General features: G+C 35.5%; 54 protein-coding genes, 3 tRNA genes and 1 riboswitch (1 of these 58 running past the window's edge). Of the genes, 39 read left to right on the top strand and 18 right to left on the bottom strand.

The window, feature by feature from the left end; translation table 11 throughout:
• Both J2Z80_RS03695 and J2Z80_RS03690 read right to left on the bottom strand, forming a co-directional pair.
• Nucleotides 1-246: the start of a VIT1/CCC1 transporter family protein gene (locus J2Z80_RS03695; protein WP_209453188.1), read on the bottom strand. It extends 840 nt beyond the left edge of the window; only the first 246 of its 1,086 coding nucleotides appear in the window; the start codon lies at nucleotides 244-246; the stop codon falls past the left edge of the window.
• A 239-nt stretch (nucleotides 247-485) separates the two neighbouring features.
• Complete coding sequence (locus J2Z80_RS03690) at nucleotides 486-944, bottom strand: FMN-binding protein (protein ID WP_209453187.1); 459 nt, start codon at nucleotides 942-944, stop codon at nucleotides 486-488.
• Nucleotides 945-1,172: 228 nt separating this feature from the next.
• Here J2Z80_RS03690 and J2Z80_RS03685 point away from each other — a divergent pair, with 228 nt between their 5' ends.
• A complete protein-coding gene (locus J2Z80_RS03685) occupies nucleotides 1,173-1,793 on the top strand; it encodes a hypothetical protein (protein ID WP_209453186.1) in 621 nt (206 codons plus the stop codon).
• A 45-nt stretch (nucleotides 1,794-1,838) separates the two neighbouring features.
• Here the strand turns inward: J2Z80_RS03685 and J2Z80_RS03680 are convergent, their stop codons facing one another.
• The 3 genes from J2Z80_RS03680 to nifJ all read right to left on the bottom strand — a co-directional run bounded on the left by J2Z80_RS03680 (nucleotide 1,839) and on the right by nifJ (nucleotide 7,782).
• Entirely contained in the window at nucleotides 1,839-2,786 is a 948-nt protein-coding gene (locus J2Z80_RS03680; protein WP_209453185.1) for an AEC family transporter, read from the bottom strand.
• A gap of 99 nt (nucleotides 2,787-2,885) precedes the next feature.
• Nucleotides 2,886-4,097, bottom strand: coding sequence for an NADP-dependent isocitrate dehydrogenase (locus J2Z80_RS03675; protein ID WP_209453184.1), 1,212 nt, complete (start codon nucleotides 4,095-4,097; stop codon nucleotides 2,886-2,888).
• A gap of 157 nt (nucleotides 4,098-4,254) precedes the next feature.
• Nucleotides 4,255-7,782: a pyruvate:ferredoxin (flavodoxin) oxidoreductase gene (nifJ, locus tag J2Z80_RS03670; RefSeq protein ID WP_209453183.1), complete on the bottom strand. Its 3,528-nt coding sequence runs from the start codon at nucleotides 7,780-7,782 to the stop codon at nucleotides 4,255-4,257.
• A 596-nt stretch (nucleotides 7,783-8,378) separates the two neighbouring features.
• Here nifJ and J2Z80_RS03665 point away from each other — a divergent pair.
• The 21 genes from J2Z80_RS03665 (at nucleotide 8,379) to J2Z80_RS03565 (ending at nucleotide 32,587) form a co-directional block, all read left to right on the top strand.
• Complete coding sequence (locus J2Z80_RS03665; protein ID WP_209453182.1) at nucleotides 8,379-10,247, top strand: DUF4914 family protein; 1,869 nt, start codon at nucleotides 8,379-8,381, stop codon at nucleotides 10,245-10,247.
• Between the two features lie 66 nt (nucleotides 10,248-10,313).
• Nucleotides 10,314-11,210, top strand: coding sequence for a glutamate formimidoyltransferase (gene ftcD, locus J2Z80_RS03660; protein ID WP_209453181.1), 897 nt, complete (start codon nucleotides 10,314-10,316; stop codon nucleotides 11,208-11,210).
• Nucleotides 11,211-11,263: 53 nt separating this feature from the next.
• Nucleotides 11,264-11,899 (top strand): cyclodeaminase/cyclohydrolase family protein, encoded by a 636-nt coding sequence (locus tag J2Z80_RS03655; protein WP_209453180.1) that lies wholly within the window; start codon nucleotides 11,264-11,266, stop codon nucleotides 11,897-11,899.
• A gap of 205 nt (nucleotides 11,900-12,104) precedes the next feature.
• Nucleotides 12,105-13,160: a BMP family lipoprotein gene (locus tag J2Z80_RS03650; RefSeq protein ID WP_209453179.1), complete on the top strand. Its 1,056-nt coding sequence runs from the start codon at nucleotides 12,105-12,107 to the stop codon at nucleotides 13,158-13,160.
• A gap of 51 nt (nucleotides 13,161-13,211) precedes the next feature.
• Complete coding sequence (locus J2Z80_RS03645; RefSeq protein WP_209453178.1) at nucleotides 13,212-14,738, top strand: ABC transporter ATP-binding protein; 1,527 nt, start codon at nucleotides 13,212-13,214, stop codon at nucleotides 14,736-14,738.
• Between the two features lie 2 nt (nucleotides 14,739-14,740).
• On the top strand, nucleotides 14,741-15,796 hold the full coding sequence (locus tag J2Z80_RS03640; protein ID WP_209453177.1) for an ABC transporter permease: 1,056 nt from the start codon (nucleotides 14,741-14,743) through the stop codon (nucleotides 15,794-15,796).
• A complete protein-coding gene (locus J2Z80_RS03635; RefSeq protein WP_209453176.1) occupies nucleotides 15,793-16,716 on the top strand; it encodes an ABC transporter permease in 924 nt (307 codons plus the stop codon). The genes J2Z80_RS03640 and J2Z80_RS03635 overlap by 4 nt, the downstream gene beginning before the upstream one ends.
• Nucleotides 16,717-16,724: 8 nt before the next feature.
• A complete protein-coding gene (locus J2Z80_RS03630) occupies nucleotides 16,725-17,447 on the top strand; it encodes a GntR family transcriptional regulator (protein ID WP_209453175.1) in 723 nt (240 codons plus the stop codon).
• Nucleotides 17,448-17,462: 15 nt separating this feature from the next.
• Nucleotides 17,463-17,864 carry a cytidine deaminase gene (locus J2Z80_RS03625; RefSeq protein ID WP_209453174.1) on the top strand — a complete coding sequence of 134 codons (402 nt, stop codon included), beginning with the start codon at nucleotides 17,463-17,465 and terminating at the stop codon, nucleotides 17,862-17,864.
• 33 nt (nucleotides 17,865-17,897) lie between these two features.
• A complete protein-coding gene (locus tag J2Z80_RS03620) occupies nucleotides 17,898-19,067 on the top strand; it encodes a phosphopentomutase (protein ID WP_209453173.1) in 1,170 nt (389 codons plus the stop codon).
• 15 nt (nucleotides 19,068-19,082) lie between these two features.
• Entirely contained in the window at nucleotides 19,083-20,378 is a 1,296-nt protein-coding gene (locus J2Z80_RS03615; protein WP_209453172.1) for a pyrimidine-nucleoside phosphorylase, read from the top strand.
• Nucleotides 20,379-20,475: 97 nt separating this feature from the next.
• The gene (locus J2Z80_RS03610) at nucleotides 20,476-22,122 is read left to right on the top strand and encodes a methyl-accepting chemotaxis protein (protein WP_209453171.1); all 1,647 of its coding nucleotides are present in this window, start codon (nucleotides 20,476-20,478) and stop codon (nucleotides 22,120-22,122) included.
• 139 nt (nucleotides 22,123-22,261) lie between these two features.
• Nucleotides 22,262-23,212: a DUF7916 family protein gene (locus J2Z80_RS03605; protein ID WP_209453170.1), complete on the top strand. Its 951-nt coding sequence runs from the start codon at nucleotides 22,262-22,264 to the stop codon at nucleotides 23,210-23,212.
• Between the two features lie 155 nt (nucleotides 23,213-23,367).
• Nucleotides 23,368-24,756: an N-acetylglucosamine-specific PTS transporter subunit IIBC gene (gene nagE, locus J2Z80_RS03600; protein ID WP_209453169.1), complete on the top strand. Its 1,389-nt coding sequence runs from the start codon at nucleotides 23,368-23,370 to the stop codon at nucleotides 24,754-24,756.
• Between the two features lie 100 nt (nucleotides 24,757-24,856).
• Complete coding sequence (locus tag J2Z80_RS03595) at nucleotides 24,857-25,345, top strand: PTS sugar transporter subunit IIA (RefSeq protein ID WP_209453168.1); 489 nt, start codon at nucleotides 24,857-24,859, stop codon at nucleotides 25,343-25,345.
• Nucleotides 25,346-25,392: 47 nt separating this feature from the next.
• Nucleotides 25,393-26,214, top strand: coding sequence for a glucose PTS transporter transcription antiterminator GlcT (glcT, locus tag J2Z80_RS03590; protein ID WP_209453167.1), 822 nt, complete (start codon nucleotides 25,393-25,395; stop codon nucleotides 26,212-26,214).
• Between the two features lie 135 nt (nucleotides 26,215-26,349).
• Nucleotides 26,350-27,501, top strand: coding sequence for a homocitrate synthase (nifV, locus tag J2Z80_RS03585; RefSeq protein WP_209453166.1), 1,152 nt, complete (start codon nucleotides 26,350-26,352; stop codon nucleotides 27,499-27,501).
• A gap of 18 nt (nucleotides 27,502-27,519) precedes the next feature.
• Nucleotides 27,520-29,442, top strand: a complete 1,923-nt coding sequence (locus J2Z80_RS03580; protein WP_209453165.1) for an aconitate hydratase — start codon at nucleotides 27,520-27,522, stop codon at nucleotides 29,440-29,442.
• A gap of 86 nt (nucleotides 29,443-29,528) precedes the next feature.
• Complete coding sequence (locus tag J2Z80_RS03575) at nucleotides 29,529-30,119, top strand: HD domain-containing protein (protein ID WP_209453164.1); 591 nt, start codon at nucleotides 29,529-29,531, stop codon at nucleotides 30,117-30,119.
• Nucleotides 30,120-30,175: 56 nt separating this feature from the next.
• The gene (tyrS, locus tag J2Z80_RS03570) at nucleotides 30,176-31,393 is read left to right on the top strand and encodes a tyrosine--tRNA ligase (protein WP_209453163.1); all 1,218 of its coding nucleotides are present in this window, start codon (nucleotides 30,176-30,178) and stop codon (nucleotides 31,391-31,393) included.
• Nucleotides 31,394-31,510: 117 nt separating this feature from the next.
• A complete protein-coding gene (locus J2Z80_RS03565; protein WP_209453162.1) occupies nucleotides 31,511-32,587 on the top strand; it encodes a CapA family protein in 1,077 nt (358 codons plus the stop codon).
• A gap of 25 nt (nucleotides 32,588-32,612) precedes the next feature.
• On the opposite strand, the gene panD is transcribed toward J2Z80_RS03565, so the two are convergent.
• From panD to J2Z80_RS03545, 4 genes are read right to left on the bottom strand one after another with little or no spacing between them, the layout of a single operon-like run.
• On the bottom strand, nucleotides 32,613-32,966 hold the full coding sequence (panD, locus tag J2Z80_RS03560) for an aspartate 1-decarboxylase (protein ID WP_209453161.1): 354 nt from the start codon (nucleotides 32,964-32,966) through the stop codon (nucleotides 32,613-32,615).
• Nucleotides 32,966-33,817: a pantoate--beta-alanine ligase gene (gene panC, locus J2Z80_RS03555; RefSeq protein ID WP_209453160.1), complete on the bottom strand. Its 852-nt coding sequence runs from the start codon at nucleotides 33,815-33,817 to the stop codon at nucleotides 32,966-32,968. Before panC ends, panD begins: the two co-directional genes overlap by 1 nt.
• On the bottom strand, nucleotides 33,814-34,638 hold the full coding sequence (gene panB, locus J2Z80_RS03550) for a 3-methyl-2-oxobutanoate hydroxymethyltransferase (protein WP_209453159.1): 825 nt from the start codon (nucleotides 34,636-34,638) through the stop codon (nucleotides 33,814-33,816). Before panB ends, panC begins: the two co-directional genes overlap by 4 nt.
• On the bottom strand, nucleotides 34,631-35,476 hold the full coding sequence (locus tag J2Z80_RS03545; RefSeq protein WP_209453158.1) for a Rossmann-like and DUF2520 domain-containing protein: 846 nt from the start codon (nucleotides 35,474-35,476) through the stop codon (nucleotides 34,631-34,633). The genes panB and J2Z80_RS03545 overlap by 8 nt, the downstream gene beginning before the upstream one ends.
• 350 nt (nucleotides 35,477-35,826) lie before the next feature.
• On the opposite strand from J2Z80_RS03545, the gene mntA reads away from it, so the two are divergent.
• Nucleotides 35,827-36,255, top strand: a complete 429-nt coding sequence (gene mntA, locus J2Z80_RS03540) for a type VII toxin-antitoxin system MntA family adenylyltransferase antitoxin (protein WP_245301122.1) — start codon at nucleotides 35,827-35,829, stop codon at nucleotides 36,253-36,255.
• Between the two features lies 1 nt (nucleotide 36,256).
• On the top strand, nucleotides 36,257-36,679 hold the full coding sequence (gene hepT, locus J2Z80_RS03535) for a type VII toxin-antitoxin system HepT family RNase toxin (RefSeq protein WP_096230604.1): 423 nt from the start codon (nucleotides 36,257-36,259) through the stop codon (nucleotides 36,677-36,679).
• A 25-nt stretch (nucleotides 36,680-36,704) separates the two neighbouring features.
• Here the strand turns inward: hepT and J2Z80_RS03530 are convergent, their stop codons facing one another.
• The 3 genes from J2Z80_RS03530 to J2Z80_RS03520 all read right to left on the bottom strand — a co-directional run bounded on the left by J2Z80_RS03530 (nucleotide 36,705) and on the right by J2Z80_RS03520 (nucleotide 39,267).
• Nucleotides 36,705-37,703 carry a hypothetical protein gene (locus J2Z80_RS03530; protein ID WP_209453156.1) on the bottom strand — a complete coding sequence of 333 codons (999 nt, stop codon included), beginning with the start codon at nucleotides 37,701-37,703 and terminating at the stop codon, nucleotides 36,705-36,707.
• 97 nt (nucleotides 37,704-37,800) lie between these two features.
• Nucleotides 37,801-38,907, bottom strand: a complete 1,107-nt coding sequence (locus tag J2Z80_RS03525; RefSeq protein ID WP_209453155.1) for a M56 family metallopeptidase — start codon at nucleotides 38,905-38,907, stop codon at nucleotides 37,801-37,803.
• 9 nt (nucleotides 38,908-38,916) lie between these two features.
• Complete coding sequence (locus J2Z80_RS03520; protein WP_209453154.1) at nucleotides 38,917-39,267, bottom strand: BlaI/MecI/CopY family transcriptional regulator; 351 nt, start codon at nucleotides 39,265-39,267, stop codon at nucleotides 38,917-38,919.
• A gap of 224 nt (nucleotides 39,268-39,491) precedes the next feature.
• Here J2Z80_RS03520 and J2Z80_RS03515 point away from each other — a divergent pair, with 224 nt between their 5' ends.
• Nucleotides 39,492-40,070, top strand: a complete 579-nt coding sequence (locus J2Z80_RS03515) for an HDIG domain-containing metalloprotein (protein ID WP_209453153.1) — start codon at nucleotides 39,492-39,494, stop codon at nucleotides 40,068-40,070.
• 95 nt (nucleotides 40,071-40,165) lie between these two features.
• Nucleotides 40,166-41,335 carry a hypothetical protein gene (locus tag J2Z80_RS03510; protein WP_209453152.1) on the top strand — a complete coding sequence of 390 codons (1,170 nt, stop codon included), beginning with the start codon at nucleotides 40,166-40,168 and terminating at the stop codon, nucleotides 41,333-41,335.
• 36 nt (nucleotides 41,336-41,371) lie between these two features.
• Here the strand turns inward: J2Z80_RS03510 and J2Z80_RS03505 are convergent, their stop codons facing one another.
• Together J2Z80_RS03505 and J2Z80_RS03500 are read right to left on the bottom strand one after the other, a co-directional pair.
• A complete protein-coding gene (locus tag J2Z80_RS03505) occupies nucleotides 41,372-41,755 on the bottom strand; it encodes a DUF4363 family protein (RefSeq protein ID WP_209453151.1) in 384 nt (127 codons plus the stop codon).
• Nucleotides 41,756-41,760: 5 nt separating this feature from the next.
• Entirely contained in the window at nucleotides 41,761-42,432 is a 672-nt protein-coding gene (locus tag J2Z80_RS03500) for a DUF421 domain-containing protein (protein WP_209453150.1), read from the bottom strand.
• A gap of 202 nt (nucleotides 42,433-42,634) precedes the next feature.
• Between J2Z80_RS03500 and J2Z80_RS03495 the strand changes: the two genes are divergently transcribed.
• The 3 genes from J2Z80_RS03495 (at nucleotide 42,635) to J2Z80_RS03490 (ending at nucleotide 44,794) form a co-directional block, all read left to right on the top strand.
• Complete coding sequence (locus tag J2Z80_RS03495) at nucleotides 42,635-43,456, top strand: HAD family hydrolase (protein WP_209453149.1); 822 nt, start codon at nucleotides 42,635-42,637, stop codon at nucleotides 43,454-43,456.
• Nucleotides 43,457-43,520: 64 nt separating this feature from the next.
• Nucleotides 43,521-43,655 carry a hypothetical protein gene (locus tag J2Z80_RS15140; protein WP_280953167.1) on the top strand — a complete coding sequence of 45 codons (135 nt, stop codon included), beginning with the start codon at nucleotides 43,521-43,523 and terminating at the stop codon, nucleotides 43,653-43,655.
• 128 nt (nucleotides 43,656-43,783) lie between these two features.
• Nucleotides 43,784-44,794: a LacI family DNA-binding transcriptional regulator gene (locus J2Z80_RS03490; protein ID WP_209453148.1), complete on the top strand. Its 1,011-nt coding sequence runs from the start codon at nucleotides 43,784-43,786 to the stop codon at nucleotides 44,792-44,794.
• Nucleotides 44,795-44,803: 9 nt separating this feature from the next.
• Here J2Z80_RS03490 and nagA read toward each other — a convergent pair whose 3' ends face one another.
• Nucleotides 44,804-45,946, bottom strand: a complete 1,143-nt coding sequence (nagA, locus tag J2Z80_RS03485) for an N-acetylglucosamine-6-phosphate deacetylase (RefSeq protein ID WP_209453147.1) — start codon at nucleotides 45,944-45,946, stop codon at nucleotides 44,804-44,806.
• 113 nt (nucleotides 45,947-46,059) lie between these two features.
• On the opposite strand from nagA, the gene J2Z80_RS03480 reads away from it, so the two are divergent.
• From J2Z80_RS03480 to J2Z80_RS03470, 3 genes are all read left to right on the top strand, one after another.
• On the top strand, nucleotides 46,060-46,737 hold the full coding sequence (locus tag J2Z80_RS03480) for a response regulator transcription factor (protein ID WP_209453146.1): 678 nt from the start codon (nucleotides 46,060-46,062) through the stop codon (nucleotides 46,735-46,737).
• Between the two features lie 9 nt (nucleotides 46,738-46,746).
• Entirely contained in the window at nucleotides 46,747-48,141 is a 1,395-nt protein-coding gene (locus J2Z80_RS03475) for a sensor histidine kinase (RefSeq protein WP_209453145.1), read from the top strand.
• A gap of 102 nt (nucleotides 48,142-48,243) precedes the next feature.
• The gene (locus tag J2Z80_RS03470; RefSeq protein WP_209453144.1) at nucleotides 48,244-49,698 is read left to right on the top strand and encodes a Gmad2 immunoglobulin-like domain-containing protein; all 1,455 of its coding nucleotides are present in this window, start codon (nucleotides 48,244-48,246) and stop codon (nucleotides 49,696-49,698) included.
• A gap of 13 nt (nucleotides 49,699-49,711) precedes the next feature.
• Here the strand turns inward: J2Z80_RS03470 and yyaC are convergent, their stop codons facing one another.
• Nucleotides 49,712-50,257 (bottom strand): spore protease YyaC, encoded by a 546-nt coding sequence (gene yyaC / locus J2Z80_RS03465; protein ID WP_209453143.1) that lies wholly within the window; start codon nucleotides 50,255-50,257, stop codon nucleotides 49,712-49,714.
• A 74-nt stretch (nucleotides 50,258-50,331) separates the two neighbouring features.
• On the opposite strand from yyaC, the gene J2Z80_RS03460 reads away from it, so the two are divergent.
• Complete coding sequence (locus J2Z80_RS03460) at nucleotides 50,332-51,000, top strand: hypothetical protein (RefSeq protein WP_209453142.1); 669 nt, start codon at nucleotides 50,332-50,334, stop codon at nucleotides 50,998-51,000.
• A gap of 24 nt (nucleotides 51,001-51,024) precedes the next feature.
• On the opposite strand, the gene J2Z80_RS03455 is transcribed toward J2Z80_RS03460, so the two are convergent.
• The gene (locus tag J2Z80_RS03455; protein WP_209453141.1) at nucleotides 51,025-53,394 is read right to left on the bottom strand and encodes a phosphodiester glycosidase family protein; all 2,370 of its coding nucleotides are present in this window, start codon (nucleotides 53,392-53,394) and stop codon (nucleotides 51,025-51,027) included.
• 267 nt (nucleotides 53,395-53,661) lie between these two features.
• Here J2Z80_RS03455 and J2Z80_RS03450 point away from each other — a divergent pair.
• From J2Z80_RS03450 to metK, 6 genes are all read left to right on the top strand, one after another.
• Nucleotides 53,662-53,737, top strand: a tRNA-Pro gene (locus J2Z80_RS03450).
• Between the two features lie 6 nt (nucleotides 53,738-53,743).
• Nucleotides 53,744-53,819, top strand: a tRNA-Val gene (locus J2Z80_RS03445).
• 45 nt (nucleotides 53,820-53,864) lie between these two features.
• A tRNA-Tyr gene (locus J2Z80_RS03440) sits at nucleotides 53,865-53,950 on the top strand.
• Nucleotides 53,951-54,222: 272 nt separating this feature from the next.
• Nucleotides 54,223-54,723 carry a peroxiredoxin gene (locus J2Z80_RS03435; RefSeq protein WP_209453140.1) on the top strand — a complete coding sequence of 167 codons (501 nt, stop codon included), beginning with the start codon at nucleotides 54,223-54,225 and terminating at the stop codon, nucleotides 54,721-54,723.
• A 23-nt stretch (nucleotides 54,724-54,746) separates the two neighbouring features.
• Entirely contained in the window at nucleotides 54,747-55,250 is a 504-nt protein-coding gene (locus tag J2Z80_RS03430; RefSeq protein ID WP_209453139.1) for a rubrerythrin family protein, read from the top strand.
• 147 nt (nucleotides 55,251-55,397) lie between these two features.
• Nucleotides 55,398-55,500: riboswitch (SAM riboswitch) on the top strand.
• Between the two features lie 75 nt (nucleotides 55,501-55,575).
• Nucleotides 55,576-56,763, top strand: a complete 1,188-nt coding sequence (gene metK / locus J2Z80_RS03425; RefSeq protein ID WP_209453138.1) for a methionine adenosyltransferase — start codon at nucleotides 55,576-55,578, stop codon at nucleotides 56,761-56,763.
• Between the two features lie 111 nt (nucleotides 56,764-56,874).
• Here metK and J2Z80_RS03420 read toward each other — a convergent pair whose 3' ends face one another.
• Complete coding sequence (locus tag J2Z80_RS03420) at nucleotides 56,875-57,474, bottom strand: HD-GYP domain-containing protein (protein WP_209453137.1); 600 nt, start codon at nucleotides 57,472-57,474, stop codon at nucleotides 56,875-56,877.
• Nucleotides 57,475-57,671: the final 197 nt, after the last annotated feature.

Below are 57,671 nucleotides of genomic sequence, written 5' to 3'. Positions count from 1 at the left end.
TCCCAGCAATGTCCTTAATGCTTTATAAAACCACAGACTGCGGTTGCGAATTTTTGGCTTGACTTTTACGCCTCTATCGCTTAGAAATGTGTACCAAAATTTCGTGTGATTTGATTCTATTGTTGCAAGTTCCTCAAATAATTCACGTATTTCTTTTTTGTTTTCTACTTTTGCCAAGTAAGAATATAGCTGTTTTGCTTCAAATTCATCGTAATAAAATTTTTTTGCTTTATCTAGTGCGTCCATTTCTACTCCCTCCCACATATTTCATTTTATAATACTTGGCATAAATATACAAGAAGAAGCCTCTAGTAATTTAGAAAAATATTATTATCACGATATGTTATGATAGTTTTATTAATCGTTCCCTTACAATAATATTTTTCAAATTTTGAGACTTCAGCCAATTATAATAGGAAAGGATAAAACATAAGTGAATGATTAACTGTGCTTGATAATATCCTTTATATTATGTATTTTTAGCATTACTTTTTTGCTTTTTCCAGAGCATTCTTAACAGCTATTTTCCAGTTTGTAGTTGTTTCTGTCGCACCTGCTATTGTATCTACATTGTATGTTTGCTTTTTAATCATTTCATTTGCCATATCAACTCTGAACTTTTTTAAATTTGGATAGACTTTACCTGTTTGTGGATCCTTTTTACCTGTCCATTTGTCGTAGTTGATTTCTTTTCCGTTTTTGTCTAATCGCCTTAAAGTTATACTTGTTATTTTGCCGTTTTTTATTACTACTGTTGCATCTTCGCTGCCTTCAGACCACTTTGGACCGGCACCTGTGTACATACCGTCTTTGTAAGATACTTTAGGTGTAGTTTGAGGTTTTGGCTTTTGAGTTGAAGTTTTTGTCATTGACTTGCAAGATGCGAGGCTTAATGCGAAAATTGCAATTAAAATTATTGATATAATTTTCCTTAATGTTCTCATTTTATTCCTCCTGTGGGCTATTTTTATATATTTTTTCTACAATATATAAATATTATTCAACGATTTTAAAATATTTGACATATAACTTTTACAATTTGTTAATTGATTTAACAAAATTTTGACACAACTTGGGGATATAATAATAGTAACAAAGTTAAAGGAGGTGCAAAGTTAACTACAAGTATTGAAATATAGTTACACTTTATATGAGAAAGGAGGCAATGATTGGTGACAAAAGCAAAGAAAATTTTGGCTGTAACTTTGATGAGTGCAATGCTGATTTCGACTGTAGCTTTTGCTGATGAAGTAGTTTCACCACAGCAGAGCAGCAGCAATACTACAGTCCAGACAGCGCCTGATAAAATAGATCCAATACAGAGATTAGAAAACATCAAAGCAAAGGTTACCGAAAAATACAATGAAGGGAAAATAAGCAAGGACAAATATGACAGCATAATCGCGAAAATAAATAATATGGAACAAAAAATAAACGATTTTAATAAGTTGACACTTGATCAAAAAAGGCAGAAACTTATAAGTGATTATACTGCTGCTGTAAATAAGAAAGTACAAAGTGGAAAAATAACACAGGATAAAGCGAATGAGCTTATTAAAAATTACACAGATAAAATAAACAAATGGGATGGAACTGGCCTTCCACCTGGGATGAAAGGCATGTTCATGGGATTTAAAAATTTCAATGAAGGTGGTTACAAGAGATTTGAAAATGCTTTAGATAAGGCAGTAAAGGACAACAAGATAACAGAAAGCCAAAAACAAGATATATTAAATTACTTAAAAGATAACAAGGACAAATCTGGAAGTGATACAAGCAACACAAATACGTAGTCCGATTTATAAAAAAATAGAGGGCAGATTATCTGCCCTTTAATATTAAAATACTACACTTGCTATGTACATGTAAATTGGGACTATGAGTAAACTCAATAGATTTGTTGCGGCTATCATAATCGATGGATATTTTTGGTCACTATTGTAAGCATGTGCCACAATTGCTATTTGTGTCATTACAGGAAGCGCACTTTGAATTACAAATACTTTTTCCATTAATATATTGAGCTTAAAAAAATGAAGTACCAGCATTGTAATTAACGGTGTTATTATGGATCGGCCTATAAGCAAAAACGAAGCAGTGCTGTCAAATTTAAAATCTTTTAAGTCTGTGAGATATATTGATGTGCCGATGAAGATCATGGAAAGTGGTGTCGTAAGTTGACCAATGTATTTAGCTGTATCTATTATGAATTGTGGTATTTTGACCCCTATCAAAATAAAAAGTATCCCCACAAGATATCCTAAAAGGGGAGGCGAGAAGATCTTTTTAAAAGCCTGATATATTGAGAAATTTCCCTGTGGATTTTCTACATCCCTTCTTATGTTGTAAAGCCCCATCGTCCAAAACAGCGTGGTATTTGCTACGTAGTATAGAAGCACGTATGGAACAGCCTTATTTCCAAAAAGAGCTTGATTTACAGGAAGTCCAACGAATATTGTATTAGAAAAAGCAAATATTGCAGAAAATAGACCGATTTTTTTTCTGTCTAATTTAAACAATATAACGGATAGATATGCAATCACATATGATGTAAAAATGCTTAAAAAAGCAGCAATTAAACCCCAAACCATATGTGATAATTGATTTTTTTGAAGGTTTTCAATGACTGTATAAAACATAAGAGCAGGAAGCGAAACTTTTACTACAATTTTTGAAAATAGTTCAGATGTGCTTTCGTCTAACCATTTTTTCATCGCTAATATGTAACCAAGTATAATTATAAACACAATAGGCAAAATGCTTTCAATACCCTTTAAGAAAACCAATGTTATTCCCCCAAAGAAAATTATAGATTAATAATAATGCATAAAGAAATAAAAGTCAAAAATGCTCTTTAAAGGCTAAAGAGCATTTTTCTGATCAATTTATATTATTTTTTCTAGATTGTTTTTGATTTCGTTTAAAAATTCCTTGGTGTTTACTGGTTTTTTATTTGGAAGTTCAGAAATTGCAGCTAAGTCTTTAGTCATTATGCCATCTTCTATTGTTTTTAAAGAAGCTTCTTCTAATTTTTCAGCAAATTTCATTAAATGTTTGTTGTTATCCAGTTCTCCGCGCTTTTTCAAGGCGCCTGTCCAAGCAAATATGGTAGCAATCGGATTAGTGGATGTTTCCTCGCCTTTTAAATATTTATAATAATGACGTGTCACTGTCCCATGGGCGGCTTCATATTCAAAATCACCTTCTGGAGATACCAGCACAGATGTCATCATTGCTAAACTTCCAAAGGCTGTTGCCACCATGTCTGACATTACATCGCCGTCGTAATTTTTCAAAGCCCATATCATGCCGCCTTCGGATCTTATGACTCTTGCAACTGCGTCGTCTATCAGTGTGTAGAAATATTCGATTCCTGCTTCATTAAATTTATCTTTATATTCATTTTCATACATATCATTGAATATGTCCTTAAATGTATGGTCGTATACTTTTGAGATAGTGTCTTTAGTTGCAAACCACAAGTCTTGTTTTTGGCTTAATGCATAGTTGAAACATGCTTTTGCAAAACTTTTTATAGACTTGTCTATGTTGTGCATTCCGATTAAAATACCCGGGCCGTCAAACTCATGTATAGTTTGTCTTTCTACGTCACCATCTTTGTAAGTTACAACCAGTTCAGCTTTTGCAGCCTTTTCAAGCCTGTATTCTACGTCTTTGTATACATCTCCGTAGGCATGACGGGCAATTGTTATAGGCTTTGTCCAGCTTTTTACGAGAGGTTTTATTCCATTTATTAGTATAGGCGTTCTAAAAACAGTGCCGTCTAGTATAGCTCTTATAGTGCCATTGGGACTTTTCCACATCTTTTTTAAATTGTACTCTTCAACTCTCTGAGCGTTAGGTGTTATAGTAGCGCACTTAACACCTACTTTGTGCTTTTTTATTGCATATGCAGCGTCAATTGTGACTTGATCATCGGTCAAGTTTCTATTTTTCAAGCCTAGATCGTAGTATTCTGTATTCAGATCTACAAAAGGTTCTATAAGCATTTCTTTAATCATCTGCCAGATGATTCTGGTCATTTCATCACCATCTAGCTCCACAATGGGGTTTGTCATTTTGATTTTTTCGCTCATATCATCCGCTCCTTAAATTGTAGTTTATAACATTAATTATATAAAACATTAAATAGATAAACAAGAGAAAAAATTTATTAGATGGTGAATGTTTATTTATGTATAAAAATTAATGAGCGAAAAAAATTCGCTCATTAATATCATTAATAAATGTAAATTAATTTTGTTCAGCAAGCTTTTTGTATGTCTCGTATTTTTCTTTTGCAAGCTCTTCAGCTTTTTCAAATAAAGCTTCTGCTCTGTCAGGGAATGTCTTGGCAAGGGATGAATAACGAACTTCACCCATGATAAATTCTTTATATGAAGCTGTTGGAGCTTTTGAATCAAGGATAAACGGATTCTTGCCTTCGGCTTTAAGCATTGGGTTGTACCTGTATAGATGCCAGTAGCCAGCTTCAACTGCTTTCTTTTCTTCTATCTGGCTGCAGCCCATACCTAATCTGATTCCGTGGTTAATGCAAGGTGCATAAGCTATTATAAGTGATGGACCAGGATAGCTTTCTGCTTCTTTTAGCGCTTTAATTGTTTGAGCTTGGTTTGCACCCATTGCGATTTGTGCTACATAAACATATCCATAACTCATAGCTATGCGGCCTAAATCCTTCTTGCCGATTCCTTTACCTGCTGCAGCAAACTGTGCGACTGCACCAACTGGTGTTGCTTTTGATGATTGTCCACCAGTATTTGAATATACTTCTGTATCAAATACAAGAACATTTACGTCTTCGCCAGATGCAAGTACATGGTCAAGACCACCAAAGCCTATATCGTATGCCCAACCGTCACCGCCAAATATCCATTGAGACTTCTTAACCAAGTATTCTTTTCTATCAAGTATTTCATTTAAAAGTTCCTTGATTTTTCCGTCATCTGTCTTATAGTCCTGTATCAATGAAACTATGATGTTTGCTGTCTTCTTTGTTATCTCTGAGCTATTTAAGTTGTCAAGCCATAACTTTAAGGCATTCTTTAGATCTTGAGTAAGATCTAATTCTAATGCTTCTTTTACTATATCAGCTAATTTTTCTCTCTGTTGTTTTACAGCCAATGCCATACCGAAGCCAAACTCAGCATTGTCTTCAAATAGTGAGTTTGCCCATGCTGGACCATGACCATCTTTGTTTACGGTGTATGGTGTAGATGGTGCACTGCCACCCCATATTGATGAGCAACCTGTAGCATTTGCGATAAGCATTCTGTCGCCAAACAATTGTGTTACAAGCCTTGCATATGGCGTTTCACCGCATCCTGCACAAGCACCTGAGAACTCCAGCAATGGCTGCTCAAACTGGCTTCCTTTTACCGTATCTGTACCCAGTGGATTTTCTTTATGTGAGAGAGACATAGCGTACTCCCAATTCTTTGCTTGATCTAATTGTGTCTCAAGTGGCTTCATTATTAAAGACTTTTCTTTTGAAGGACATGTGTTTGCGCATACGCCGCAACCTGTACAATCAAGCACGCTTACTTGAATCCTGAAGTTTAATCCTTCTAAGCCTTTACCGATAGCTTTTTTGGAAGTAAATCCTTCAGGAGCGGTTTTAACTTCTTCTTCATTTAAGAGGAAAGGCCTAATTGCTGCATGTGGACATACATATGCACATTGATTGCACTGTATGCAGTTGTCTATCTGCCATTCAGGCACATCCACTGCGATACCGCGTTTTTCATAAGCTGCTGTACCCATAGGGAATGTACCATCTTCCATGCCTACAAAGGCACTTACAGGCAATTTGTCTCCTTCTTGTCTATTCATGACATCTGCTATATTCTTTATGAAATCAGGAACATTTCTTTCTTCTTTGACTTCATCTTCAGCATCTGCCCATGATGCTGGGACATCAACTTTTACAAGTGCATCTATTCCACGATCAACAGCCGCATAGTTCATGTTTACTATTTTTTCGCCTTTATGACCGTAAGACTTCACAATAGCATCTTTTAAATGCTTAACTGCTTCATCAATAGGAATGATGTTTGCAAGTTTGAAGAATGCGGATTGCATTATCATGTTTATTCTTGCGCCAAGACCTAATTCTTTTGCTATGTCAACAGCATTTATGATGTAGAAATTGATGTTGTTTTTAGCAATGTATCTCTTCATGGACGCAGGCAATTTTTCATCAAGTTCTTCTGGCTTCCATGTGCAGTTTAGTAAGAATGTACCACCTTTTTTAAGTCCTGCAAGCACATCATAGTTATACACATATGCTTGTTTATGGCATGCCACAAAGTCAGCATTGTTTATAAGGTACGTTGATCTTATTGGCTTCTTACCAAAACGCAGGTGTGATATTGTTACACCGCCTGATTTCTTTGAGTCATATGCAAAATAAGCTTGCGCATACATATCAGTGTTGTCGCCGATAATCTGTATAGCACTCTTGTTTGCACCGACTGTACCATCTGAGCCAAATCCCCAGAATTTGCAGCTTATCGTACCTTCTGGTGTTGTTTCAATTTCTTCACCGACAGGTAGTGATGTATTTGTAACATCGTCAACTATACCTATTGTGAAGTTGTTTTTCGGTGTATCAGATTTAAGATTATCAAATACTGCTATTATTTGTGCAGGTGTTGTATCTTTTGAGCCTAAACCATAACGGCCGCCTACAATTACAGGCTTTAATTCACTATCGTAAAAAGCTGCTCTCACGTCTTCATAAAGCGGTTCACCAAATGCACCTGCTTCTTTTGTCCTATCCAATACAGCAATTTTCTTTACTGTCTTTGGTATTGCATTCAAGAAATGTTTGAATGAGAATGGCCTGTATAGATGTACTTTTACGACACCTACTTTTTCGCCTTTTTTCAGTAAATAGTCAATTGTCTCTTCGATAGTCTCTGTCACTGAACCCATTGCAATCACGATGCGTTCAGCATCAGGAGCACCATAGTAATTAAATAATTTATATTCTCTGCCAGTTATCTTGCTTATTTCATTCATATATTCTTCTACTATATCAGGAATAGCATTGTAATATTTATTTGATGCTTCTCTTTCCTGGAAGTAGATGTCAGGATTTTGAGCTGTTCCTCTTGTTACGGGATGCTCTGGATTTAATGCTCTTTTTTTGAATGCTCTTACAGCATCCATGTCCAAAAGCTTTCTTAAATCTTCATAATCCATTACTTCAATCTTCTGGTATTCATGGGACGTTCTAAATCCGTCAAAGAAATGCAAAAATGGCACTCTACCTTTTATAGCTGATAAATGTGCAACGGCAGCTAAATCCATTACTTCTTGGACACTGCCAGATGCAAGTAGAGCAAATCCTGTTTGCCTACATGCCATTACATCCTGATGGTCTCCAAAAATAGATAATGCATGTGATGCAAGTGCACGAGCACTAACATGGAATACGCCTGGCAAAAGCTCACCAGCAATTTTATACATATTAGGAATCATTAATAATAAGCCTTGCGATGCTGTGAATGTTGTGGTTAGTGCACCAGCAGCAAGAGATCCATGAACTGCACCAGCAGCACCTGCTTCTGACTGCATCTCTATAACTTTTACTTCTTGCCCAAATAGATTCTTTCTACCATGGGCACTCCACTCATCAACATGTTCTGCCATAGGTGATGATGGAGTTATCGGATAGATGGCAGCAACTTCTGTGAAAGCATATGCCACATGTGCAGCGGCTGTATTGCCATCCATGGTTTTCATAACCTTCGACATCGTATTTCCCCTCTCTTTTATGATTTTATATTGAATCTAAGGATATATAAGCAAACTATTATAATACAGTGTAAACAAATATGTACTGTTATACAACAGCGGTGAAGCGATTATATAACAGTTTTTTAAAAATGCTTATATATATACCTTTAGACTTTATATAACAGTTCCATGATAATTATATCACAGATAATCAAAATATAAAAATATTTTTTGTCAAAAATTTATTCATTTTTTCGCAAAAAAAATTTTTAAAAAATTATGAGCTGGTCATATTATGTGATATAATGTTATTAACAAACATATCTACAAATAAAGTTATCGGCTAATTGTGTATTTTGTTAAATTAGGATTGACTTTAATGCTTGAAAATGATAGAATAAATTACACGAATTTTTTCTATATTGAAGGAAATTAAATAGGGGGTTTCTGTGAATATCTTCAGTATCATCGTTGCTTAGCCAGTATTTATCTAGCGCAATAGATAGATAGTGGCTTTTATAAAATATTAAAATCATTTAATTCTGCATTATGTCATATCTAATATTTCAAAAAATTCTGCGGGATGCATAGTGAAAGGAATGAGGATATAAGAGATGGAAATTGATATTTTGAATTACTTCATATTGCCTGATGAAGTTCTAGAGATTTTAAAAAGTGGAAAAGAGATAATTATTCCTGAAAGCAGGGAGGAACTGCTAAATTTGACTATTGGTGGAGGCAAAAATGATACATTTGAGGTATCATACGATGTGCCTGGACGAGGAAAAGTTGTTGAGGCGACAGTAACAAAATGCAAAAATGGCTTTGCTATAAATTATCCAGAACCTTACATGAGGCGCAGGGAACCAAACTGCATGGTTATAGCCGATAATAAAGATACTGATAAAGTTAGATATAAAGACAGATTCGGCGAAGATTTTGAGCCTTTAAGGGCACAGACATTTCAATGGCTGAAAGAGCAAGACTTAATTGTCATGCCATTTATGGCTGGGGATGAAAGCTTGGGATATTCATCATTAGTTATTGCACCAAAAAATGCTGGTTTTTTTGTCCTTGCGCTTGCAGATATACAGGGATTTATACCTAAGGACAAAATAAATAAAGATTTTAAACCTCTTTCTATAATATTTGTGGCACCTCCTTTCAGACATACACACTTTGCTGGCAAGCAGGTTGTTGTTCACAACAGACTTGAAAATATGCAAGAGCTTTTTTCATATAATTTGTACCCTGGCCCCAGTGCCAAAAAAGGTGTTTACAGTGTTCTCTTAGATATAGGAGAAAAAGAAGGATGGATAACGGCCCATGCTTCTACGGTAAGAGTAATAACGCCGTATGACAATATAATGACTATCATGCATGAAGGTGCCAGTGGAGGTGGAAAGAGTGAGATGACTGAGCAGCTTCCAAGGGAATTGGACGGAAGGATTCACTTCGGCACTAATATTGTAACAAAAGAGAAGTTTTACATGGAATTAAAAGAAAACAGTGAATTACAGCCTGTTACAGACGATATGGCCCTTTGCCATCCAATTTATCAAGATGAAAGCAAGAAATTAGTGGTTAGAGATGCAGAAAATGGTTGGTTTATACGATTGGACCATGTTACAGAGTATGGGTCAAGCCCAGATCTTGAGAAATTATGTATACATCCTAAAGAGCCATTGTTATTTTTAAATATCGAGGGTGTTCCTAACTCTACATGCCTTATTTGGGAACACGTAGAAGATAGTCCAGGAAAGCCATGTACAAATCCGAGAGTTATAATGCCAAGGGGATTCATATCCAATACTGTTAATGAAGCTGTTGAAGTCGATATAAGGAGTTTTGGGGTAAGAACACCGCCATGTACTAAAGAAAATCCATCATATGGTATATTGGGATTACTGCACGTACTTCCACCATCTATTGCTTGGCTTTGGAGGTTAGTGGCTCCAAGAGGATATGCAAATCCAAGCATAATAGACACAGGAGGATTAAGCAGTGAAGGTGTTGGCTCATATTGGCCATTTGCTACTGGAAAAATGGTAAGACATGCAAATCTAATACTTGATCAGATTCAAAATACGCCTGCTACGCGGTATGTATTAATACCAAATCAGCATATAGGTGCATACAAAGTCGGATTTATGCCACAATGGATTGCTAGAGAATACTTATCGAGACGTGGTGGTGCGAAATTTAGGCCGGACCAATTGACAGAATCAAAATGTCCTCTTTTGGGGTATTCACTAGAGTCGCTAAAAATAGATGGCGAATTTATGCCGAAGCACTTTCTGCAGGTTTATTTGCAACCTGAAGTGGGTGAAGAAGCGTTCCAGAAAGGTGCAAAAATATTAACTGATTTCTTTAAAAAGGAGCTTAAAAAATATCTTACACCAGATCTGTCACAGCTTGGGAAGAAGATCATAGAGTGCTGTCTTGATGACGGAACGCTTGACGATTATATAAATATCTTATAAATACGGATCTTAAAGGTCCGTATTTTTATTATAAATCGCTGATGAAACTAAAGTGGAGGGATGATTATGAATAAGATAATAGAATGTGTACCGAATTTCAGTGAAGGCAAAGATCAAAAGAAAGTTGCAGAGCTTGTATCTGAGGTAGTATCAGTAAAAGGTGTAAAACTTTTGGATTACTCTATGGATAGTGATCACAATAGATCTGTAATAACATTTTGCGGTGACGTGGAGGGAATAAAAGAGGCTGCCTTTAATGTTGCTAAAAAAGCCTCAGAAATTATCGACATGCGTTATCATAAAGGACAGCATCCAAGGATTGGAGCTTTGGATGTTATGCCTTTTGTGCCTTTGAAAAATACTACTATGGATGAGTGTATAGAAATAGCAAAAGAAGTAGGAAAGCGAATCGGAGATGAGCTTAATATACCAGTATATCTATATGAGGAAGCTCAACCAAATCCGAAAAGAAAGAATCTAGAAGACATAAGGAGGGGTGAGTATGAACATTTTTTTGAAAAGATTAAAATGCCTGAATGGGTTCCGGACTTTGGACCACGTGAGATGAATGAAAAAAGTGGTGTTGCTGTCATCGGCGCAAGACAGTATCTTATTGCTTTTAACGTGAATTTAGGGACAAACAATATAGATATTGCAAACAAGATAGCGAAGGCTGTGAGATTTTCTGGTGGTGGTTTTAGATACTTAAAGGCGATGGGAATAAATTTAAAAGAGAGAAATATTGTACAAGTTTCAATGAATTTTACAAATTACGAAAAAACACCTTTGTTTAGGGTGTTTGAGGTGATTAAGAGAGAAGCAGCTAGATATGGAGTAAATATTGTTGGCAGTGAGCTTATAGGATTGATTCCTGCTAAAGCATTGTACGATACAGCAGAGTATTATCTTATGATGGAAAATTTCAGTTACGATAAAGTTATTGAATATAGATTGTACGAGTAATTGGTCAATAAAGTGGAAATAAGATATAATTAAATAAAAAAGGAGATGATTTTATGCTTGTAAACTATACGTTAAATGATTATGTAAAGGAAGTTGCATCTTCAAAGCCAGCTCCCGGTGGTGGCAGTGTATCAGCATTAGTGGCAAGTTTAGGCGTGGCTTTGTCTTCGATGGTATACAATCTTACAATAGGCAGAAAATTTTACGACGAATACGATAATGACATTAAAGATGAATTAGAAAGCGGACTTAAGATTTGTGAAAGGCTTATGTCAGAGGTTATGGAATTAGTAGATGAGGATAAAAAAGCATATGAAGAAGTCATAAGTGTGATTAAAATGCCTAAAGATACTGATGAAAATAAAGCTATAAGAAGTGAAAAACTTGAGAAGGCATATATGAAAGCTATAAATGTACCGCTTAAGTTAGCTCGTCTGTGCAGTGAGGGATTTGCTCCAACTTTGCTTATAGCACAGTACGGAAACCCAAATGCAGTATCTGATGCTGCAGTCGGCGCTTTGCTTCTCTTTGCTGGACTTCAAAGTGCTATGATAAATGTGAAAGTAAATGCGAAATACATAAAAGATAAATCTTTTGTTGATAGTGTCCTTAGCGAATGTGATGATTTAATAAAAAGATATGAGCCTATAAGAGATGAGATTTTGAATATCTCTATGAAAGATTTATGATATTTTTATTAAAGTATAAGTATATTTAAAAGTGAGAAAAATAAAGAAAAACATAGTAATCATGATATAAACTGCAAATACCAACCATAGAAAAAGTTGTACAACATCGCTTATTAGAACTATAATGTTGTTAGATGTCAGACAACGACTAAAACTTCAGAGGACTAAATAGTTGAAAACGATAATAAAATAGGAGGATGAAGGCATGAAAAGATTACGTGTAGTTCTTTCATTGGTGCTAGCATTTGTGCTGACTTTATCACTTTTATCAGGTTGTACTTCAAAGACAAAACAGCAATCGTCACAGCCGAATAGTACAGGCCAAGCATCAAAAAACAAAAACTTTAAAGTAGGTCTTGTTACAGATGTTGGCGGCATAAATGATCACAGCTTTAACCAATTGGCATATCAAGGTATAGAAAAAGCTAAAAATGAGCTTGGTGTTACAGTTAACTTTATTCAATCAAAACAGCAGACAGACTATGTGACAAATCTTACACAGTTTGCTCAGCAGAAATACAATTTAGTAATCGCTGTTGGATACCTTATGAAAGACGCTGTTGAGCAGGTATCGAAGGAATTCCCAGATACAAAGTTTTTGATAATCGATTCAGATATAACAGACAGGCCAAATGTTGCATCTGCTACTTTTAAAACAGAACAGTGCGGATACTTAGTAGGTGTAATGGCAGGTTTAATGGAAAAAGAAAAGAACGCGAAGTTAAATGACCAAAACGTCGTAGGTGTTATAGGTGGAATGCAGATACCACCTGTTGACAGCTACATTGCAGGCTTCCAACAAGGTGTAAAAGCTGTAAATCCTGATACAAAAGTGCTTGTAAGCTACACAGGTAACTTCAATGACCCTGCATCAGGAAAGCAGATGGCTTTGACACAAATAAGCCAAGGTGCTGATATAGTGTTTGGTGTTGCAGGACAAGCTGGTGATGGCGTTATAAATGCAGCTAAGGAAAAGAATATATATGCAATTGGTGTTGATGCAGACCAAAATTACATGGCTCCAGATACAGTAATGACATCAGCGCTTAAGAAAGTAGATACAGCAACTTTTGACACTATAAAGAGTGTTCTTGACAATAATTTTAAGAGCGGTCTTGTATACTTTGATTTAGCTAATGATGGCGTAGGATATGCGAAGCCTATAAAAGATGTACCACAATCTATAGTCGACAAAGTGGATGAATATGCAAAGCAAATTAAGGATGGCACTATAAAAGTTTCGGATCAAGTGCAGAAATAAAGGCTAACTTAGGGGCTGACGGAGTTCAGCCCCTTTTTAGGAGGTGTATTAATGAGTGCTTTATTAGAAGTCAATAATATTACAAAAATGTTTCCAAAGGTCAGGGCAAATGACGGAGTAAATCTCGTGGTAGAAGAGGGAGAAATTCATGCTATTTTAGGCGAAAATGGCGCAGGAAAATCTACTTTAATGAATATTATTTATGGACTTTATAGGCCTGATTCAGGTGAATTAAAATTTAATGGCGAAGTTTTAAATCTTAGCGGTCCACATGAAGCAATAGAAAAAGGAATAGGGATGGTACATCAGCATTTTATGCTGATCCCGGTCTTAACAGTTGCAGAAAATATAGTTCTTGGAGCTGAACCAGGTGGTATTTCGTACAACAAGAAGAAAGCCAACGAATTGATTCGCGAGATATCAAGAAATTATCATCTTGAAATCGATCCTGACGCTAAAGTTAAAGACTTATCGGTAGGACTTCAACAAAGAGTAGAGATATTGAAGGCGTTTTACAGACATGCAAAGCTTCTCATATTGGATGAGCCTACGGCGATGCTTACTCCGCAGGAGACGGAAGAGCTTTTTGGAATAATGAGGAATTTGAAAAATCAGGGCATATCGATTATATTCATAAGCCATAAATTAGATGAAGTTAAAGAGATATCTGATAAAGTTACAGTAATGAGGAGAGGTAAAACAGTAGGTACTCTGAATACAAAAGAAACCAATGAGCAAGAATTGGCTAATTTGATGGTAGGCAGGGAAGTTGTATTAAGACTAGAGAAATCAGAGTACAATCCCGGTGATGTTGTTTTGTCAGTAAAAGACTTAACTGTATCAGATGAACAAAATATAGAAAAAGTTAAAAATGTAAGCTTTGACATTAGAAGCGGGGAAATTTTTGGACTGGCAGGTATAGATGGCAATGGCCAGACAGAGCTTATTGAGGCATTGATGGGGTTAAGGCCAATAAAATCAGGTGTTATTAAGTATAACAATAATAACATTGAAAAGTTGCCAACTCGTGAAAGGTATAAGCTTGGTATATCATATATTCCGCAAGACAGGCAACAAGAAGGGCTTATTATGAAGTTCAGCGTGGCTGATAATTTGATTTTAAAGGAGTATAAAAACAGTCAATATTCGAAAAATGGTGTTATTCAGTACAAGAGAGTATTTGAAAATGCTTCTAAGAAAGTTGAGGAGTTTGATATAAGACCAACTGATTATAATCTTCTGGCAGGTAATCTTTCAGGTGGCAACCAGCAGAAGATAATTCTTGCTAGGGAAGTCGGTTCAAATCCAAAGCTTTTGATAGCTGTCCAGCCTACGAGGGGAATGGATGTAGGAGCTATCGAGTATATTCATAAGAGATTGCTTCAGTTAAGAGATGAAGGTTCTGCTATACTTCTTGTTTCTTTAGAGCTTGAGGAGATAATGTCCTTGTCAGACAGGATTGGGGTTATCCATAACGGTGTGATTATGGATATACTTGATGGTAAATCTGCTACAAGAGAAAAAATTGGACTACTTATGGCAGGTTCTCAAATTGAGGCTAAGAAAGTCGAGGTGTAATCATGAATAAAATATTAAAAAGCATTTACATGCCTATACTTGCAGTAATAATCGCTATTATTATAGGTTCTATTATAATGTTGGTGACGGGTTTTAATCCTCTAGCAGCGTATGCATCGCTGTTTATCGGCGCATTTGGGACACTACCTAATATAGCAAACACACTTGCAAATGCAGTACCTCTTATCATAACAGGTCTTGGTGTTGCAATAGCATTTAATGCAGGACTTTTTAACATTGGTGCTGAGGGGCAGTACTGGATTGGTGCTATAGTAGCTACATGGATTGGCTATTCTTTCAAAGGATTGCCATGGTATATCCACATACCATTTGCACTCATTGGAGCAATGGTTGCCGCAGGACTCTGGGGTGGAATAGTTCCGGGATTTGCAAAGGCGTATACAGGAGCACATGAAGTGATTACAACAATGATGATGAGCTATGTTGCAATATATTTTAGCCATTATCTTTTGGAATTTGGTCCTATGATGGAAAAAGGATCTGTTCCACAGTCTCCACTCATTAAGGATTCAGCTATTATACCTACTATTTTAAGGAATACACAGCTATCATACGGAATATTTATTGCTATAGCAGCAGCTTTGTTTGTGTATTGGCTCATGTACAAGACGGTTTGGGGATATGAAATGAGAGCTGTTGGATTTAACCAGAGAGCGTCAAAATATGCCGGAATGAATGTGCCGCTTAATATCGTGCTTTCACTGAGTTTAAGTGGAATATTTGCGGGACTTGCAGGTGCTGTTCAAATTTTAGGTGTGCAGCACAGGCTTTACGATAGCTTTACATCAGGTTATGGTTACACAGCAATAGTCGTTGCACTGCTGGCAAAGAATAATCCTATTGGTGTTGTATTTTCAGCGCTTCTATTTGCTGCGCTTGGAACAGGGTCACAGTATATGCAGTTAAATGCGCAAGTACCTGGCCAGCTTGCTGATGTTATAACAGGGTTAATAATATTCTTTGTTGCTGCTGACAAGATTATTGAAGTATTGAAAAGCATGTTTAAGAAGCAGAAAAAGGAGGAGTTAGCGTCATGAAAGAGATTTTATTAAATCCTCAGTTGTGGTCAGCTACGCTTGCTATGGCAACACCGTTAGCACTGCCAGCACTTGGAGGAACTTTTTCTGAGAGATCAGGTGTTGTCAATATTGCTATGGAAGGTATAATGCTTATTGCTGCTTTTTTTGCTGTACTGTTTGCACATTTAACAGGAAGTGCTTGGCTGGGACTATTAGGTGCAATTGTGGTGGGTATGATAGTAGCTGTTATTTTTGCATGGGCTGCTGTGACACTTACTGCTGATCAAGTTATTCTTGGTATGGCAATAAATATATTTGCATCAGGATTTACTGCATATCTTTTAAACACAATCTTTGGTTTCAGTGGTACGCCGACAGATACGCCAATGCTTCCAAATATAAATATTCCTGTTATTAAAAATATACCATTTATAGGACAAATTTTAAGTGGCAATAGCGTTATAGTATATCTTATGATAATTTTGATATTTGCATCAAATTACTTCTTGTTTCATACAAATCTAGGATTAAGAATAAGGGCTGTTGGAGAAAATCCTGAGGCAGCCGAAACTGCTGGAATTAACGTAATAAAGTTAAGGTACCTTGGTGTCGCTTTAAGTGGCTTGTTTTCAGCAATAGGTGGTGCATATCTATCGATAGGTCTTCTTAACAGTTTTAGCACTGATATGTCCAGTGGAAGAGGATATATAGCATTGGCAGCTATGATATTCGGCAAATGGACGCCATTTGGTTCTTTTGGAGCAGCGCTGCTCTTTGGATTTGCGACAGCTTTAAGCATGCAGCTACAAAATAGTGCGATGTCAAAGAATATAATTATGATGCTTCCATATATTCTCACCGTTTTGGCTCTGGTCGGGGTTGGCGGCAAGAGTGTATCTCCTGCTGCAGATGGTGTGCCATATACACCTAAGAAGTGAGGCTTAATATGTTAGTACCAGATAAAAAGCCACTTTATGAGTTGGCTTTAAATAAGATGGAGGAGCTTATAAAGACAGGGGTATGGAAGGAAGGAATGAAACTTCCTTCTGAGGCTTCTCTCTCAAAAGAATTTGGCATTAGCAGGGCTACACTTAGAGAAGCGATGAGAATAATGGAAGATGAGGGTCTGATAGCTAAGCAGCAAGGTGTAGGTACTTTTGTTCGCAGAAAACCAATTATACGAAGCGGACTTGAGGAATTGTTTAGCGTTACAGCGCTTATTAAACGGCAGGGAATGAAGCCTGGCACAAAAGACTTTACATTTTATAAATTGCCGGCGCTGGAAAATGAAGCTGAAAAATTAAAACTTAATCCCGGTGATGAAATATATAAAGTCGAGAGAGTTAGAACGGCAGATGACATACCTGTTGTGTACTGTGTTGATAGACTACCTCGTAAAATAGTAGGGGATAAGTTCAGCGGTTTTGAAGAATCTGTGTTTGCGTTTTTAGAAAAGGAATACAACATCAAGATAACTTATGCAGTTTCAAACATTAAAGTTGTTAAACATGATTTTACGATAGAAAAGAAGCTTAATATAGGAAAGAATGACTCTGTACTTTTGCTTGAACAGATTCACTATGATGAAAATAACATGCCGATACTCTTTTCTTCTAATTATTTTAATGCAGATAAGTTCGATTTTTATATCATTAGGAAGCGTGATTGATTGGAGGTACAATCAATGGATTATCAGGAATTATTGGAAAAGGCAAAAGAGGCAAGGGAGATGGCGTATGCGCCTTACTCCCATTTTAAAGTTGGTGCATGTGTCATTACAGATAATGGGAATACTTATAAAGGATGTAACATAGAAAATTCTTCATACGGACTTACGAATTGTGCGGAGAGAACAGCGTTATTCAATGCATATTCCAATGGAGATAGAAAGATAAAAGCGATTGCTGTAGTAGCCGATACTGATGGACCTGTTTCACCGTGCGGTTCATGCAGACAGGTGATGTACGAATTGGGCGGTGAAGATTTGACAGTTATTTTAGGGAATATGAAAGGTGATTATGTGGTAAAAAAAGCTAAAGATCTTCTTCCATATGCATTTTCTTTATCCGATGAAAATAATATTTAAATTTGTGAAACGTATTTTAATAGAGGTGATTAAATGATTAAGAGAGTTTTGTTGATAGTTTTAGATAGCGTTGGTGCAGGTGAAGCTCCTGATGCATATAAATATGGTGATGAAGGCTCAAATACGCTTGGACACATATGCGATGTGACAGGTGTTAAGCTTCCGAATTTAGGTAAATTAGGGCTGGGAAATATACTGCCGCTTAAAAGCGTGGAAGCTGATGATTCTGCTATAGGTGCATATGGGAAAATGCAAGAACATTCTGCTGGCAAGGATACGACGACTGGACATTGGGAAATAGCAGGACTTTGGATAGACAAAGCTTTTCCAACATTTCCTAATGGATTTCCAGACGAAGTAATAAAGCCATTTGAAGAGAAAATAGGCAGAAAGGTGATAGGGAATAAACCTGCATCAGGAACGGAGATAATTGAAGAGCTCGGAGAAGAACATGTGAAAACAGGTTGTCCTATTGTCTATACGTCGGCAGACAGCGTATTTCAAATTGCTGCTCACGAAGATGTAATACCGCTTAACGAGCTTTATAATATGTGTGAAATCGCAAGAGAAATATTGACTGGTGATTATGCTGTTGGAAGAGTCATAGCTAGACCTTTTATTGGAGATGTGGGGAAGTTTGTCAGGACAGAAAACAGGAGGGATTTTTCATTAAAGCCTTTTAGCCCAACGATACTGGATAACCTTAAAGAGGTTGGCTATGAAGTATTCGCTATAGGTAAGATAGAGGACATATTTGCAGGGTGTGGCATAACAGGTAAGGATCATTCCACAAACAATAAAGACGGTATAATTGCGACTTTAAAGGCTTTAGACAAAGTTAAAAATGGGCTTATATTTACAAATTTAGTAGACTTTGATATGCTTTATGGGCATAGAAACAATCCTGAAGGATATGCAGATGCATTAAAATATTTTGACAATCATCTTCCAGAAATACTGGCAAAGCTAGCTGATGATGATTTACTGATTATAACGGCAGATCATGGCAATGATCCTACTACAGCCAGCACAGATCATTCTAGAGAATATGTACCACTTATAGTATACAGTCCAAAATTTAAACATGGCGCAAACTTGGGAGTGAGACAAACATTTTCTGATATTGCTGCTACTATTGCTGAAATATTCAAGGTTGAGGGAACTGGTCATGGAACATCATTCCTTGATGAATTGCCATTTTAGTTAGGAGGGTCTTTTATGAGAATGTATGATCTTATAATGAAGAAAAGAGATGGTGGTACTTTTACAAAAGACGAGATAGATTTTATCATATCATCATATACAAAAGATTATGTACCTGATTATCAGATGAGCGCTCTTTTGATGGCTATATACTTTAATGGCATGACAAATGAAGAAACAGCACACATGACGATGGCTATGGCACATTCTGGAGATGTATTGGATTTATCAGAAATAAAAGGAATTAAGGTAGATAAACATTCTACTGGCGGTGTCGCAGATACTACCACGTTAGTATTAGCGCCTCTTGTGGCAGCATGCGGTGCCCCTGTTGCAAAAATGTCAGGAAGAGGATTAGGACATACAGGTGGTACAATAGACAAGCTTGAATCTATTCCAGGCATGAAAGTTGAGCTAAGTGAAAGAGAATTTATAGACAATGTAAATAAGCATGGCATTGCTGTTGTAGGGCAGTCCAGCAATTTGACACCTGCAGATAAGAAGCTGTATGCATTGAGAGATGTTACTGCAACAGTTGATTCAATACCGCTTATAGCAAGTTCCATAATGAGCAAAAAGATTGCATCTGGTGCCGACGGGATAGTTCTTGATGTAAAAGTTGGACGTGGTGCATTTATGAAAGATATTGAAAGCGCCAAAAAGCTTGCAAATCTCATGGTTGAAATAGGGAATTCTGTAGGACGGAAGACGGTTGCCCATGTGACAAACATGGATGAGCCGCTGGGACTTGCAATTGGCAATTCATTGGAAGTAGTAGAAGCCATCGATGTATTAAAGGGAAATGGTTCAAAAGATCTTCTGGATGTTTGTATGGTCTTAGGTGCTGATATGCTTACAATCGCTGGTGTTGCAAAAGACACGGATGAAGCAAAAGAGATGTTGAAAGAGGCTTTGACAAGCGGTAAAGCACTGGATAAATTCAAAGAGTTCGTTAGTGCGCAAGGTGGAGATGCCAGGATAGTAGATAACATATCACTGCTTCCTCAGGCTAAATATGTTGAGGCATGGATAGCTGATGAAGACTTATATATAAAAGATTTATATGCGCTAGACTTAGGACTTATTGCCATGAAATTAGGTGCTGGAAGGTCTACAAAAGAAGACTCTATCGATTTATCAGTAGGCATTATGCTAGGCGGTAAAATCGGAGATATGGTAAGGAAGGGCGATCCTATAGCAACAGTATATGCAAACGACAAAGATAAGCTAGAATGGGCTTTAAATGAAATAAAGAAATATATTATAGTTACAGATCAGCATGTTGAAAGACCACAATTGATATATATGTAAAAATTCCTCTTGGAGGAATTTTTTTTTGCAATCATTTAACATTTTCAAATAAGAGCCGATATAGTTAACAAAAGGTTTTATCTATGGAGGGGTGTAAATGGCAAAAACATTAAGGGGCGAACTCATAAGAGCTTTTGTAGTAATCGGTATTTTGCTTTTGGTATTATCTATTACTGTTAATTTTGGGATGATAAACACGAAAAACAACATTAACAATTTAAAAAAGTTTGTCATCAACCAGGTACTTTACATTTCAAACTCACAGGTGCAATTGGCGCAATACAGCAGTGTTCTTCTGAACGATGTAAATAATTACACTGTCGGGCAGAATACTAAAAGTGCATTAAAGACAGATTTAAATAACATCACGCAAAATATAAATAGCATAGGTAATGCACTGGATGACTTTAAAGGCACAAGCTTGTATAAACAGTTAAAAGCTGATGTAGATGGCATAAATGATAGCATAGAAAATATTAGTACAGCAATAGATAATTTAAATGACACATACAATCTTGATCAAGACAGCGATAAGACTCTAAAGATTAGCTATTATGCGACGCAGATTCAGAATAACATGACAGATTTTAGCAACAAGTATTCTCAAGGTTTTTTGCCTATGTTTAATGACATGATAGCTCAGAATGACAGAACATTTAAGATATCGGTAGTGATAAGTGTTATTTGCATTGTCGTAATCATAATATACTCGCTTATAACTGTTAGAAAACTGAGGAAACTTTCAAGGATTATAAATAGCGAAGTAAGTAAATCAATGGAGCATTCTGAAAAAGTTTTAGATTCATCAATTGAACTGAGAAAAATGGCTGAGGAAAATACAGGAAATATCAAGATGTCAAGAGATGGCATCGAACAGCTTACAGAAAGTATAAATACGATTGCAGAAAATGCTAATGAAGTTGCTTTGTCGATAACAAATGTCTCTGAGGCAAATGAAGAATTATCAAGGTCTTCCGAGAATTTATTGAATGATATGAATAAGGCTATAGAGAAAATAAGAGAGATAGAAGACAATGTCAAGAATCAAGGAGATGTAGTAAGAAACCTTATTAATACTTTGAATCAAAGCCTTAAAAATTCAAAAGTCAATTCAAATGAGCTGAAAGAGCTGGATAAGAAGATGGGAGGAATAAAAGAAATACTGTCTGCAATATCTGAAATTGCAGATCAGACAAATCTTTTATCTCTCAATGCAGCTATTGAAGCGGCAAGAGCTGGCGAATATGGAAAAGGTTTTGCTGTTGTTGCTGACGAGATAAGAAAACTGGCTAAGCAGTCTACAGACAGTGTTGTTAAGATAAGTGAAATAATAGAAAATATAACAAGTTACACTGGCGCAACAATAGACAGCGTTATAAGCGATATAGATAATTCTAGAAAAGCAGCTTTAGAAGTTAATAAAGTTCTTGATATATTCAATGACGTTAAGAAGGGCTTTGATGAGATTTCGATGGTTATAAACAATATATCAGATGTAACTACTGAAACTGCTGCTGGTTCTGATAAAACAGTTCAAGCCGTTAAAAGCGTCATGAATGCGTCACAAAATATATCTGCACAAGTTGAAGAGCTTTTGGCATCTTCTGAGCAATTGCTTGATTTAATAAACAAAGTTGATGAGAACAATACGAAAAATCTAGATTATGTAAATAACCAAGTAGCATTTACTGAGGAGCAAAAAGCTAACATGGAAAGCATAACAAATGTAGTTAAAAAATTATAAATGCTTTACATTTTTGTGTGAATTTGATATTATAAAATTAAGACGGCGTGCAACTCATTGGCAGGCATTAGCCGGTAAGGTTTTTATTACCTTGCCGGCTTTTTGATTTTATTAAAAAAGAAAGGAAGGTAATTGATCGATGAAGAGGATTTTTGAGCTTACGTCAAGTGACATCATGAATATGAAAGGCAGGGAATTAGTTGAAACTATTAGGGAATCTGAGGGAAGGACTGTCATGGCGGAGACTATTGTAACTTTTCCGACTCCTATATATGGAGTATCAAATCCAGAGTTGGCGGCGGCATTTGGAGCGGATCTCATTACTCTTAACTTTTTTGATTTTCAGAAACCATTCATATTTGGAATAGATGACATGGATGCCAATATATCTAAAGGACCGGAAGAAATTATTAAATTAGCAGAAAAGGCCACTAAAAATTCGCAGGATGCAGATTACATTAGAAATTTGAAGGAGATAGTTGGAAGATTTATCGGTGTTAATATTGAGCCTGTTCCTGAAGGTATGGAGTATGTTGAAGGGAGAAAATTAAGCAGAGAAAATCTGGAAAAGATAAAGTTCTATGGGTTTGATTATGTTATGATAACAGGAAATCCAAATACAGGTGTAAATGCAGACACAATCGTAAGCGGAATAGAAATGTGTCGCAAAGTTTTAGGTGATGACATTATGATTATTGCAGGGAAAATGCACGGCGCAGGGTCAGGCAATATATACGATCCACAATTGCTAAAAAACTTTGTAAAAGCTGGTGCTGATTGCGTACTTATACCGGCGCCGGGAACTGTTCCAGGGATTGATTTATCGACAGCGAAAAAGATGATTGATGTTGTACATGAAGCAGGTGCTTTAGCGCTGACTGCTATAGGCACTTCTCAAGAAGGATCTCAAAAAAGTGTAATCGAGAATATTGCAGTACAATCTAAGATGGCTGGAAGCGATATACAGCATATAGGTGATGCAGGATACGCTGCCGGTATTGCAACTCCTGAAAATATAATGGCTTTATCTATTGCTATAAGAGGTGTAAGACACACGTATAGAAGGATGGCATATTCTATAAAAAAATAGGTATTGACAGGATAAACAAAGTGGTTTATAATTAATATTGTAAACGAATAAATGATCTTTACAGCGTGTTACTGGTAAAGCAGGCATGAGCTGGTTAGGTTTTGATACCTTTCCAGCTCTTTTTTATGCCAATTTAAAATTAAGGAGGTATTATCATGAAAGGACTAGGTAATTTACAAAAGCTAGGCAAAGCCTTGATGCTTCCTATAGCCGTTTTACCTGCTGCGGCATTGCTTTTAAGGCTGGGAGCAAAGGACGTTTTTAACATTCCATTTATTACAAACGCCGGTGGTGCAATATTTGACAACTTGCCACTTATCTTCGCAATAGGCATCGCAATAGGGTTTGCTGGTGGAGATGGCGTTGCTGGATTAGCAGCTACGGTTGGTTATTTGGTTTTGACAAAAGGTGCGACCACAATCAATAAAGACATCAATATGGGTGTTCTTGGCGGTATTTTAATAGGTGTTATAGCAGGTTATTTGTACAATAGATACCATGACGTAAAATTGCCTGACTTTTTAGGTTTCTTTGGTGGAAAGAGATTTGTACCGATAATAACATCGTTAGCAGCTTTGATATTGGCTTTTGCTGCAGGTTATGTATGGCCGCCTATACAGAATGTAATTTATGCCTTAGGAAAGTGGATAATAAGTGCGGGAGCCTTTGGCGTATTCATTTACGGTGTATTGAACAGGTTGCTTATTCCAGTTGGACTTCATCATGTCATTAATAGCCTTGTTTGGTTTGTTTTTGGTTCATTTAAATCTGCATCTGGAGCAATTGTCACTGGTGATTTAAATAGATTTTATGCAGGAGACCCAACTGCCGGTAGATTTATGACAGGATTTTACCCGATAATGATGTTTGCATTACCTGCTGCTGCACTTGCTATGGTAATGGCAGCTAAGCCCAAAAACAGAAAAGCCGTATCTGGGATTATGATTTCTGCGGCATTGACAGCTTTTCTAACAGGTATAACAGAACCTATTGAATTTGCATTTATGTTCTTGGCACCTGTGCTGTATGTGGTTCATGCAATTTTAACAGGTTTGTCCCTTGCCATAACATATATATTAGGAATAAGAATGGGGTTTGGATTTTCTGCAGGCCTAATAGATTATATACTAAGCTTTGGCATATCTTCTAAACCATTGTTGTTACTGCTTATTGGTATAATTTATGCTGTTGTGTACTTCTTTATTTTCTACTTCTTGATCGTCAAATTGAATTTGCCGACGCCAGGAAGATTAGATGAAGATACCAGCGATACTACGGAGCAATTATCAAATTCAGACATTGGTGAGATGGCTCAGAATTATTTGGCACTTTTAGGAGGGGCAGGCAATATCGTATCACTAGAATCCTGCATCACAAGGTTGCGCTTAAGTGTTAAAGATGATACAGTTATAAATGATGATGAGCTTAAAAAAGCAGGTGCTAATGGCGTCATAAGAATGGGAAATGGAGCATTACAAGTTATCGTAGGTACAAAAGCAGATTTAATTGCACAAGAGATGCAGAAAAGGATGAAGAAGAAATAATTATTAGCGGCCTTACGGCCGCTTAAAATATATTTTACTATTAACAATAAATTATATATTATTATTTTATGCACAATATTTATTGAAAGGATTGGTTTTTATGTTCAATATATTTAAAAAGAAGTTTTCAGGCGAGAGTATTGTTTCGCCATTTGACGGCAAATTAATAAATATTGAAGATGTCCCGGATCCAGTATTTTCGGGTAAAATGGTTGGTGATGGTGTGGCTATTGAACCTAAAGAAGGTATTGTTTATTCACCAGTAAATGGAGAGATTATTCAGCTTTTTCCAACAAAACATGCAGTAGGGATAAAGTCATCTGGTGGACTTGAGATATTGATTCATATAGGAATGGATACAGTTGAAATGAAAGGTGATGGTTTTGAAAGCTTTGTAAAAGAAGGTCAAAATGTAAAAATAGGTGATAAATTGATAAAATTTGATATAGAAAAAATAAAAGAAAACCACTCTATAATAAGCCCAGTAATTATAACAAATATGGAAGTTGTGGATAAAATAAAGAAAAGAGAAAGTGGTATTTTCGTTGAAAGTGGGAAAACAGAGATTATGAAAGTTAGCCTAAAGTAAAAAGTAATTTGAAAATATTTATTTTTAGCACTATAGGGGGGAGGGTCATGTTTAGAGTAGTTAAGGCATTGAATAACAATGTCGTGATGGCTTATGATGAAAAAAACCTTGAATGTATAGTTGTCGGTAAAGGTATAGGCTTTTCAAAAAAGTTTGGAGACAAGATAGGTGAAAAAATTGAGAAAGTTTATTATCTGCAAGAAAAAGCCAACATGGTAAAATTCTCCGAGCTGCTGGAAAATATAAGAAACGACATAATAGGTATATCAGAGGAATTGATAGCATATGCTGAAAATGTGAAGGGCAAGAAATTGAATGAGCACATACACATAGCACTGCCTGATCATATAGCATTTGCAATCGAGAGAATAAAAGGCGGTATAGATATAAAAAACCCCTTTAACCAAGAAATAAGTGCCCTTTATAAAGATGATTATAAAATAGCACTTAAAGCCATTAATATCATAAGTGATAGATTAAATATTAAGCTTCCTGAAGATGAAGCAGGATTTATTGCGCTGCACCTTCATGCGGCTTTCGAAAATTCTGGTGTGTCAGTTACCATGAAAAATACAAGACTTGTTTCAGAACTTGTGAGAAATATAGAAAATATGATAGACAGGAAGATTGAGACGGATTCTATTGATTATCTGAGGCTTATTACGCATTTGAAATTTGCAATTGACAGAATAGAGAGAGGCATGCCCATATCAAATGAACTTCTTTTACAAATAAAGAGAAAATTTAAAAAAGCATATAAAATAGCAACAAATGTTGCACAAATCATAGGAAATTCTTTAGATAGGGATGTACCAGAAGATGAAATAGGCTATCTTGCCATACACATTCAAAGATTGATAAATGATTGATAAAAACCAGATTAGCATATGTAATCTGGTTTTTGCAATTTTACAAATAAAAAATTGCAAAAACTATTGACTTTATTTTTTTATACGAATAAAATATATACATAAGTTTTTTTGTTTTATGAAGGGGGAAGTTCGATGAAATTCAAAAAAGAGGATGGTAAATTGTACCTAGTAGATACAACGCTGAGAGATGGAGAACAAACTGCAGGTGTCGTTTTTGCTAATAGTGAAAAAATTAGAATTGCGAAAATGCTTGATGAAATAGGTGTGAATCAACTGGAAGTTGGAATCCCGACGATGGGCGGCGACGAGAAAGAGACGATTGCAAAAATTGCAAAACTTGGACTGAATGCCAGCATAATGGCATGGAACAGAGCCGTTATAGATGACGTAAAAGAATCATTGGAATGCGGTGTTGATGCCGTTGCGATTTCAATATCAACATCAGATATACACATAGAGCACAAACTTAGGACTTCAAGGCAGTGGGTTTTAGATCACATGACAAGTGCCGTCCAATTTGCTAAAAAAGAAGGCGTTTATGTATCTGTAAATGCAGAAGATGCATCAAGGACAGATATAGATTTTCTCATAGAATTTGCAAAATGTGCAAAAGAGGCCGGTGCAGATAGACTAAGATTTTGCGATACGGTGGGTATATTAGATCCATTTAAAACATACGACATAATAAAAAGGATAAAAGAATCTATCGATATAGATATTGAAATGCACACCCACAACGATTTTGGAATGGCGACGGCAAATGCTCTTGCTGGGTTTAAAGCCGGGGCTAATTTTATAGGTGTTACGGTAAATGGACTTGGAGAAAGAGCCGGAAATGCAGCATTAGAGGAAGTTGTAATGGCTCTAAAGCATGTGTATAAGTATGACATCGGAATAGATACGAAGAGATTTAGAGAATTATCTGAGTACGTATCTACCGCTTCAGGCAGACCGCTTCCATCGTGGAAAGCAATTGTGGGTACCAATGTTTTTGCACATGAATCTGGAATTCACGTTGATGGTGCATTGAAAGATCCGCATACTTACGAGATTTTTGATCCAGATGAAGTAGGTCTTGAAAGACAGATTGTAATAGGTAAACATTCAGGTACGGCTGCACTTATAAATAAATTTAAAGAATACGGCAGGACATTGCCTGAAAATGAAGCAAAAGAACTCTTACCATATGTGAGAAGTTTGTCAATTCAGCTTAAGAGGCCGCTTTTTGATAAAGAATTGATATATCTGTATGAAGAGCATATATCTAAGATAAAGGCAATTTAGCGTAAAGGGGGATGACAAGTGAATTTAACGCAGAAAATATTGAAAAAACATTTAGTAGATGGTGAACTTATAAAAGGTCATGAAATAGCTATTAAAATAGATCAGACGCTGACACAAGATTCTACAGGTACTATGGCTTATTTGGAACTGGAAGCTTTAGGAGTTGACAAAGTCAAGACAGAGCTTTCTGTCGCATACGTTGACCACAATATGCTGCAGGAAGGCTTTGAGAATGCAGATGATCACAAGTACATTCAGACTGTTGCTGCAAAACACGGAATATACTTTTCAAGGCCTGGAAATGGCATATGTCATCAAGTCCACCTTGAAAGGTTTGGTAAACCAGGAAAGACTCTTTTAGGTTCTGACAGCCATACACCGACAGGCGGTGGTATAGGTATGCTGGCAATAGGTGCAGGTGGATTAGATGTGGCACTGGCTATGGCAGGTGAGCCTTATAGATTGGTAATGCCAGAAGTGATTAATGTTAGACTTACGGGAAAGCTAAAACCGTGGGTATCTTCTAAAGATATTATACTTGAGCTTTTAAGAAGGCTTACTGTAAAAGGTGGAGTGGGCAAGATATTTGAGTATTCTGGAGATGGTGTTGCAACGCTGTCTGTGCCTGAAAGAGCTACAATCACAAATATGGGAGCAGAGCTTGGCGCAACGACATCTATCTTCCCATCTGACTTTCGCACGTATGAATTTTTAAAAGCCCAAAAGAGAGAAGATGACTTTGAAGCATTGTTGCCAGACGATGATGCGGAATACGATGGTGTGATAGAAATAAATCTTGACGAATTAGAGCCGATGGTTGCACTGCCTCACAGTCCTGACAATGTTATAAAGGTAAAAGACGCGGGTAAGTTAAAAGTTGATCAAGTAGCCATTGGTTCTTGCACAAATTCATCGTACATGGATATGATGAAGGTAGCTGCAATATTAAAAGGGGGACTCATAGCAGAAGGGGTAAGCTTGGTCATATCACCTGGTTCAAGGCAGGTTTTAAACATGCTTGCAAAAAACGGTGCTTTATCAGATATGATTTCAGCCGGTGCAAGGATTTTAGAGACAGCCTGTGGTCCGTGTATAGGCATGGGTCAAGCGCCTGCTACAAATGCCATATCGCTTAGGACATTTAATAGGAATTTTTATGGTAGGTGTGGCACAAAGTCAGCAAAAGTATATTTAGTAAGCCCAGAAGTAGCTGCTGCATCTGCATTAGCTGGTTACCTCATTGATCCTAGGGAGCTAGGTGAAGAAATAAAGATTGAAATGCCAAATGAATTTTTGGTGAATGATAATATGATAATAAAGCCACCAGTCAACGCAGATGAATTTGAGGTGGTAAGAGGTCCAAATATAAAGCCTTTTCCATTGAATACGCATCTATCTGACATCGAAAAGGTTGTTTTGATAAAAGTAGGTGATGACATAACGACAGACCATATTATGCCGTCAAATGCGAAACTTTTGCCATTGAGATCAAATATACCTGAGCTTTCGAAGCATTGTTTTGAGACGATAGATCCTGACTTTTCAAAGAGAGCTTTAGAAAATGGCGGCGGTATTATAATTGGAGGAAACAACTACGGTCAAGGTTCCAGCAGAGAACATGCAGCATTAGCACCGCTTCAACTAGGTGTCAAAGCTGTAATAGCAAAGTCTTTTGCAAGGATACACAAGGCAAACCTTATAAATAGCGGCATTCTCCCGCTTACATTTGTAAATGATGAAGATTATGATAAAATCGACCAAGGCGATGTGCTAAAGATTGAAGATGCTGTAAATCAAGTTATGTCAAAAGGCAAGATTGTTGTAGATAATGTGACAAAAGGATATAAATTTGAAGTGGATCTGGATGTCACCGACAGAAATCGTGAAATCTTGATAGAAGGCGGACTCATAAATTACGTTAAGAAAAAAGATAAAGTTTGATGAAAAAAAGCATGCTTAGGCATGCTTTTTTTCATCAAATCTTTGATATATAATAAACATATATGCATGAAAAGGGGTTAATGTTGATGGATAATGAAAGGCTTAAAAAACAAATAGACTTTTTAAAGGAAATCGATAAGATAAAGCAAATTTTTAGGCAGACTCTTCTTATCGATGGCACGCGGCACGAAAATGATGCTGAACATTCGTGGCACCTTGCAATGATGGCGATGGTTCTTTCAGAATACGCAAAGGAGAAAGTCGATGTTAGCCATGTGATTAAGATGGTTCTTGTACACGATATAGTGGAGATTGATGCTGGTGATACATTTGTATATGATGAAAAAGGATATGAAGACAAGTCAGAGAGGGAAAAGAAAGCGGCAGAGAGGATATTTAATATTTTGCCGAAAGACCAGGCAGATGAGATAAGAGCTTTATGGGATGAATTTGAGGAGCGCAAAACGCCTGATGCGAAGTTTGCATCTGCCCTTGATAGAATGCAGCCAATAATACATAATTATTATACGAAGGGACATTCATGGAGAGAGCACGGCGTTAAAAGTCATCAAGTGCTTGAGAGAAATAAAATTGTAAGTGAAATTGCACCGGAATTATGGAAGTTTATCAATGATATATTGGAAGACTCTATAAATAAGGGATATATTGAAAGATAGCTTTTACTTGCATAAAATCTTTGATAAAATATAAAGAAAAACAGGAGGTCAATTTGATGTCGGTTTTTGATGTATTGAAAGAGAGAAATTTTATACAGCAGATGACGCATGAAGATGAGATAAAGGAGTTGCTTGAGAAAGAGAAGGTGACTTTTTACATAGGATTTGACCCAACAGCAGATAGTCTGCATGTTGGACATTTTTTGCAGCTAATGGTAATGGCTCATATGCAAAGAGCAGGACACAGACCTATTGCACTCATTGGCGGTGGAACTGCCATGGTAGGAGATCCAACCGGCAAGACAGATATGAGGAAAATGCTTACAAAAGAGGAGATATCACACAATGCCGAGGCTTTTAAGAAACAAATGAGCCGCTTTATAGATTTTTCTGATGGCAAAGCGATACTGGCCAATAATGCAGACTGGCTTTTGAATCTTAATTATGTAGAATTTTTGAGAGATATAGGGGTACATTTTTCTGTAAATAAGATGCTTACAGCGGAATGCTTCAAGACGAGACTTGAAAGGGGTCTGTCATTCTTAGAGTTTAATTACATGCTTATGCAGGCGTACGATTTTCTGATGCTTAATAAGAAGTACGGCTGCGTACTTCAGATGGGCGGCGATGATCAATGGTCCAACATATTAGCAGGTGTCGATCTAGTAAGAAGAAAAGAAGGAAAACAGGTGTACGGCATGACATTTACACTTCTTACTACCAGCGAGGGAAAGAAGATGGGCAAGACTGAAAAAGGGGCAGTATGGCTTGATGCCGAAAAGACGCCTCCATATGATTTTTATCAATACTGGCGAAATGTAGATGATTCGGATGTTGAAAAGTGCCTTTCACTATTGACATTTTTGCCGATGGATGAGGTAAGAAGGCTTGGTTCTTTAAAAGATAAGGAGATAAACGAAGCTAAAAAAGTTCTAGCGTACGAAGTTACAAAACTTGTACACGGTGAGGATGAAGCTAGAAAAGCCCAAAAAGCGGCAGAAGCCTTGTTTGAAGGCAGTGGAGATTTAAGCAATGTACCAACATCGACAATTACAAGCAGTATGTTAGGATCAAATTTGTTGGACGTACTTGTAAAGACTGGCATAATTCCTTCAAAAAGTGAAGGAAGAAGGCTGATTACTCAAGGCGGTCTTTATGTAAATGATGAGAATGTAAAAGATATAAATGCTGTAGTGACGGAAGATATGTTTAAACAAGGTTACATGCTTGTTAGAAGAGGGAAAAAATCATATAACAAAATAGTCATTCAATGAATAAATGGGCGTACATACGCGTACGCTCATATTTTTTATAAATTTTATAATTTATTAATTATTACTGATTTGTAAAATATTATATAATTAAAGTTGGGATAAAAGGGGTGGACATTGATGAGAAAATTCATAGTTTCTTTGTTAATAATGATTATCGCTTTTGTAATATCGTATGAAATGACGGTGGGGAAAAGCAATGCAGCCAAAGAAGCTTCTAAATTAAAAAGTAGTAAGTCCTCATACAGTTCTCCTTTACTTAATAATGATAAAGATAGAAATAGCGATGTAGAGATAACCATAAGTGCTGCAGGTGACACCACATTGGGATCTGACGAAAGCTTTGGCGATGAGTATACATTTGACTCTGAATTTAAAAACCATAATGGAGATTACGGATATTTTACTCAAAATGTGAAAGACATCTTTAAAAAGGATGACCTTACAATAGTCAATCTGGAAGGAACATTTACAAATGCAGTAAAAGAAGCTGATAAAGAATACAGATTTAAAGGCAATCCACTTTATGTTAATATCTTAAAAGATGGTGGGATCGATGCTGTAAATCTTGCCAACAATCACTCGTTTGACTATGGAAGGCAAGGATTTGATGACACAGTTTATACACTTAGAAAAGCAGGTATAGGCTATTTTGGGTATGGATATAAATACATAAAGGATGTAAATGGAATAAAAGTTGGAGTTCTTGGATATACAGGTTGGAGCTTCCCTAATGATTTAAAAAAGCAGATAAGTGAAGACATTCAAGATATGAAAAAGCAAGCTAACTTAGTCATCGTATGTTTTCACTGGGGGGATGAGGGAAAGTATTATCCAAATAAGACACAGGTTGCGATAGGTCGTTATGCAGTGGATGAAGGTGCAGATCTTGTTTTGGGTACACATCCACATGTCATTGAAGGCATAGAAAAATACAATGGGAGGTACATAGTGTATTCACTTGGCAATTTCATCTTTGGCGGCAATAGAAATCCTTCAGACAAGGATGCATTTATTTTTCAACAGACTTTTACATTTGATGAAACGAAAAGTTTAATTGAATCGTCAAATATGAATTTGATACCTATATCGATTTCGTCTGTAAAAGAGAGGAATGATTTTAGGCCTGTCATATTAGAAGGCAGTGAAAAAGATCGCGTATTAAAAAAGATTGATGATTTATCTAGAAGTTTATAAAATAAAGGGTTCTAAATGAACCCTTTTAAATGTTTTTTGGCTTATTTTTTTTATCAACAAATACAATTTTTGGCTTATACGTTTTTGCTGTTTTATCATCCATTATAGCGTATGAAATTATTATTATGGTATCACCAGGGACACACAATCTTGCCGCAGCACCGTTTAGGCATATAGTACCTGAATTTTCTTCCCCTTCTATGACGTACGTTTCAAACCGTGCGCCATTGTTGTTATTTACAATCTGTACTTTTTCTCCTGGTAAAATATCAGCAAGATCCATAAGTTTTTTATCTATTGTTATAGAACCCATATAGTTTAAGTCGGCATCTGTGACGGTTGCTCTATGAATTTTAGATTTCATCATGAATCTCTGCATTATACATCAACACCCCATAATAGATTATCAATTAACCTTGTATTTCCTATATAACATGCAATAGCAATCAATGCTTTATCATTTATCATTTTTAAATCTTCAAGTGTATCTGGATGAACACATGATACATATTGAATTTTACACAGTGGCTCACTTTCTAAAATATTCCTTACCGTATCTATGATTTTTTCTACACTTCTTTCGCCGTCATTAAGGATTTTTTCGGCTTCTTTTAGTGACTTGTTTAAAATCAATGCAGCCTGCCTTTCGCCATCACTTAAGTAAGTATTTCTTGAACTTAGGGCTAATCCATCTTCGTCTCTTACTATAGGCGAAGCGATTATTTCAACTGGCATATTTAAGTCTTCTACCATTTTCTTTATTACAGCTACTTGCTGTGCGTCTTTTTGACCAAAGACTGCTATGTCTGGAGTAAATATATTAAAAAGTTTTGCAACTACAGTGCATACGCCATCAAAGTGTCCAGGCCTGTATGCGCCACAAAGTTTATTTGTTATTTTACTTACACTTACTGTTGTAAGCCTTTCGTTTGGATACATCTCTTCTACTGATGGTATAAAGACCAGGTCACAGCCATTATCTTCTAAAAGCTTAATATCTCTTTTTACGTCTCTTGGATATTTGTTATAATCTTCATTTGGACCGAATTGGATTGGGTTCACAAATATGCTGGCACAGACGAAGTCTGAATTTTCCTTAGCTTTTTTTATAAGTGAAAGATGACCTTCATGAAGGTATCCCATAGTTGGGACAAGACCGATTGACATGCCTTGTACTTTTCTATCTTTTACAATTTCTCTTACGTCGCTTATCTTTTCAACGACTATCATTTTACATCACTCTTTCTTGAAGCAAATGAGTATTCTTCAGTAGGGAATAGGCTATTCTGTACATCAGAAATATAATTGTTGACAGATTCCCTGATTATTTTATCAATATTGGCGTATTGCTTAACGAATTTTGGCTTATGGCCCTGCGTAAGCCCCAGCATATCGTGAAGCACAAGTATCTGACCATCGCAGTAAGGACCTGCTCCAATGCCTATTGTAGGTATTGATAGAGATTCAGTGATTTCTCTCGCCAGATCTATTGGCACACATTCTAAGACAAGAGCGCAGATACCGGCATCTTCTAATGATTTTGCATCGCTTTTTAACTTTGATGCTGTTTTATCATCCTTGCCTTGAACCTTGTATCCACCTAATTTGTTTACAGATTGAGGTGTGAGGCCTATGTGACCTACTACTGGAATGCCAGCATTTACGATCGCCTTTACTGTTTCAGCTATTTCGACGCCGCCTTCCAGCTTTACGGCTTGTGCGCCTCCTTCAGCCAAAAGGCGGGCAGCATTTTTAAGCGCATCTTCTTTAGATATGTTGTATGTCATAAATGGCATGTCAGCCACAATAAAAGCATTTTTCGCTGCTTTTGCGACAGCTTTTGTGTGGTGTACCATGTCATCCATTGTGACAGGTATGGTGCTTTCATATCCTAATACTGCCATGCCGAGAGAATCGCCTACAAGTATAAAATGAATACCGGTTTCGTCCAATATCTTTGCTGTCGGATAATCATAGGCAGTCAATGCAGTTATCTTTATGCCATCTTTTTTAAATTTCTTTAGAGTAGAAACTGTTACTTTATCATTCATTAAATATCTCCTCCAATTCGGCTATTTTTTTCTCACATGGATTTTTGAAAAATTTTATTGTGGCATTTCCCATGGCTTTGTATAGTTTTAAAATTTCGTCATCGTTTATATTTTCCACATGTTTTTTGACCGTTTCTATGTCGCATCTGGCAATAGGACCTGACAATGATGCGTCACATCCTCTTTCACTTATGTTCTTCAAAGTTCCATTTATAAGCGGCAAAAGTAAATCTGGATGCTTGTCAAAAGGAAATCCAGAAGCTTTTAAAAGTTCATCGGCAGCTTTTATAAGTGTAACAAGGTAATTTGAAGCCATGACACATGCTGCGTGATAAAGGGGTTTATTAATACCGTCTATCACTATTGGCTTTGCCCCTATTTCCTTTACGATGTTTATTCCGGCATTTACAGCAATGTCATCTCCTTCAATTGTAAAGTAACTTTCGGGAAGCAGAGAAACTGCAGCTTCTATTGACGGACATGTTTGAACAGGATGCATGATCATCGTGTGTCCATATTCTTTAAGAGGCTTTAGTACATCAATAGATATTGAGCCGCTTAAGAGCACAAAGATTTTATTGTTTATAATAGATTTGTACTTTATGATTTCTTCCACGATAGATTTTATACAGTCGTCTTTTGTGCTTATTATGATTGCATCCGATGCGTTTATAATGTCTTCGTATTTTGAAAAAGCAGCAGAATTTGTAAGTGAAGATGCATTCAATGATGAATTTACACTTCGACTTAGATATCCAGAGACTTTTATTGAAGAATGTGATAATAAGATACCCAGCCCTGTGCCTATTTTTCCTGCACCTATGAAACCTACTTTCATTTAAACAACACTCCCTTCAAATGTGGGAGATAACAAAAAAACCTTCCGCACGGAAGGCATAATACACCATTTTATCTCCCGTCCCGGTCATATGATCCTGGCGAGGTATAAACTTTTAAAATTTTAGCCTTATGTATGGTTCCACTATGGATACCATCATAATAAAAATAGCACTTTGATTCAATAAAGTCAAGAAAATTTGCTTGTCTTAAGACTTGCATGGTAAAATTTCATCTAATATAGCAACGAATTTATTGATTGTATACAAGGAAAATGGTAAGATTTAATTGTAAAAGATGGATTTAAAATTTAGAATATTACAATTATACTATCATCAGGGAAGTGTTAGTTTGAATAAAATAGATGAAAAATTACTTTTTGACAATAATGATGAGATTGAGGCAATAGCAAAAAAATTCAATTTAAAGCTTTTAATTTTGTTTGGCTCCTATGCAAAAGGCTTAAATCATGAAAACAGCGATATAGATCTGGCCTTTGAAAGCTATGAGGTATTATCATACGATGAAGAGATGAAATTGCTTTTAAATTTATCTTTATATTTTAGAACCGAAAAAGTGGATCTTGTCAATATTAAAAAGGCTGATCCATTGCTTTTGTATCAGATTGCAAAATATGGGAAGCCTCTTTACGGCTCATCAGAGAATTTTGTGGAATTTAAGTGTTATGCATCTTTCAGGTATGCCGATACTCAGTTTTTAAGAGAGCAAAGGAGACAGTATCTGAGAAAAGAAATAGATAAATTGTTGAGGGGTGAATAAAATGGGTGATACATTTCAAGTGATACAAGAAAAATTAGTTAGAATGTTAGAACATATAAATGAGTTAAAGCAGTTGTCTTCGTGTACATACGAGGAATATGTGCATGACATTAAACTGAAATATGCTATTGAAAGGTTATTGCAATTAATAGTAGATTTAGCTTTAGATATAAATAATATGATTCTTGCGTATTTAAAAAGACCGCCTGCTTCGGATTATTTCAATTCATTTATTGATTTGAGTGAAGCTGGAGTTCTGGATGTAGATTTTGCAGTTAAGATTGCTCCAGCTTCTGGTTTAAGAAATAGACTAGTACACCAGTATGAAAAAATTGATGATAAAATTGTGTACAACAGTGTCAAGATGGCAATAGAGGATTTTAGCAAATATGTGGATATAATAAGCAGGTACATAGGCGTATGAGAAGCCATGCTGATAATTGTTAGTTTCATTCTTTAACTCTTAAAGTAAATCTTTGACTTGCTTCTATGTTGAAAGATAAAAGGTTTTTTCCGTCAAATTTATTGAAAGGACTACATACGCTATAGCTAATAATCTCATACAATCCTGGTTTATCGGGAGCAGTCAATTCCATTTCCCCTATTCCTGTACTGCCTTTTGGAAGTTCCAGTAATAAATAAGGTTTATTATTTATTAAGGCTTGCTTGTATCCAATGGTTGTCAATAATAAAACTTGACTGTTTTCCTTCGCAGGAGGGGAAGAGACGTTATAGATTAATTTAAACTTTTGATTTGGTTTTACTGTGAAAACAACTGGAGGATTAGGCAAGATTTTCGTTTTAAGTATGCTATAATCATAGTCTTGGTTTAACGTATAATTATAACTGGATTTAATAAGATTTTTTGGTACTTCGAATTCTTTTGTGTTGTCAAAATTAATATTTTCCGAACTAAAAATAATATCTTGAATTGTTGCACTTCCATACCAGTCTATGGTTTGATTTAAGTCAGATGAGTGTAAATCCGGGGCAATACAAAAAGTTATAAGCAATTTGTGAGATCCAGACTTAGTCAAATTTTGAGGAAGATATAATGGCAGTTCAATTTCATAGCCATCATCTAAATTAAAAATATATTTTTGGTCAAATTTTCCATTTGAATTTATTTTAAATTTTATTTGTTCATAATCATAATAGACATTCATTATAAACTTTCTGTCTTTTCCATTATTGTTAAACATAACGGTAATTGGCTTGGTTAAATCAGAAATATATAATGTGTGATTTGCTTTGTAGCTATTAGGATCGTTTTTTATACCTGTATTAAAACTATTTTCATTATAAACATTTATTCCTATGCTACTAGGAAAATTTTTATATTTTGAATTATCCCATTTATGAATTCTATTAATATTTTTATTGAAACTGCTACACCCAGATAAAATAATAATTACGATAAAAAATAGAACTGTTAATCTTTTTTTCATCAAATTTATCATCCTCGTTTCTATTTAAATATAACAATTTTTTAAAATAAGATGTGGAAGAAAGTTCCCACATCTTAATATGAAGAAAATTATTTGTTTATTGTGATGGGGCAGAAATTGATGTTTCTCCTTCTACAAGAAAAGGTATGTCAGTGTGAGATTGAGGTGTTACTTCCACTCCACCACTGGGTACAGAGATTGATGTTTCTCCTGCCACAGAAATGACTTCATCTGTGGCATATGCCATACCTGTGCCAATTATTGCTATTAGCAATGTTATTAAGATTGCAGATATGGCTACCCATCTTTTCTTTTGCTTGTAAGGTGAGTTTTGTTCGCCCAAAATCTTATTTAACCTCCTTTCCAGCTGTTTCTGCTTATCACTGAATGCGGAAAACAGCTTGACATTTTGATTTGCCACATTCCAGAGCACATTTAGTATTAACTCACAATATCGCCTCCTTTCGTAGCTGTCCATTGATTTTACAACACTTTCGTCACATGAGAGTTCACAATGATTTTCAATGTCATGCCTTGCAATATATGCCAAAGGGTTAAACCAATGGAGTAAATTAATGAGTAAAAATAAAATCTTTAGACATGGATCATGGCGCTTCCAGTGGGTAAGTTCATGAAGATAAATATGTTTCAATTCTTCTTTGGTAAATTCAATGTCAGGCAAAACGATGCGAGGCTGAAAGATGCCATACAGAAAGGGTGTAGTCATGCAGGAAGAGATGTATATTTTTATGTCTTTTGTTATTAACATTTCTTGCTTACATTTTGAAAGTACATTTAAAGTCTTAGTATCATTGGTCAAACGGCACATGCTTGAAATATGTTTGTATTGGCTATAATTCTGAACAATAGTTATAATTGTCGCTACCATTGTTCCTGCCATCAATATATATGGGATATAATCAAGGTAAAGCGATAATGCGTGTATTTCATGTCTTGATGTAGCGATACTATTGACAGTAGGATTTATAAACCAAGATAAGTATTGTGCAAAGCTCAAATTAAGCCATGATACCAACCTGTGATATGGTATTAGGAAAAACATGTACATAAATATGTAACTGTAATAATGCCAGGCTGAAGTAAGATATTTAAAAGTAAATAGACTTATAAATTTTAAAATCAAATATAATCCTCCAGCCACAACTGACATTATAAGCAGTTGATTATAGATAATCCTAATCATAAGTAACACCTACTTTTTAAAACGCTTCATTAGGCTTTCTATGTCTTCCATTGTTATATCGCCATTATCACATAATGAGGATATAAAACCTAATATAGAACCTTTATGGACATCTTTTATAAATTGTTTTATTTCAAAATTACGGTATTCCTCTTCAGTAATACAAGGCTCATACTGATTAGCTTTGCCCACTCTGGTCGCTTTGAGAATTTTTTTTCTTATTAAGCGAGTTAAAAAAGTGATCACTGTGTTCTGTTTCCATTCTGCTGCTTCAGGCAGATTTTTAATTATTTCAGAAGTTGTTACAGGATGCCCGGCAGCCCAAATATACTCCATTATCTTTTTTTCAGAATCTGACATTCTTTGCATCTTCTCGAGATACTCCTTTCGAATCTACACGATGTAGTTTGATTTTATTCTACATCATGTAGATTAATTTGTCAATATGTTTTTTATAAATAAAAATTTCAACTAATGTTGTAGTTTAGGAAAGAACAAAATATATTCATGTAATTTTGATAATATCTCTCCATATGGTATAATTCTATTTAAAAATAATATTATACGAAAGAGGGTATTGCATTATGGAGAATGGTGTTATAAATAGAGAAGAAGCGTATGCGTTATTAAAGGAGTACAACAAAAGCGAAAGCCTTATCACACATGCATTGGCTGTTGAAGCAGTTATGAGGCATTTTGCTGAGCTTTTTGGCGAGGACCAAGAAAAATGGGGAATCATAGGGCTTTTGCATGACCTTGACTATGAAATGTATCCAAATGAGCACTGTAAAAAGGTAAGAGAAATATTGGAGGAACGTGGATGGCCTGAAGAGTACATTCATGCAATAGAAAGCCATGGGTGGAAGCTGTGCTCAGATGTAGAACCAGTACATAAAATGGAAAAGGTTTTGTACACAATCGATGAGCTGACTGGACTTATTACAGCTACAGCGCTTATGCGCCCCAGCAAAAGCATACTTGATTTAGAGGTTAAATCTGTAAAGAAAAAGTGGAAGCAAAAAAGTTTTGCAGCAGGAGTAAATAGAGACGTTATAGCAGAAGGTGCAGAGTTATTGGGTATGGATTTAGATAAAGTGATAGAAGAAACTATCATAGGCATGAGAAATGTGGCAGATGAGATAGGTTTAAAAGGCAATCTATGATTCAAAAATTTAGAAAATTTTTATTGATTAAAATATGGTAAAGTGGTAAAATATAGTTGATTAAAACTTAACAAAATAGTCAAGGAGGAGTACTATTGAAAAAGTTTATTACTATCTTTTTAGTAGTTATGTTGGTTGCAGCCATACCAGTATTTGGTTTAGCAGCACAGACATCGTCATCATACATGACAAGACAAGAGTTTGTAAGTGATCTTGTAAAAGGATATGGAATTGATTTATCTGGACAGGATATCTCGCAGTATGTAAAGAACAATCATATATTAGAAGGTGATGGAAAAGGAAACTTGATGCTTTCAGACCCAATCACTTACGGGCAAATGGCTACTATATTAAGCAGATTTTATGGGCTGTCCATGATAGATGCACATCAAATAGAAGGACCTGAATATGTCTATGCGTTAGAAGATGGCTTGATTCCTCAAGATGCTCCGCTGAATGAAAAAGTCACGGAGGATGAAGGACAGCAGATATTGTCAAAGATATTTGACAATTATAGCAAAGTCAAAGATTTGATAGATGGTACTAAGAATACAACGGTTAAAAGTGGTAGCTTAAATGGTAATATGAAAGTTAATGTTGGTTTTAACAATGATGTAGCATTGCCATTTGACACAGTTTCCACACAAGTATATGCCGACTATAATTTAGAACAGGGAATCCATGAAGTAATAAGCATGAGTATCCCAAATGCCGGATCGATGACAGTTGAAGAGTACATGATGGGTGATAAGGTTTATGTAAAATCACCTGATGGTGAGTGGAGTTATATGAGTGTTCCTGGCATGTCTAACATCATGAATTTGGAAAAATTACAGCAACAAAATAATCTTTTCAGTAAAGACGTTCTTTATAGGTATGCAGGAACAACCTATTTAGACGGTAAAGCAGTAGATGTAGTATATGCATACACTAAAATTACAGACATGTCAAAAGTGGATGATTTGATAAATACCCTTGGGCTTGGAAATATTTTGAATGGCATGACGTACAGCGATTTAGTTGATGGAGTTTATGGAAAATACGTCTACTACATAGACACTAATACAAATACGGTATCTAAGCTTGATATGCTTTTTAAAATAGCTTATAAGCAAGGAGCAAAAGTTGGAGGAGTCGAGATGCCATTGAAATGGGAAATGGTAAGCGGCTCAATGGTTTATTCAAATGTTAACGGAAATGTCAATGTAGTGCTACCTGACGATACGAAAAATGCAAAAGAATTGACGGTTCCAGCACAAAATTAAGTATATTCTTCAAAAACCCGGTTTAATGCCGGGTTTTTATAGTATGTTTTCAAGGGTAAGTTTTTCATTTGATGGTATATGATTGTACAATTCTTTTAGAGTTTTTAGTTCTGCAAGACTTAAATCTTTATTCTTGGAGTCAATGAAGCTTTTAAGCTTTGAAAGACTCATGTCTATGTCATCAATTTCCCTGTGCTCAATTAAAATTGCCCATTTGCTGCTTACTTTGTCCCATGTTTTTTCTAAATCATTGACATATGTTTCTGCACTTTTCCAGTTGCCGTTTTTTATATCTTTCTCTATAACATGTAGTTTTTCCTCCATGCTATTTGATGAAGTGTATAGGTATTTATATGAAGCTATGTCTACGAAGATTATCAATATAATTATCATCACAATCAATGGGACTACATGTTTCATCTATGTCACTCCTTTTTATATACTGTCAATACTTTATTTGGATCAAGAGATGCCAATATTATATTCTCTATGTTATTTACGTTCCACATCTTTAGTTGATCGTTGAGCCATTTCATATCTACATTTGCCATTTCCATATTTTTGTGTATAATTTTTCCGTCAATGATGATTGGAAGAGGCAAACCTTCGTATTGAGGCGTCAGATTTAAGTCATTTGGTGTTACAGGTCTTTTGTCTACTTTTGGTATCACGCTTAAACAGCCGTTTGTCTCTAAAATTGCGTATTCAACATCAGCAATATTTGGATAGCCCATAACTCGCAGTTCTTCCAAAAGGTCATTGATATTGTACCTTTCTTTTTGAAGCTCCTTCGTCAAAATTTTACCTTTATCTATTAAAACTGTAGGTTTTCCACAAATCATTTCCCGACCACGAAGGCTTTTCATTGAAATATACGACAAAAAAAGCTGTGATATAAGCAGAGTGAAAATAGGTATGATACCAGTCAAAAGCGGTATGCCTTTGTTCTGCATCGGTACGGCGACTAGATCTGCTATCATTATCGCTACAACCAATTCGTATGGCTGAAGCTGTCCAATTTGCTGCTTTCCCATTATTCTCATGACAACTACTACCAAGAAATAAAGGATTAGCGTGCGAAAAAATATTATAAGCATAATCCCATCCTTTCTTTTAATGTGTCATAAATATATTTTGAGAGTAATATCGTAAAATATACATTGTAGAAAAGTTCGTTAAATAAAAAATTAAAATGTAAAATTTTCAGTGTTAACGTTTTATGTTAAATTATGATATAGTATGTAAATTTACAAACTGTTATAATATAGTATAGAAAAATAAATATAGGGGTTGAAATATATGTGTAAATTATTTGTAACAGATGCTGATGGTAGCCTTTTAGATAGCAATAATAAAATATCTGAAGCAAATATTAATGCTATAAACGAGTTAAGATCAAAGGGAATCATTTACACAATTGCCACAGGTAGGATGTTTTCATCAATATTACCATATGCTTTAGAGCTTAAAGTGAATGCACCTGTCATATGCTTCAATGGAGCACTTATAAAAGATGCCTACACTAAAAAAGTGTACTATTATAATCCAATACAGTCTGAGGATGCTGTTAAGGCCATCAATATATTAAGGGATAGTGGCTATCAGGTAAATCTCTATATTGATGACAGGTTAGTTGTAGAAGAGATTAACGAAAAAGTAGAATGGTACTTGTCTTTTAATAGGGTTGAAGTAGATGCTGTTGGTGATCTTGCTGAATACATCAGAAAAACGGGCAAAGGCACTGCAAAAATATATGCTATAGGCGACATAAAAAATCCTGCCCCTGTAGAACCTGAGGTTTATGATGAGTTGTCAAAAATAGTTTCAGTATCTACATTAGGAGGTGGCCACCTGGAAATAAATGCAAAAGGAGTTAGTAAAGGCAATGCATTAAAGACGCTGGCAAATATGTACAATATAAAGAGAGATCTTGTTGCAGCTGTTGGTGATAATCTAAATGATTTATCTATGATAGAATATGCTGGATTTGGCATTGCTATGGCTAATGCACCGGAACTTGTTAAAATAAAGGCAGATTTTGTTACTAAGTCAAATAATGATGATGGTGTTGCTGTTGCGATAAACAAAATTTTTGCAAGGCAACAAAGTTTGGCTGTGTAGAATATCAGAAAACCACCTTGTGCATATAATATATTAAGTTTTATAGTGCCGGAGGTGGTTTTTTGTGGAGCAGCTGATTGTAAAACTTAGCATTCTTGTAGTTTTGGTTGTAGGAATTATATACATGGCCATGTCGTTTATTCCTATACTTGTTTTAAAAGATTCTAAGAAAGATGAAGATGGAGATGAAGATAAATGATCTTCGTCTTTTTTTGTTGATTTATGAAAAACAATGTAAATTTTTTGCGAAAATCTATTGACAAATTTACATTTAAAAAGTAAAATATCCATAAGGTATGAGAAAACGATAACTTGAGGTGGTTAATAGTGAATGCTACAATTAAAGATGTAGCTAGAGAAGCAAAAGTTTCTATAGCTACAGTATCCAGAGTTTTAAATAATAGTGCTGTTGTTACTGATGAGACAAAACAGAGAGTATTGGATGCTATAAAAAAGACAGGCTATAAACCGAATGCTCTCGCTAGAAGTCTGAAGATACAGAAGACTCATACAATAGGGCTTATTGTGCCTGACATATCAAGTCCTTTTTATCCTGAAGTCGTACGTGGGATTGAGGACATTGCTAGTATGTATTCCTACAATATATTTTTATGCAATACAGACCAAAAAGAAGACAAAGAGATGAATTATATAGAGATTTTAAGCGAAAAACAGGTTGATGGTATCATATATATGGGGGATATTATTAGGGATTCAGTAAAGCAGCAGCTTCATGATGTAGGGATACCGATAGTTTTAGCTGGTACAGAGGATGCAGAATTTGAGTTTCCTAATGTCAATATAGACAATAAAAAAGCTTCGTACGATGCTGTAAAATATTTGATTTCTTTAGGACACAAAAAAATAGGTATGATATCAGGCCCTTCTGATGATCCTATTGGAGGTGTTCAGAGGACAAGTGGATACAAAGAAGCTCTATCTGAAGCAAAGATTAGATTTAAATCTTCTCTTGTAGTAGAGGGTAATTTCAAAGCAAGGCAAGCATACCTTGCGATGCTAAAACTTTTGGAGAACAATGTTGATGCAGTTTTTGCTGCTTCAGATGAAATGGCTGCTGCTGCAATAAATGCTATATTTGATTCAGGTTTTAGCGTGCCAGAAGATATTCATGTTATCGGCTTTGACAACACATATCTATCTTATATGTTTAGGCCTACGATAACTACTATTCAAAGGCCGGCATACGATATAGGTGCTGTCAGCATGAGGCTTATGACGAAACTTCTTGCAAAAGAGCCAATAGATGACATGCATGTTGTTTTGCCTCATCAGCTTATTGTTAGGGAATCTACAGGATATGGTGAAGAAAAAAAATAGCCACTTAGGCTATTTTTTTTCATAAACTATTTTCCCGCCAACGATGGTCTTTTTAATGTCTATATCGTCATCAAAAATTACTATATCCGCATCATATCCTTCTTTTATAAGACCTTTCCTGTCATGTACTCCTATGACTTTTGCACTGTTATATGATGCGAGTGCAACTGATTCGTAAAGTGACAAGTCGGTGTTTGCCAAAATATTTTTTACAGCTTTATCTAATGTAAGAGTGCTTCCTGCAAGAACACCGCTTTTTAATCTGGCAGCTCCGTCTTTCACATATACATCCTGACCACCTAATTGATATACTCCATCGCTTAGATTTGCAGCCATCATTGCATCAGTTATGAGATTTGTGTTTTCCTTGCCTTTTAGCTTTAAAACTGTCCTTATGGCTGGGGAGACAGAGTGTATGCCATCTGCGATTAATTCGGCGCTTATATCAAGATCGAAGATCGCTCCTAAAGTTCCTACTTCGCGATGATGGAAGCCTCTCATTGCGTTAAAGACGTGTGTCGCATGAGTTATGCCTGCTTTAAACCCGGCAGCTACTTCATCATAAGTGGAATCGGTATGTCCAACTGACACAATTATGCCTTTTTCTTTTAAAAATTTTATAAGATTTAGCGAACCTTCTATTTCTGGTGCGATTGTAACAAGTTTTACAATATCCAAGTAGTCCCCACAAAGTTCAAGGAAATTATCTATTGTAGGTTTAAGTATGAATTTTTCATCCTGTGCGCCTTTTTGCTTCGGGTTTATAAAAGGCCCTTCCATGTGGATGCCTAAAATTTCGGCACCTTCAACATGATTTTTATTTTCATATACATTTTTAATGGCATTTTTTATTTTGTTTTTATCTTCTGTCATTGTAGTAGGTAAAAATGACGTAGTACCGCGCTTTGCAATAGATTTTGAGATGGCATTTATTGCATCAAAAGTTCCATCCATCGTATCAAAGCCTGCAGATCCATGTATATGTATGTCTATGAATCCAGGTGATACGTAATTGCCATCGGCATCAATGACATTGTCGCCAGAAAGTCCTTTTCCTATTGCGGCAATTTTGTTATCTTCAATTAATAAGTCTTTGTCATCTACGATATTGTTGTCAAGTAGCAATCTTCCATTAATAATTAATATGCTCATATTATCACCTCAATTAAATTGTAGGCTTATTTAATCATAAAATCAATTAACTTTATACATATATACTATTTTTGCATAGAATATGATATACTAAAAAAAGGAGGTATTTAGCTATGGAAAACATTTTAATTATTGATGATGAAGAGATGCTTGTCAAAGGTTTGAGGTTGTCTCTTATTCAAGAAGGTTATTATGTTGATTATGCGTATGACGGAGAAGAAGGATTGGAAAAAATCAAAAGCGGTAATTTTGACTTAGTAATACTTGATTTAATGCTGCCTAAGATAGATGGTCTTACTCTTTGCAAGGAAGTAAGGTCATTTTCAAATATACCTATAATAATGCTTACTGCCAAAGGGGAAGATGTAGATAAAATTGTAGGAATAGAGATGGGGGCTGATGATTATCTGGCAAAACCGTTTAATACCAGAGAGCTTATAGCCAGAATCAGAGCTTTGTTTAGAAGGACAACATCACCTTTTGTTAAAAAACATGATGTCATAAAGATAGGTGATATAACCATAAATGTTCCTGATAAAATAGTGCAGAAAAATGGTAAAGATATCGATCTTACTAATAAAGAATTTGATTTACTGGTTTTGCTAGCTTCAAATCCCGGAAAGTTGTTTTCTAAAGACAAATTGATGGATCTTATATGGGGATTTGACTTTTATGGCGATACAAATACGGTAAATGTTCATATAAGGAAGCTTAGAGAGAAAATAGAGGATGATCCAGCAAATCCAAAACATATTTTTACAAAGTGGGGTTCAGGCTACTACATGAAATAAGGTGATAAATTGAGTATAAGATGGAAGATTTTTTCGGTTTATTTTGTTATTCTTATTGTTTCACTTGCATCGACAGGCATTTATCTTTTTAATAATATTTATGAAAGTTATCTTGCAAATGAAAGAGTCACTAATTTGACGCAGGCTAATATGATCGCTAATTTGGTTTCTAAATTTATAGGCGTTTCATCGTACTTGATTGAGCCGACTATTGTGGATTACTCCAACCAGATAAATTCAAGGATTCTTTTTACTGATGTCAATGGAAAAGTAATTGTTGATTCGGCTGGCAATGGAGGAATGGAAGGCAAAGATATAAATGGCTATAGTGACGTTAAATCAGCTCTTAAAGGCACCGGATCTACGAGTATTCATTATATTACAGGTTCTGGCTGGACCATGTATTCGGCAGTTCCTGTGACTATAAAAAACGAAATTGTAGGTAGTATTTTATTGTCTACTTCAATTGATGATGTCATGAACTTTTTGTACTCAATAAAGATGCAGATGATTTATACATTTACGGCTATAGGCTCTATTGTGAGTATACTAAGCCTGATTGTAGCTGCCTTTATTACAAAGCCTTTAAAAAGGCTTACAGATGCTACAAAAGTAATATCAGAAGGAAAATTTGATTACAAAGTAGAAGTGAACGGAAATGACGAGATTGGAAAGCTTGCGGATGCATTTAATGATATGAGCACAAAGCTTATGAAGATTGATGATGAAAGGAAGCGATTTGTATCAGATGCATCACATGAGTTAAAGACGCCACTTGCTGCTATAAAGGCTCTTGTTGAACCGCTTATATCCAGCGACAATGTGGATATATCTGTTTATAAAGAGTTTTTAAAAGATATAGATTCAGAAGTAGATAGAATGACGAGGCTTGTAAATGAATTGCTGGTATTAGCTAGAATTGATAAAATTCGTTCAATAGAGAACAAAACGGAAAATATTAGTGAGATAGCTTACAATGTCGTGGAAAACCTTGAAGCAATAGCAAAGCAAAAGGGTGTTTCTTTGATATTTGAAAGCGATAAAAATATTTTTGCTGACGTAGATGCAGATAGATTTTACAGAATGATATACAATGTAGTTGAAAATGGTATAAAATATACTCCAAGCGGTGGTACTGTGAAACTAAATCTTGACTCTGATGATAAAAATGTCTACATAACTATTTCCGATACAGGAATAGGCATAAGTCAGGAAACACTTCCTAAGGTGTTTGAGAGGTTTTCAAGAGGGGATACTGCAAGATCGCAAAAAACTGGTGGCTTTGGTCTTGGATTGGCTATTGTAAAAGAGATTGTAGACCTTCACAAAGGACATATTGATGTTAAAAGTACTGTTGGGGAAGGTACTGAATTTTACATAACAATACCTGTTAAAAATGTTTAAATGATGACATTGATTATTTATTAAAATTTAAGAAATTTTAAGATTCTGTTAATACAGTTGTAATAAAAATGCTGTATCATATAATTGAGGAGGGGATTAACGATGAAAAAGGCGTTTCTTATTATGATATTAGTCGTGGCAATTTCGTTAACAGGATGCTTTAACAAACCAAAAAATAAAACGGAACAAAATGCCCCCATAAGTCCGAAATCTACTGTGCAGGCTGTTAAAGAAGTTTCATTGTATTTTCTAAATAGCAAAATGTCGGGATTGAATATGGAAACAAGAAGCATATCGGAGAATGCCGATATTTTGAAACAAGTTATATCTGAATTGATGAAAGGACCTTCTGACCAGTATTCGAAGCCAATTATTCCGGATAATACTAAACTTTTGTCTGTTCAGTTGAAGGATACAACTGCTTATGTAAACTTTTCTAAAGATTATATGTCAGCAACAGATATAGATGGAAGTACAGCGAAATATATGGTGGCTGCACTTGTAAATACACTGACAGGGTTGCCAAATGTAAATAGTGTTCAAATATTAGTTGAAGGAAACAAAATAGATTCATTGTATGGGTATAAAATAGGATTAGATCCATTGACTAGAACTGTGCTAACAGGAGCAGTCTATATTGACAAGGAAAGAGTTAAAAAGCTTCAAGAGAATGCATCTCTTGGAAAGGAGTCATGGAGGCTGGATCCAATAAAAGTCATGCAAGAGGAAGGCGGAGTTGTTGGTTTCTCCCATGATGACGATTTTTCGTTGGATTCTAAAAAAGATGGCATAGCATTGATAAATGCTACACATGACAACAAATCGTATATGATAACACTTATCCAACCTGAAGGTGATAAGGATGGCAATATATGGGTAATAAGTAATGTCAAAGCTAAGTTTACAAAGATACCGGAAGCAGATCCGACAAAAGGAGAAACTTTTATCTATGGTATAGTTAAAGCTATAAATTACGATACTAGAGTCGTGACTATAGAAAGGGAATATCAAGATTCCAGGGATATAAATAATGAAGCAGGTCCGGATATTAAGGTATTACCGAATGCTATAATTCATCGCCAAGCGAAAGTTGGGTACGACAGTCAAGGAGGATACCAATATTCTGAAACAGATATGAGTTTTTCTGACATAAAAGTAGGCGATGAGCTTGGCATGATTTTGACAAAAAATAAAGAGGCAAGAGCTATTATTGATTCTGATAAAAGTAGTATTACTACTGCTGCTAGTCAAAATGCAAACATAATCGTCTTATCACCTATGAAAAATAATAGCGTATCAAGTCCTGTTAAAGTAGTAGGGAAGGCTAGAGTTTATGAAGCAGTTGTGAATATTAGGATCTTGGATTCGAATGGAAATATTTTATCCCAGACATCTGTCCAGGCAAGTGCAGGTGCACCATCGTGGGGAGATTTTGAGGCAGACATACAGTATAAGCCATTGTCGACACCACAGGATGGTACACTACAGGTATTTTCTTTGAGCCCAAAAGATGGCTCTGTCCAAGATCTAGTATCTATACCTTTATACCTTAAGTAAATAAATAGTTAAATTAACTCTGACTTATGTCAGAGTTATTTATTATAGAAGCTTTTAAATAAAAGGCTCTATGTATACTCATTGCGATAATTTCAGCCATTTCAAATACAAATCCAAGCCTTGTATTATGTACAGGGATAATATCAAAAGCGTCTATGATGCCTATTATAGATATATCACCGACGGCAGGAAGTACTTTCCCTACACCTTTTCCTGGATATATCGGTGATTTTTTTATTGATATTTTGCCTATATTATTTTTGTCTCCAAGACAAGCATCAACAGCTATTATATTGCTGTAAGGATGCTTTCTTTTTATGTATGCAATATTTTCTTCTAAATTTATGGCGTGTATAGGATTTTTTAATGTTCCATATACATTTATGCTATTTACCATTTTTGATAGCATATCTCCAACAATCGGACCTAAAGAATCACTTATGCACTTGTCTGTACCTATGCACAGTATCACAGAATCGAAATTTAAATATTCTGCTAGGTATGCAGAAATAAGCTTTATAGCATCTTTATCATCATATTTTACTCGCAATTCATCCATAAAATCTTCCTCCAAAATTTGTATTAAAAGCAATGAAGAAAGAAATAATAAAATTATTCGAAGGGAGTGATTGCGTGAAAAAAAACATTGCCTACAGTTTATTTATTTTCGCTGTTACGGCTGTCAGTATTATATTTATGCTTAAACTTTTTATAAAAGAACAGCCAATATTACATATAAAGGATACCTCTGCACAGGAAAATGCATATACTTTGCCTGTCGAAAAATATCAGCAAAACGACTTGCAGAAAACTGTGTTTAACAGTACGCCTTATGAATCACAGGAAAGTAATAATTCTGAAGTGAAAAATGTAAATGAGAACATTGATATTAAACAAGAAAATCCAAAAGAAAAAAATAATCAAGATAGTGACTTAAGGAATTTTAATGAAAAATCTCTCGATAAGCTTATTCAGCAAAGAGAGAGAAATTTTGAGAAGATTACAGAAAACAGTTCGGCAAGAGAAAATGACAAGAGTTTAAACATGAATAGGATTGTAGTTACACCTGAGAAAATTTTAAGCGTACAAAAAGAAATAGATTTTACCACAAAATCTAAGGCCATAGGCATATTGATGAAATTAGGGCCATCAGGTATTGGCGAGATTATGAAGATGTCTCAAGATGGGGTAACTGCCGAAGAAGGGTATAAAATGATGGATATCCTAAAAGAACACCTCTCAGAAGATGATATAAATTTTTTAAAAAGCATTGCAAATAAGTATTTTACAGACACAAAGTAAAAGATGCGCTTTAAAACGCATCTTCTACTTTGTGAGTAAGTTTTTATCTTGATAGTAAATATCTTTTCCATTGACCATTATTGAGATATACCTTGCATCAGTGTATATATCCATTTTTCCTCCACCATAATTTGTGCCATAATTCGATATATACCTTATGTTGTCATTTAATGTTGTGTAAAAAGGAGAACTACCGTTATATATTATCCACACATTTTTGCCTGTATTTTCTCTGAATTTTTGAAGGGTATCTTCAAACAACTGAGCTTCTCTCGTATCTTTAAATCCATCAGAGCCCCATACAGGTTTAGGCAAAACTATAAATAAATTATCGCCTTTTACGTTGTTTAGTACATTTAAAAACCAGCTCCACTGGTCTTTGTTTGATGAAAGCAAGCCGCCTTTTGTGTCATCTAGCGTTATAAATGTAGAATTTCGAAAATCGTATACTCCGTATGAATTACCTGCTTTTATGTATTGAATGTTTAACGATTTTAGAACTCTGTCATTTACATCACCTGTAAAAACTATAAGAGGATAATCTTTGTTGGCTGTATTTGCAGCTTTTAATGAAATTTGAAGTCTTAAAAGTGTGTCATAATCTGTATCGCCAAATACCATAAATTTAAATGAATTATTGGTATTGTTGACATCTATTTCTTTATTTTTGCTGTCAAGTGATACAAAATCTAATGGCTTTGGAAGTTGCGATGCGTCAAAATCTGACCCTTGTCCGACTTTTACAAGAAGATTTCCGACTTTGCCATTTATATTTGCTGATAATGCACCTGATACGTCTCCATTGGATGCTGTAAAGACACCATTACTTATAGTACCTACGTTGTTGTACACTGTCCAATTTATATCTCTGTCTTCTATTGGTGCCCTATATCCGTTTAAATCTTTACCTGTTACAGAAATAGATACTGTAGAACCTTTATTTATATTTAATGAATAAGGGTTAAATCTAATGTCTGCAAGTGTATCTAATGCTTTTATTTTTAATGTGCCTGTAACATTTCCCACTCTTGCAGTGATTACGCCATCACCAGCACTTTCTGCTAAAAATTCATTTCCGTCGAATTTTCCTGCAATGCCATTTATAGAAAATGATACGTTATTTTGATCTATCTTTACTGGCTGATAATTTTCATCGTAACCTTTTACTGTGATGGATCTGTGAGTACCTACAAAGACATTTGAGCTGTCAGCTTCTAATTTTAGTGCATAAAGGTTTCCTGCTGGGGCTGTGTTAAATACACCTACGCCATTTGCAACATTTCTTTCATAACCTGGTACGGTATTTTGAAGTTTTGCCTGGCTGTCACCTAATTCTCTAACTGCCATTTGAGTTGAGCCACCGCCATCTAAATTCATTGCATCATACGCACCAAGATTGATCATCAATTGAGCTAATTCTTTTTCTGTCATTCCTCTTGTGTTTGCATTGTCTACTGTTGCTATGATTACGTGCTTCTTGTCTTGTGTATAGCCTATAGCTGTTCTGGCGTATATGCCGTCTACGTTATCAGTAAACTGCTGTGGGATAGACCCGTTTGATACAAGAATAGTCCCACCGCTTACAGCCATTTTGAAATTGTCAAATGGAGGGTCTGTAGATATATTTTTGATTACAGTATCACCATATTTAAGATTTAATAAAGTTGAAGCGACATTGCCAGTAGCATCTATTGAATAGCCGCCATCAGGAATTAATGTGGGTCCCTCGCCTTGCCTTACATCTACGACTTTGTTATTGCTATCAATTATAACTTCAACAAGATCTTTGTAATTATCGCTGACACCGGGCGTATTTGAATTCCAATCTTTTGTAAAGATAACACATGATGTGCCATTATTTAATGAACCAATGTTATTTAATGCACTTATGGGTAGTTGACTTCCATCTGGAAGCGTTATATTTAATGAAGTACTTTTCCAATAGCTTATAGATGGAATGTTGTCTTTATCAATAGCAAATGTAGCGTAGTTTCCTTTGTAATAAGGAACAGTCAAAAGGTTTCCATTTTTAACTGATGCACCTATTATAAATCCCTGTTTGGTATCAAAAAAATCACCATTTACTGCTGCTATTGCACCATTTCCGTTTGCCATGTCTTCAACATTCATCCTGTCTTTAAAACCAGATGGATTGAAGATGGTTGATATGGATGTATTGCTGTCATTTAGGTCAATATATAAAACATTGACATTTATAAAACCATCTGTAGTGAAATATGTAATGTTTTTTTGTGTAACTCCTTTACTTAAGATTTGCTGGTTTTCATTTGTAGTGATTACAGAATACGCATCGGCAGAAATGCTCTGCATAATAACAGATGAAAATATGAGCAATGAGACTAAACTTAAACTTATCAGCTTTCGGTAGTTCAATGAAATCCCTCCTAAAAAATTTTCCATTTTTATATAATCATATTGTACATTCCATATATTACAGCTATGTTACAATTTGATAAATTAATAATAAAAACTGATATTATTATTGCCATTTTTGATTATAATAATGCTAGAGCAATAACGAGTATAATTGAAAAATATCAAAAAATAGCGAGTTATTTATCAAAAATCGCCCAAAATGGAGAATAATAAATCTTGTATAATTATTTGATTTCTACTATAATCAAATATGTCGCAAGACGCCGGGGTGTAGCGCAGTTGGTAGCGCACGTGCTTTGGGAGCATGGGGTCGGGGGTTCGAGTCCCTCCACCCCGACCATAACATGGTCGTATAGCTCAGCTGGGAGAGCACCTGCCTTACAAGCAGGGGGTCATAGGTTCGAGCCCTATTGCGACCACCATTTTTATTGATGAATATTTTTCAAATATTAAAATAAAATAGTCATGGAGGGATACCCAAGTGGCTAAAGGGGGCAGACTGTAAATCTGTTGGCTTGTGCCTTCGATGGTTCGAATCCATCTCCCTCCACCATATAAGTTAGGCTGTAAGGCCTTTTTTATTTTGTCATTTTTTCCTGCTTCATTAATTTTCAATTCTCAAATAAAATATTCTAAGAAGATATTTTTTTATCACAAGTGATAAATATTTTCAACAAACATATTGACATCAAAAATAAATGGTGTATAATAGTACTTGTGAAGGGAAAATAATTATTAATGGAAAGGTGATATTAATAATTTTCCCTGTATGTTTACGAAATTTTAGTAGTTAAATAATAACTTATGTGAAGAGGTGTGTTACATATGTCTTTGGTGGGGAAAAAAGCTCCTGATTTTAAATTAGACAGCACTAAAGGTCAAATATCTTTGAGTGATTATAAGGGAAAATGGGTTGTATTGTTCTTTTATCCACTCGACTTTTCGTCCGTATGTTCTACTGAGATACCAGAGTTTAATAGAAGGAAGCCTGAATTTGACAAACTTAATGCTGAGTTATTAGGCATCAATACAGATAGCGTTTATTCCCATAAGGCGTGGATAGAAAGCCTTGGGGGAGTCGATTTTCCGCTTTTATCTGATTACAACAAGGAAGTCACAAGGCAGTATGGAATACTTATTGAAGATGCTGGTATTGCTTTAAGAGCAGCATTTATCATTAACCCAGATGGCATTATTGATTATGAAGTTGTACATGAGCCAGTAATCGGCAGAAATGTCGATGAAATACTAAGAGTGCTTAACGCACTTCAAACAGGCCATGCTTGTCCTGTCGGCTGGAAACCGGGGGATAAAGTATTAGATTAAAAAAATTAAGGAGGAGATTTGAAATGAGAGAAATGACCAAAAAAAATCTAAGTGATGCTTACGCTGGTGAAAGCCAGGCACATATGAGGTACCAAATATTTGCCGATGTTGCAGAGAAGGAAGGCAAACCAAACATAGCGAAGCTTTTTAGAGCTATATCGTACGCAGAACTGGTTCACGCTACAAATCACTATAGGACATTAGGAGAGATTGGAGATACTGTAGCAAATCTTGACAAAGCTATAGCAGGTGAGACGTTTGAGGTAGAAGAGATGTATCCTGCATATAGAGCTGTTGCAGATTTACAAGAAGAGAAATCTGCAGACAGAAGTTTTCATGGAGCGCTGGAAGCTGAAAAATTACATGCAAAGATGTACACGGATGCAAAAGCTGCAGCATTGAAAAATGAAGACATAAAGATTTCTAAAGTTTATATTTGCCCAGTATGCGGCTATACTGCAATTGATACAGCACCAGAAAAATGCCCTGTATGTGGTGTATCAAGAGATAAGTTTGTTGAATTCTAAAAGGCAAAAATAACCCCTTCATTATTCGTATACAGTTAATTTATTAGTGCTTGGGAATACCCAAGCACTTTTGCGTGCAGATTAAATTTTTTTAAGTTGACTTCTCAAATATACTGTGTTATTATATTTTAAGTTAAATAACGAGAACTCTTATCAAGAGAGGTGGAGGGAGGAGCCCTATGAAGCCCGGCAACCTGTCTTTGTGACAAGGTGCTAATTCTCGCAGAAGGTTACTTCTGAAAGATGAGGGTGGTTGTGCCTCTTCTTTTGGAGAGGTTTTATTTTGTTTAAGTTTTTTTATGTGATTTAAAAAAGGAGGATACTAATGAAAAAGTATTTTACTTCAGAATCTGTAACTGAAGGACATCCAGATAAAATTTGTGACCAAATATCTGATGCAATAGTTGATGAAATACTTAAAAATGATCCATATGCAAGAATAGCTTGTGAGACTGCTGTAACAACGGGTATGGTTTTAGTTATGGGTGAAATCTCTACTAAATGCTATGTGGACATACCGAAAGTTGCAAGAAAAGTCATAGAAGAAATAGGATATACTCGTGCAAAATATGGTTTTGATGCAGATACATGCTCTGTTCTTACATCTATTGATGAACAGTCTCCAGATATAGCATTGGGAGTTGATAAGGCGCTGGAAGTTAAAAAAGGCATCTCCCACGATGAGCTGGAAGAACAAGGTGCTGGAGACCAAGGCATGATGTTTGGATACGCATGCACAGAGACTCCTGAGCTTATGCCGCTTCCTATATCATTAGCACATAGACTTGCCCGTAGACTGGCAGAGGTAAGGAAAAATGGCACATTAGGTTATCTAAGGCCTGATGGAAAGACACAGGTGACAATTGAGTACATTGACGATGTTCCGAAGAGAGTAGACTCAATTGTCGTATCTACACAGCACTCACCTGATGTTGACCATGATAAGATAGAAAATGACGTAAAAGAGTATGTAATAAAGCCAATTGTTCCGCCAGAGCTAATTGATGAGGATACGAAAATATATGTAAATCCGACAGGAAGATTTGTCGTTGGTGGACCACAAGGCGACAGTGGACTTACAGGTAGAAAGATAATAGTTGATACTTACGGCGGATATGCTAGGCATGGCGGTGGTGCGTTTTCTGGCAAAGATCCGTCAAAAGTTGATAGATCTGCTGCATATGCTGCAAGGTATGTTGCGAAAAATATCGTTGCTGCTGGTCTTGCTGACAGGTGCGAAGTTCAACTGGCGTATGCAATAGGTGTTGCTACACCGTTAGAAGTAAATATTGATACTTTTGGCACTGGAAAGATTCCTGATGATGAAATATCGGATATTGTAAAGAAAGTATTTGATTTAAGACCTGCTGCAATCATAAGAGATCTTGATCTCAGAAGGCCTATCTATAGACAAGTTGCTGCATACGGACATTTCGGAAGAACAGACCTTGACCTTACATGGGAGAGAACTGATAGAGTAGAAATACTAAAGAAACTTGCTTTTAATAAATAAATTTTAAGCCCGGAAAAATTCCGGGCTTGCGGCATTTTATATATCTATAGCCGCATTAATAATGTGTACGCTACGCTAATAATATTATAACACATAATTTTAAAAAATCTATTATATGGCAATTCCATTATTTTCATTATTTTTTTCAAAAGCCTTTGTATTTGTATTTTTCATGTTTCCCAATGCTGAAACTAACATTTGGTTGTATTTTACGCCACACTCTCTCAAATCTTGAATTGCTTCAAAAGCACTTTTAGCTTTTTTATACTGCCTATCGTTAGTCATTGCGTCAAAAGAATCACACACTGCTACAATCTGTGCGCCAAACGGAATGATTTTTAGTCCATAAGGATAACCTGTGCCGTCTAATCTCTCATGATGATACAAAACAGTAGGTATAAGATATGTAAGCGGAGTCAAAGCTTCTAACATATCTGCTCCATATTTGGGATGCAATTTCATGATGTCGTATTCTAAGTCTGTAAGCTTATCTGGTTTTGTTAAAATATTAATGGGAATCATCACTTTCCCTATGTCGTGAAGTAATGCACCTTTATATATCGTTATTTTTTCTTTCAAGTCCAATTGCATTGCATTTGCAATATTGTATGACAGCTTTGCAACCCTTATGCTATGTTTATACGTTTCGTAATTATAGTTTTTTAGCGACAGCAAAAGATGCGATATAAGTTTATCTTCATCATAATTCATATTCTTTTTCTCCTTTTTTCGACATTTTCTATTATATTATAACTTTTTGAAGCAGTCAATAATTTCATACATTGTAATAAAATTCAAAAAAAAAAAAAAAAAAAAAAAAAAAAAAAAAAAAAAAAAAAAAAAAAAAAGAAAATTATTATTTTTTTTTTGTAAAGGTTTTTTGAATTGGTAAAAATAATAAAATAAAA

The organism is Thermoanaerobacterium butyriciformans, from assembly GCF_017874545.1.
GTDB lineage: Bacteria > Bacillota > Thermoanaerobacteria > Thermoanaerobacterales > Thermoanaerobacteraceae > Thermoanaerobacterium > Thermoanaerobacterium butyriciformans.
Note: the sequence above shows the minus strand (reverse complement) of the source record. Positions and strands in the feature narration are given on the sequence as shown.

Bases quoted from the DNA above. Each gene is read 5' to 3' on its own strand.
- J2Z80_RS03655 (WP_209453180.1), top strand. From the start codon at position 11,264: ATGCTTGTAAACTATACGTTAAATGATTATGTAAAGGAAGTTGCATCT.
- J2Z80_RS03635 (WP_209453176.1), top strand. From the start codon at position 15,793: ATGAAAGAGATTTTATTAAATCCTCAGTTGTGGTCAGCTACGCTTGCT.
- yyaC (WP_209453143.1), bottom strand. From the start codon at position 50,257: ATGGATGAATTGCGAGTAAAATATGATGATAAAGATGCTATAAAGCTT.
- J2Z80_RS03565 (WP_209453162.1), top strand. From the start codon at position 31,511: ATGAGAAAATTCATAGTTTCTTTGTTAATAATGATTATCGCTTTTGTA.
- J2Z80_RS03665 (WP_209453182.1), top strand. From the start codon at position 8,379: ATGGAAATTGATATTTTGAATTACTTCATATTGCCTGATGAAGTTCTA.
- J2Z80_RS03420 (WP_209453137.1), bottom strand. From the start codon at position 57,474: ATGAATTATGATGAAGATAAACTTATATCGCATCTTTTGCTGTCGCTA.
- J2Z80_RS03650 (WP_209453179.1), top strand. From the start codon at position 12,105: ATGAAAAGATTACGTGTAGTTCTTTCATTGGTGCTAGCATTTGTGCTG.
- J2Z80_RS03640 (WP_209453177.1), top strand. From the start codon at position 14,741: ATGAATAAAATATTAAAAAGCATTTACATGCCTATACTTGCAGTAATA.
- nagE (WP_209453169.1), top strand. From the start codon at position 23,368: ATGAAAGGACTAGGTAATTTACAAAAGCTAGGCAAAGCCTTGATGCTT.
- tyrS (WP_209453163.1), top strand. From the start codon at position 30,176: ATGTCGGTTTTTGATGTATTGAAAGAGAGAAATTTTATACAGCAGATG.
- J2Z80_RS03625 (WP_209453174.1), top strand. From the start codon at position 17,463: ATGGATTATCAGGAATTATTGGAAAAGGCAAAAGAGGCAAGGGAGATG.
- J2Z80_RS03435 (WP_209453140.1), top strand. From the start codon at position 54,223: ATGTCTTTGGTGGGGAAAAAAGCTCCTGATTTTAAATTAGACAGCACT.
- J2Z80_RS03610 (WP_209453171.1), top strand. From the start codon at position 20,476: ATGGCAAAAACATTAAGGGGCGAACTCATAAGAGCTTTTGTAGTAATC.
- J2Z80_RS03615 (WP_209453172.1), top strand. From the start codon at position 19,083: ATGAGAATGTATGATCTTATAATGAAGAAAAGAGATGGTGGTACTTTT.
- J2Z80_RS03520 (WP_209453154.1), bottom strand. From the start codon at position 39,267: ATGTCAGATTCTGAAAAAAAGATAATGGAGTATATTTGGGCTGCCGGG.
- J2Z80_RS03630 (WP_209453175.1), top strand. From the start codon at position 16,725: ATGTTAGTACCAGATAAAAAGCCACTTTATGAGTTGGCTTTAAATAAG.
- J2Z80_RS03500 (WP_209453150.1), bottom strand. From the start codon at position 42,432: ATGCTTATAATATTTTTTCGCACGCTAATCCTTTATTTCTTGGTAGTA.
- J2Z80_RS03495 (WP_209453149.1), top strand. From the start codon at position 42,635: ATGTGTAAATTATTTGTAACAGATGCTGATGGTAGCCTTTTAGATAGC.
- J2Z80_RS03530 (WP_209453156.1), bottom strand. From the start codon at position 37,703: ATGAAAAAAAGATTAACAGTTCTATTTTTTATCGTAATTATTATTTTA.
- J2Z80_RS03675 (WP_209453184.1), bottom strand. From the start codon at position 4,097: ATGAGCGAAAAAATCAAAATGACAAACCCCATTGTGGAGCTAGATGGT.
- J2Z80_RS03515 (WP_209453153.1), top strand. From the start codon at position 39,492: ATGGAGAATGGTGTTATAAATAGAGAAGAAGCGTATGCGTTATTAAAG.
- J2Z80_RS03525 (WP_209453155.1), bottom strand. From the start codon at position 38,907: ATGATTAGGATTATCTATAATCAACTGCTTATAATGTCAGTTGTGGCT.
- J2Z80_RS03620 (WP_209453173.1), top strand. From the start codon at position 17,898: ATGATTAAGAGAGTTTTGTTGATAGTTTTAGATAGCGTTGGTGCAGGT.
- metK (WP_209453138.1), top strand. From the start codon at position 55,576: ATGAAAAAGTATTTTACTTCAGAATCTGTAACTGAAGGACATCCAGAT.
- J2Z80_RS03575 (WP_209453164.1), top strand. From the start codon at position 29,529: ATGGATAATGAAAGGCTTAAAAAACAAATAGACTTTTTAAAGGAAATC.
- ftcD (WP_209453181.1), top strand. From the start codon at position 10,314: ATGAATAAGATAATAGAATGTGTACCGAATTTCAGTGAAGGCAAAGAT.
- J2Z80_RS03480 (WP_209453146.1), top strand. From the start codon at position 46,060: ATGGAAAACATTTTAATTATTGATGATGAAGAGATGCTTGTCAAAGGT.
- hepT (WP_096230604.1), top strand. From the start codon at position 36,257: ATGGGTGATACATTTCAAGTGATACAAGAAAAATTAGTTAGAATGTTA.
- J2Z80_RS03595 (WP_209453168.1), top strand. From the start codon at position 24,857: ATGTTCAATATATTTAAAAAGAAGTTTTCAGGCGAGAGTATTGTTTCG.
- J2Z80_RS03430 (WP_209453139.1), top strand. From the start codon at position 54,747: ATGAGAGAAATGACCAAAAAAAATCTAAGTGATGCTTACGCTGGTGAA.
- J2Z80_RS03605 (WP_209453170.1), top strand. From the start codon at position 22,262: ATGAAGAGGATTTTTGAGCTTACGTCAAGTGACATCATGAATATGAAA.
- J2Z80_RS03470 (WP_209453144.1), top strand. From the start codon at position 48,244: ATGAAAAAGGCGTTTCTTATTATGATATTAGTCGTGGCAATTTCGTTA.
- J2Z80_RS03645 (WP_209453178.1), top strand. From the start codon at position 13,212: ATGAGTGCTTTATTAGAAGTCAATAATATTACAAAAATGTTTCCAAAG.
- panC (WP_209453160.1), bottom strand. From the start codon at position 33,817: ATGATAGTCGTTGAAAAGATAAGCGACGTAAGAGAAATTGTAAAAGAT.
- J2Z80_RS03505 (WP_209453151.1), bottom strand. From the start codon at position 41,755: ATGAAACATGTAGTCCCATTGATTGTGATGATAATTATATTGATAATC.
- panD (WP_209453161.1), bottom strand. From the start codon at position 32,966: ATGCAGAGATTCATGATGAAATCTAAAATTCATAGAGCAACCGTCACA.
- nifV (WP_209453166.1), top strand. From the start codon at position 26,350: ATGAAATTCAAAAAAGAGGATGGTAAATTGTACCTAGTAGATACAACG.
- J2Z80_RS03545 (WP_209453158.1), bottom strand. From the start codon at position 35,476: ATGAAAGTAGGTTTCATAGGTGCAGGAAAAATAGGCACAGGGCTGGGT.
- nifJ (WP_209453183.1), bottom strand. From the start codon at position 7,782: ATGTCGAAGGTTATGAAAACCATGGATGGCAATACAGCCGCTGCACAT.
- glcT (WP_209453167.1), top strand. From the start codon at position 25,393: ATGTTTAGAGTAGTTAAGGCATTGAATAACAATGTCGTGATGGCTTAT.
- nagA (WP_209453147.1), bottom strand. From the start codon at position 45,946: ATGAGCATATTAATTATTAATGGAAGATTGCTACTTGACAACAATATC.
- J2Z80_RS03690 (WP_209453187.1), bottom strand. From the start codon at position 944: ATGAGAACATTAAGGAAAATTATATCAATAATTTTAATTGCAATTTTC.
- panB (WP_209453159.1), bottom strand. From the start codon at position 34,638: ATGAATGATAAAGTAACAGTTTCTACTCTAAAGAAATTTAAAAAAGAT.